60 protein-coding genes, 1 tRNA gene and 1 pseudogene are annotated in these 57222 nt (G+C 36.2%); 19 read left to right on the plus strand and 43 right to left on the minus strand.

Annotated features, from left to right (window positions below):
- Positions 1–266: pseudogene (gene agaS, locus NH286_RS05445) on the minus strand (tagatose-6-phosphate ketose isomerase); the annotation flags it as partial.
- 164 nt (positions 267–430) lie between these two features.
- On the opposite strand from agaS, the gene NH286_RS05450 reads away from it, so the two are divergent.
- On the plus strand, positions 431–817 hold the full coding sequence (locus tag NH286_RS05450; protein ID WP_265237462.1) for a PTS sugar transporter subunit IIA: 387 nt from the start codon (positions 431–433) through the stop codon (positions 815–817).
- 46 nt (positions 818–863) lie between these two features.
- Here NH286_RS05450 and NH286_RS05455 read toward each other — a convergent pair whose 3' ends face one another.
- The 7 genes from NH286_RS05455 to NH286_RS05485 all read right to left on the minus strand — a co-directional run bounded on the left by NH286_RS05455 (position 864) and on the right by NH286_RS05485 (position 7043).
- On the minus strand, positions 864–1385 hold the full coding sequence (locus NH286_RS05455; protein ID WP_265237465.1) for a peptidylprolyl isomerase: 522 nt from the start codon (positions 1383–1385) through the stop codon (positions 864–866).
- A gap of 10 nt (positions 1386–1395) precedes the next feature.
- A complete protein-coding gene (locus NH286_RS05460; RefSeq protein WP_106461801.1) occupies positions 1396–2745 on the minus strand; it encodes a PFL family protein in 1350 nt (449 codons plus the stop codon).
- Position 2746: 1 nt separating this feature from the next.
- Positions 2747–3016 carry an ACT domain-containing protein gene (locus NH286_RS05465; protein WP_265212542.1) on the minus strand — a complete coding sequence of 90 codons (270 nt, stop codon included), beginning with the start codon at positions 3014–3016 and terminating at the stop codon, positions 2747–2749.
- A gap of 76 nt (positions 3017–3092) precedes the next feature.
- Positions 3093–4394, minus strand: a complete 1302-nt coding sequence (locus tag NH286_RS05470) for a TRAP transporter large permease (RefSeq protein ID WP_265237467.1) — start codon at positions 4392–4394, stop codon at positions 3093–3095.
- Positions 4394–4948 (minus strand): TRAP transporter small permease, encoded by a 555-nt coding sequence (locus NH286_RS05475; protein ID WP_106461798.1) that lies wholly within the window; start codon positions 4946–4948, stop codon positions 4394–4396. The genes NH286_RS05470 and NH286_RS05475 overlap by 1 nt, the downstream gene beginning before the upstream one ends.
- Entirely contained in the window at positions 4945–5961 is a 1017-nt protein-coding gene (locus NH286_RS05480) for a TRAP transporter substrate-binding protein (protein WP_106461797.1), read from the minus strand. The genes NH286_RS05475 and NH286_RS05480 overlap by 4 nt, the downstream gene beginning before the upstream one ends.
- A gap of 254 nt (positions 5962–6215) precedes the next feature.
- Positions 6216–7043, minus strand: coding sequence for an SH3 domain-containing protein (locus NH286_RS05485; RefSeq protein WP_265237471.1), 828 nt, complete (start codon positions 7041–7043; stop codon positions 6216–6218).
- A gap of 428 nt (positions 7044–7471) precedes the next feature.
- On the opposite strand from NH286_RS05485, the gene NH286_RS05490 reads away from it, so the two are divergent.
- The 4 genes from NH286_RS05490 to NH286_RS05505 are packed head-to-tail and all read left to right on the plus strand — an operon-like array spanning position 7472 to position 11210.
- The gene (locus NH286_RS05490; protein WP_265237473.1) at positions 7472–8509 is read left to right on the plus strand and encodes a D-alanine--D-alanine ligase family protein; all 1038 of its coding nucleotides are present in this window, start codon (positions 7472–7474) and stop codon (positions 8507–8509) included.
- Complete coding sequence (locus NH286_RS05495) at positions 8506–9885, plus strand: UDP-N-acetylmuramoyl-tripeptide--D-alanyl-D-alanine ligase (protein WP_265237475.1); 1380 nt, start codon at positions 8506–8508, stop codon at positions 9883–9885. Before NH286_RS05490 ends, NH286_RS05495 begins: the two co-directional genes overlap by 4 nt.
- Before the next feature lie 11 nt (positions 9886–9896).
- Positions 9897–10829 carry a 1-phosphofructokinase family hexose kinase gene (locus NH286_RS05500; RefSeq protein ID WP_265237477.1) on the plus strand — a complete coding sequence of 311 codons (933 nt, stop codon included), beginning with the start codon at positions 9897–9899 and terminating at the stop codon, positions 10827–10829.
- Positions 10830–11210 carry a hypothetical protein gene (locus NH286_RS05505; RefSeq protein ID WP_265237479.1) on the plus strand — a complete coding sequence of 127 codons (381 nt, stop codon included), beginning with the start codon at positions 10830–10832 and terminating at the stop codon, positions 11208–11210.
- Between the two features lie 28 nt (positions 11211–11238).
- Here NH286_RS05505 and NH286_RS05510 read toward each other — a convergent pair whose 3' ends face one another.
- From NH286_RS05510 to cls, 11 genes are all read right to left on the minus strand, one after another.
- Positions 11239–11889, minus strand: coding sequence for an ABC-2 transporter permease (locus NH286_RS05510; RefSeq protein WP_265237481.1), 651 nt, complete (start codon positions 11887–11889; stop codon positions 11239–11241).
- Positions 11889–12725, minus strand: coding sequence for an ABC transporter ATP-binding protein (locus NH286_RS05515; RefSeq protein ID WP_265237483.1), 837 nt, complete (start codon positions 12723–12725; stop codon positions 11889–11891). The genes NH286_RS05510 and NH286_RS05515 overlap by 1 nt, the downstream gene beginning before the upstream one ends.
- Positions 12718–13101, minus strand: a complete 384-nt coding sequence (locus NH286_RS05520) for a GntR family transcriptional regulator (RefSeq protein ID WP_265237485.1) — start codon at positions 13099–13101, stop codon at positions 12718–12720. Before NH286_RS05520 ends, NH286_RS05515 begins: the two co-directional genes overlap by 8 nt.
- A gap of 137 nt (positions 13102–13238) precedes the next feature.
- Entirely contained in the window at positions 13239–16802 is a 3564-nt protein-coding gene (gene pulA / locus NH286_RS05525) for a type I pullulanase (protein WP_265237488.1), read from the minus strand.
- Between the two features lie 179 nt (positions 16803–16981).
- Entirely contained in the window at positions 16982–17749 is a 768-nt protein-coding gene (udp, locus tag NH286_RS05530; protein ID WP_265237490.1) for a uridine phosphorylase, read from the minus strand.
- A complete protein-coding gene (locus tag NH286_RS05535; RefSeq protein WP_265237492.1) occupies positions 17746–18420 on the minus strand; it encodes an HAD family hydrolase in 675 nt (224 codons plus the stop codon). The genes udp and NH286_RS05535 overlap by 4 nt, the downstream gene beginning before the upstream one ends.
- Positions 18398–18850, minus strand: a complete 453-nt coding sequence (locus NH286_RS05540) for a deoxycytidylate deaminase (RefSeq protein ID WP_265237494.1) — start codon at positions 18848–18850, stop codon at positions 18398–18400. Before NH286_RS05540 ends, NH286_RS05535 begins: the two co-directional genes overlap by 23 nt.
- Before the next feature lie 9 nt (positions 18851–18859).
- The gene (locus tag NH286_RS05545) at positions 18860–20092 is read right to left on the minus strand and encodes a hypothetical protein (RefSeq protein WP_265237496.1); all 1233 of its coding nucleotides are present in this window, start codon (positions 20090–20092) and stop codon (positions 18860–18862) included.
- Positions 20089–20952, minus strand: a complete 864-nt coding sequence (locus NH286_RS05550) for an ABC transporter ATP-binding protein (protein WP_265237498.1) — start codon at positions 20950–20952, stop codon at positions 20089–20091. The genes NH286_RS05545 and NH286_RS05550 overlap by 4 nt, the downstream gene beginning before the upstream one ends.
- The gene (locus NH286_RS05555) at positions 20942–21316 is read right to left on the minus strand and encodes a GntR family transcriptional regulator (protein ID WP_106461784.1); all 375 of its coding nucleotides are present in this window, start codon (positions 21314–21316) and stop codon (positions 20942–20944) included. Before NH286_RS05555 ends, NH286_RS05550 begins: the two co-directional genes overlap by 11 nt.
- A 102-nt stretch (positions 21317–21418) precedes the next feature.
- Positions 21419–23017, minus strand: coding sequence for a cardiolipin synthase (cls, locus tag NH286_RS05560; RefSeq protein ID WP_106461782.1), 1599 nt, complete (start codon positions 23015–23017; stop codon positions 21419–21421).
- Between the two features lie 94 nt (positions 23018–23111).
- On the opposite strand from cls, the gene NH286_RS05565 reads away from it, so the two are divergent.
- The 9 genes from NH286_RS05565 to NH286_RS05605 all read left to right on the plus strand — a co-directional run bounded on the left by NH286_RS05565 (position 23112) and on the right by NH286_RS05605 (position 27900).
- Complete coding sequence (locus NH286_RS05565) at positions 23112–23870, plus strand: bifunctional hydroxymethylpyrimidine kinase/phosphomethylpyrimidine kinase (protein ID WP_106461780.1); 759 nt, start codon at positions 23112–23114, stop codon at positions 23868–23870.
- A gap of 10 nt (positions 23871–23880) precedes the next feature.
- Positions 23881–25221: an MATE family efflux transporter gene (locus tag NH286_RS05570; RefSeq protein WP_410035887.1), complete on the plus strand. Its 1341-nt coding sequence runs from the start codon at positions 23881–23883 to the stop codon at positions 25219–25221.
- A gap of 10 nt (positions 25222–25231) precedes the next feature.
- Positions 25232–25498: a hypothetical protein gene (locus tag NH286_RS05575; RefSeq protein ID WP_106461777.1), complete on the plus strand. Its 267-nt coding sequence runs from the start codon at positions 25232–25234 to the stop codon at positions 25496–25498.
- A 78-nt stretch (positions 25499–25576) separates the two neighbouring features.
- Positions 25577–25652, plus strand: a tRNA-Ala gene (locus NH286_RS05580).
- A 121-nt stretch (positions 25653–25773) separates the two neighbouring features.
- The gene (locus tag NH286_RS05585) at positions 25774–26577 is read left to right on the plus strand and encodes a class I SAM-dependent methyltransferase (RefSeq protein ID WP_265237500.1); all 804 of its coding nucleotides are present in this window, start codon (positions 25774–25776) and stop codon (positions 26575–26577) included.
- Positions 26574–26711, plus strand: coding sequence for a hypothetical protein (locus NH286_RS05590; RefSeq protein WP_265237502.1), 138 nt, complete (start codon positions 26574–26576; stop codon positions 26709–26711). Before NH286_RS05585 ends, NH286_RS05590 begins: the two co-directional genes overlap by 4 nt.
- Positions 26712–26776: 65 nt before the next feature.
- A complete protein-coding gene (locus tag NH286_RS05595; protein WP_265237504.1) occupies positions 26777–27049 on the plus strand; it encodes a type II toxin-antitoxin system Phd/YefM family antitoxin in 273 nt (90 codons plus the stop codon).
- On the plus strand, positions 27030–27248 hold the full coding sequence (locus NH286_RS05600) for a type II toxin-antitoxin system RelE/ParE family toxin (protein WP_265237505.1): 219 nt from the start codon (positions 27030–27032) through the stop codon (positions 27246–27248). Before NH286_RS05595 ends, NH286_RS05600 begins: the two co-directional genes overlap by 20 nt.
- A 142-nt stretch (positions 27249–27390) precedes the next feature.
- Positions 27391–27900, plus strand: a complete 510-nt coding sequence (locus NH286_RS05605) for a GNAT family N-acetyltransferase (protein ID WP_265237507.1) — start codon at positions 27391–27393, stop codon at positions 27898–27900.
- Between the two features lie 80 nt (positions 27901–27980).
- Here NH286_RS05605 and NH286_RS05610 read toward each other — a convergent pair whose 3' ends face one another.
- From NH286_RS05610 to NH286_RS05635, 6 genes are all read right to left on the minus strand, one after another.
- Positions 27981–29126: a mannitol-1-phosphate 5-dehydrogenase gene (locus tag NH286_RS05610; RefSeq protein ID WP_265237509.1), complete on the minus strand. Its 1146-nt coding sequence runs from the start codon at positions 29124–29126 to the stop codon at positions 27981–27983.
- Between the two features lies 1 nt (position 29127).
- Entirely contained in the window at positions 29128–29550 is a 423-nt protein-coding gene (locus NH286_RS05615) for a PTS sugar transporter subunit IIA (protein ID WP_106461767.1), read from the minus strand.
- A gap of 1 nt (position 29551) precedes the next feature.
- A complete protein-coding gene (locus NH286_RS05620) occupies positions 29552–31684 on the minus strand; it encodes a BglG family transcription antiterminator (protein WP_265237512.1) in 2133 nt (710 codons plus the stop codon).
- A 22-nt stretch (positions 31685–31706) separates the two neighbouring features.
- Positions 31707–33119 (minus strand): PTS mannitol transporter subunit IICB, encoded by a 1413-nt coding sequence (locus tag NH286_RS05625; RefSeq protein WP_106461763.1) that lies wholly within the window; start codon positions 33117–33119, stop codon positions 31707–31709.
- A 150-nt stretch (positions 33120–33269) separates the two neighbouring features.
- The gene (locus NH286_RS05630) at positions 33270–33596 is read right to left on the minus strand and encodes a hypothetical protein (protein WP_265237515.1); all 327 of its coding nucleotides are present in this window, start codon (positions 33594–33596) and stop codon (positions 33270–33272) included.
- Entirely contained in the window at positions 33593–33886 is a 294-nt protein-coding gene (locus NH286_RS05635) for a DUF2089 domain-containing protein (protein WP_265212498.1), read from the minus strand. Before NH286_RS05635 ends, NH286_RS05630 begins: the two co-directional genes overlap by 4 nt.
- Positions 33887–34033: 147 nt before the next feature.
- Here NH286_RS05635 and NH286_RS05640 point away from each other — a divergent pair, with 147 nt between their 5' ends.
- Positions 34034–34414: a VOC family protein gene (locus tag NH286_RS05640; RefSeq protein WP_265237518.1), complete on the plus strand. Its 381-nt coding sequence runs from the start codon at positions 34034–34036 to the stop codon at positions 34412–34414.
- A gap of 44 nt (positions 34415–34458) precedes the next feature.
- Here NH286_RS05640 and NH286_RS05645 read toward each other — a convergent pair whose 3' ends face one another.
- The 10 genes from NH286_RS05645 to NH286_RS05690 all read right to left on the minus strand — a co-directional run bounded on the left by NH286_RS05645 (position 34459) and on the right by NH286_RS05690 (position 44283).
- Positions 34459–35832, minus strand: coding sequence for an alanine/glycine:cation symporter family protein (locus NH286_RS05645; protein WP_106461755.1), 1374 nt, complete (start codon positions 35830–35832; stop codon positions 34459–34461).
- 10 nt (positions 35833–35842) lie between these two features.
- The gene (locus tag NH286_RS05650; RefSeq protein WP_265237520.1) at positions 35843–36805 is read right to left on the minus strand and encodes a D-2-hydroxyacid dehydrogenase; all 963 of its coding nucleotides are present in this window, start codon (positions 36803–36805) and stop codon (positions 35843–35845) included.
- Positions 36783–37622, minus strand: a complete 840-nt coding sequence (locus NH286_RS05655; protein ID WP_265237522.1) for a PHP domain-containing protein — start codon at positions 37620–37622, stop codon at positions 36783–36785. Before NH286_RS05655 ends, NH286_RS05650 begins: the two co-directional genes overlap by 23 nt.
- A 64-nt stretch (positions 37623–37686) precedes the next feature.
- Entirely contained in the window at positions 37687–37926 is a 240-nt protein-coding gene (locus NH286_RS05660; protein ID WP_265212493.1) for a Veg family protein, read from the minus strand.
- 147 nt (positions 37927–38073) lie between these two features.
- Positions 38074–39456, minus strand: coding sequence for an aminopeptidase (locus NH286_RS05665; RefSeq protein ID WP_265237524.1), 1383 nt, complete (start codon positions 39454–39456; stop codon positions 38074–38076).
- Between the two features lie 177 nt (positions 39457–39633).
- A complete protein-coding gene (locus NH286_RS05670; RefSeq protein ID WP_265237525.1) occupies positions 39634–40617 on the minus strand; it encodes a nucleotidyl transferase AbiEii/AbiGii toxin family protein in 984 nt (327 codons plus the stop codon).
- Positions 40610–41221, minus strand: a complete 612-nt coding sequence (locus NH286_RS05675) for a DUF6088 family protein (protein ID WP_106461739.1) — start codon at positions 41219–41221, stop codon at positions 40610–40612. The genes NH286_RS05670 and NH286_RS05675 overlap by 8 nt, the downstream gene beginning before the upstream one ends.
- Positions 41222–41377: 156 nt before the next feature.
- Positions 41378–43225, minus strand: coding sequence for a molecular chaperone HtpG (gene htpG / locus NH286_RS05680; protein ID WP_106461738.1), 1848 nt, complete (start codon positions 43223–43225; stop codon positions 41378–41380).
- Between the two features lie 88 nt (positions 43226–43313).
- Positions 43314–43964, minus strand: coding sequence for a PAQR family membrane homeostasis protein TrhA (gene trhA / locus NH286_RS05685; RefSeq protein ID WP_265237528.1), 651 nt, complete (start codon positions 43962–43964; stop codon positions 43314–43316).
- Positions 43951–44283: a hypothetical protein gene (locus NH286_RS05690; protein WP_265212477.1), complete on the minus strand. Its 333-nt coding sequence runs from the start codon at positions 44281–44283 to the stop codon at positions 43951–43953. The genes trhA and NH286_RS05690 overlap by 14 nt, the downstream gene beginning before the upstream one ends.
- An 80-nt stretch (positions 44284–44363) precedes the next feature.
- Here NH286_RS05690 and NH286_RS05695 point away from each other — a divergent pair, with 80 nt between their 5' ends.
- Positions 44364–44582, plus strand: coding sequence for a DUF1858 domain-containing protein (locus tag NH286_RS05695; protein ID WP_106461732.1), 219 nt, complete (start codon positions 44364–44366; stop codon positions 44580–44582).
- Positions 44583–44609: 27 nt separating this feature from the next.
- On the opposite strand, the gene NH286_RS05700 is transcribed toward NH286_RS05695, so the two are convergent.
- Genes NH286_RS05700 through NH286_RS05710 form a run of 3 tightly spaced genes read right to left on the minus strand, consistent with a single transcriptional unit; the run spans position 44610 to position 48074 of the window.
- Positions 44610–45125, minus strand: coding sequence for an NUDIX hydrolase (locus NH286_RS05700; protein ID WP_265237530.1), 516 nt, complete (start codon positions 45123–45125; stop codon positions 44610–44612).
- A 44-nt stretch (positions 45126–45169) separates the two neighbouring features.
- On the minus strand, positions 45170–46816 hold the full coding sequence (locus NH286_RS05705; RefSeq protein ID WP_106461729.1) for a putative manganese-dependent inorganic diphosphatase: 1647 nt from the start codon (positions 46814–46816) through the stop codon (positions 45170–45172).
- A gap of 10 nt (positions 46817–46826) precedes the next feature.
- The gene (locus tag NH286_RS05710; RefSeq protein ID WP_265212470.1) at positions 46827–48074 is read right to left on the minus strand and encodes a hemolysin family protein; all 1248 of its coding nucleotides are present in this window, start codon (positions 48072–48074) and stop codon (positions 46827–46829) included.
- A gap of 153 nt (positions 48075–48227) precedes the next feature.
- Between NH286_RS05710 and NH286_RS05715 the strand changes: the two genes are divergently transcribed.
- Positions 48228–49532: an NCS2 family permease gene (locus NH286_RS05715; protein ID WP_265212468.1), complete on the plus strand. Its 1305-nt coding sequence runs from the start codon at positions 48228–48230 to the stop codon at positions 49530–49532.
- Positions 49533–49856: 324 nt separating this feature from the next.
- Positions 49857–50369, plus strand: a complete 513-nt coding sequence (locus NH286_RS05720) for a tryptophan transporter (RefSeq protein WP_265237532.1) — start codon at positions 49857–49859, stop codon at positions 50367–50369.
- Between the two features lie 60 nt (positions 50370–50429).
- Here NH286_RS05720 and NH286_RS05725 read toward each other — a convergent pair whose 3' ends face one another.
- Genes NH286_RS05725 through NH286_RS05745 form a run of 5 tightly spaced genes read right to left on the minus strand, consistent with a single transcriptional unit; the run spans position 50430 to position 55458 of the window.
- The gene (locus NH286_RS05725) at positions 50430–51206 is read right to left on the minus strand and encodes an ABC transporter ATP-binding protein (RefSeq protein WP_265212466.1); all 777 of its coding nucleotides are present in this window, start codon (positions 51204–51206) and stop codon (positions 50430–50432) included.
- Positions 51199–52173, minus strand: a complete 975-nt coding sequence (locus tag NH286_RS05730; RefSeq protein ID WP_265237533.1) for an ABC transporter ATP-binding protein — start codon at positions 52171–52173, stop codon at positions 51199–51201. The genes NH286_RS05725 and NH286_RS05730 overlap by 8 nt, the downstream gene beginning before the upstream one ends.
- The gene (locus tag NH286_RS05735) at positions 52170–52988 is read right to left on the minus strand and encodes an ABC transporter permease (RefSeq protein WP_265237534.1); all 819 of its coding nucleotides are present in this window, start codon (positions 52986–52988) and stop codon (positions 52170–52172) included. The genes NH286_RS05730 and NH286_RS05735 overlap by 4 nt, the downstream gene beginning before the upstream one ends.
- Positions 52985–53932: an ABC transporter permease gene (locus NH286_RS05740; RefSeq protein WP_106461717.1), complete on the minus strand. Its 948-nt coding sequence runs from the start codon at positions 53930–53932 to the stop codon at positions 52985–52987. The genes NH286_RS05735 and NH286_RS05740 overlap by 4 nt, the downstream gene beginning before the upstream one ends.
- Positions 53932–55458, minus strand: coding sequence for an ABC transporter substrate-binding protein (locus tag NH286_RS05745; protein WP_265237535.1), 1527 nt, complete (start codon positions 55456–55458; stop codon positions 53932–53934). Before NH286_RS05745 ends, NH286_RS05740 begins: the two co-directional genes overlap by 1 nt.
- Positions 55459–55689: 231 nt before the next feature.
- Between NH286_RS05745 and NH286_RS05750 the strand changes: the two genes are divergently transcribed.
- Complete coding sequence (locus NH286_RS05750; protein ID WP_265237536.1) at positions 55690–56883, plus strand: M20 metallopeptidase family protein; 1194 nt, start codon at positions 55690–55692, stop codon at positions 56881–56883.
- The last annotated feature ends 339 nt before the right edge of the window (positions 56884–57222 follow it).

Below are 57222 nucleotides of genomic sequence, written 5' to 3' on the forward strand. Positions count from 1 at the left end.
ACTAAATCTGTTGTGGCTATTGATTCAAATTCAAAGTCTCCATGACTTTTTAGATAGTCTGTTGCGATATTTCCAACATATTCGCTGGTACCTGCTCCTGTAAAGATTACCTTAGCTCCCTTAAGCTTTGATAGAAAATTTTCTATGTCAGCCTTTCTTTCTTCATATAGCCTATATATTTCTAGCCAAGTATCTGCTTGAGCAAATATTTCTGTATAGGTGTTTTTAAAATCTCTTTCTTCTAACTTTGTTTTATCAAGTAACATCATTAATCTCCTTTGCACCCTAAAATTTTCTGGATATGGTAATTACCATTTTATATTACTGTATATGAAATTGGTATTTATGTCAAGAGCCAATGATGATTGACAAGTAATTTATTTTATCTTACAATTATTATAGTAATTTAAGTAAATACTAAGGAGTTTTTATGACAAATGGGGTCATTGCTGTAAGCCACGCTTCTCTTGCAAGCGGAGTCTATTCAGCTATAAAGATGGTCGCTGGCGAATTTAATAATATTAAAATTGAAGAATTTAAGAAAAATCAATCTTATGAAGATTTTGATCAAAGAATTGAAGCAGCTTACCATAGCCTGGCTGATTCTTGTAAAAATATTATAGTTTTTGCCGATATGGCAGGTGGAACTCCCTTTAATAGGGCAGTTTTGACATTAGGCAAATTTCCTAACGTCAAGGTTCTTGCCGGTCTTAACTTTGTAGGATTATATAAGTCACTCGAGCTTGAAACTGAAAATATTGATGATCTTGTAGAAGAAATTATCGAATATTCAAAACAATCTTTAATGGTATTTTAAAAAAATCTAGCCTGTTGGATAAGAATCCTAGGCTAGATTTTTTCTTTTATTCTATTATTTCAGGCTCATCGTAGTCTACTCCAAAGGTATCTACGCTTGCCTTTGCAATTTTTACTTCATCTTTTGGTCTGTCATTTCTATCAGTTTTTGCTTCTGCTATCTTATCTACAACATCCATTCCTTCGATGACCTTACCAAAGGCTGCATAGGCTCCGTCTAGGTGTGGGCTATCCTTATGCATGATGAAAAATTGGCTACCAGCTGAATTTGGCATGAAGCTTCTTGCCATGGAGATTACTCCCCTATCGTGTTTTAGGTCATTTCTAAAACCATTTTGAGAAAATTCTCCTTTTATAGAATATCCTGGGCCTCCCATGCCTGTTCCTTCAGGATCTCCTCCTTGGATCATGAAGTTTTTGATGACCCTGTGAAAGATTAGTCCGTCATAAAAATCGTGATTAATAAGTGAAATAAAGTTTTTAACTGTATTTGGAGCGATTTCTGGGTAAAGCTCTAGCTTTATCTCATCCCCGCTTTCCATTTCAAATGTTACTATTGGATTTGTCATATTTTTCTCCTTAATTTTTAAATGAGTGGACAGGAGCTGGTATGTGGCCGCCTCTTTTAATCATTATATCTGAATTAGAATCACCTACATCCATTATTGGTGCATAGCCTAAGAGGCCACCAAATTCCACCCTGTCACCTACATCTTTACCCGGAACTGGGATTATTCTAACAGCTGTTGTCTTATTATTTATTACCCCAAGTGCTGCCTCATCGGCAATCATTGCCCCGATTGATGTAGCTGATATCTTGCCTGGGATTGCTATCATATCAAGGCCTACAGAGCAGACACAAGTCATGGCTTCAAGCTTGTCAAAGGAAATATAACCCTTGCCAGCAGCTTCTATCATTCCCTCATCTTCACTTACAGGTATGAAGGCTCCTGATAGACCACCTACTCTAGAGCTTGCCATAATTCCACCTTTTTTGACTGCATCGTTTAGCATAGCAAGGGCTGCTATCGTTCCATGGCCTCCTACATGATCTATTCCGATTTCTTCAAGGATTCTTCCTACAGAATCCCCAATTGCAGGCGTTGGGGCAAGAGAAAGGTCTACAATTCCAAAGTTCTTGCCTAGTTTTTCGCAAACATCCTTACAAATCAATTCTCCCATCCTTGTAATCTTGAAGGCGGTTTTCTTGATAATTTCATAAATTTCATTGATTGGTAAATCTTTTTTATCTTCTATGGCTGCCTTTACTACGCCGGGACCAGAAATTCCAACACTTATAACAGTTTCAGCTTCACCTACTCCATGGAAGGCTCCTGCCATAAAGGGATTATCATCCACTGCATTGGCAAAAACAACTAGTTTAGCACATCCGAAGGCATCATCAGTATTTGCTGCTAAGTCCTTTATAGTTTGGCCACAAAGGGCCACAGCATCCATATTTATTCCAGCCTTGGTAGAACCAACATTAATTGACCCGCAAACCAAATCTGTTTGGGCCAAGGCCTTTGGAATAGATTTAATTAATATCTCATCAGCTTTTGTCATCCCCTTTTCTACAAGAGCAGAAAAACCACCGATAAAGTCTACCCCAATGTCCTTGGCAGCCTTATCCAAAACTTTTGCAAAAGGTGTGTAGTCATCAAGATCTGTAGCTGCTCCTATCATAGAAATAGGTGTTACTGATATCCTGTTATTTATGATTGGAACTCCATAGATTTTTGACACTTCCTTTGATATCTTTATGAAGTCCTTGGTCTCTCTGATTAGCTTGTCATAAATCTTGGCACAGGCCTTTTCATAATCTGGATCTATACAGTCAAAAAGGCTTACACCCATGGTTAGGGTCCTAATGTCAAGATTTTCCTCATCAAGCATCTTTATGGTTTCTAAAATATTGGTCTTATCCATATCAAACCCTTGTCATAGCTTCAAATAGCTTTTCATTTTGAATTCTTATATCAAGGCCTGTTTCCTCTGATAAGTCCTCAAAACTCTTTGAAATTTCTTCAAAATCTGCCTTTGCCCCATTCATATCTATATTTAACATAGCTACAAATTTATCTTCCATTATAGTTTGGCTCATATCCAGGATGTTTATATTATATTTGAAGAGAATTTTTGTCACTTCATAAATAATTCCTGGTCTATCCTTACCAATTATTGTCAATATTGCTTTCATACGCTCCTCCATTAGTCTTATTGTACCTATATTTTTGAAAATTAAAAAGCTTTCGAATAAATCGAAAGCTCTTTTTCTATATTAGTCCTGCTAATTGTGGTAAAAACATAGTTACAGCTGGAACATAAGTTACAAGTAATAAACCTAATAAAATTAGTGCATAGTACCTTATCATATATGGCATAACCTTGGCAAGGCTTGTATCCCCAATCTTTATTGCAACAAATAAGGTATTGCCAACTGGTGGAGTAATATTGCCTATACATAGGTTATAAACTATTATAAGTCCAAAGTGAACAGGATGGATACCAAACTCTTGGACAATAGGTAAAAATAAAGGTGTAAAAATTAATATAGCAGGGGTTACATCCATAAAGGTTCCTGATATTAATAAAATCACATTCATTATCAATAAGATAATTATAGGATTATCTGTAATTGATAAGAGGCTTTCACCAATCATTTGTGGGATACCGGTAAAGGCCATTACCCATGATAGGATGTTAGAAACACCTATCAAAAAGACAACTATAGCACTCATCTTAGCTGATTCTACTAGGATATTTATTATCTTTTTAAAGTTAAGATTCTTATAAACTAGGCCAAGTATTAGGGAATAGACTACTGAAATAGCTGAACCTTCTGTAGCTGTAAATACTCCGGCTACTATACCGCCTATTACTACTATAATTAAGCCTAGAGATGGTATGGCTGCTATTGTAGCCCTTCCTAGGTTAGACCAGGAGAATTTTCCTTCAGTGCCCTTATAACCTTTCTTCTTAGCTACAAAGATTGCAATTATTATACAAGCCAAGGTCCATATAAGACCTGGTATATAGCCTGCCAAAAATAGGGCAGCTACTGATGTACCACCTGATACTAAAGAATAGGTGATTAAGGCATTTGATGGCGGAATCAAAAGTCCTGCTGGTGCACTTGCTCCATTTGAAGCTGCAGATAAGGCCTTATCATAACCTAATTTGTCCTCGCCTTCCTTAACCATTGATCCAACAGCTGCTGCAGCTGCTGATGCAGATCCAGAGATTGCTCCAAAAAGAGCATTGGCCCCTATATTTGTAACAAGAAGGGCACCTGGTAATTTACCAAGGATTGCCATTACAAAATCTACTAATCTCTTGGCTATACCTCCCTCATTCATAAAGTTACCTGCTAGGATAAAAAATGGGATGGCTGTAAGGGTAAATGATCCCATGCCCACAAAGGTCCTTTGGGCTGCTGTTAGTACCGCAACATTTAGCGGAACTGTGGCAAGAATTGTAACGATTGATGCTATACCAATTGAAAAGGCAATTGGCACTCCTAATATAAGTAAAGAGGCTAAAACTATTAATATAACTGCTAAAGCTTGTCCACCCATTACTTACCTCCTTCGCTTTCATATTTGCTAACTTCGCTTGCTTCATTGGCAATTCTTTCAGAAATCTCTGAAGCACTTGCTGCCTTAAAGAATTTAACCTTACCAGATAGGATATCCTTAATATTTAAAATACAAAAGATCATATTTATTAGACCTGCTATTGGAAGAGGTATATAAAACAAACCTATTGGCAAACCTAGTGATGAAGTCATTTGGTTTAGGGCAAGCTTTGTAATCCTGATTCCTCCGTAGCTAAGAACTACTAGGGAAAAAATAAAAATAATTACTTCAGAAAATATAGCTGCATATTTTTGTGTTTTGACCGATTTTGTATCGATTAGAACAGGTATATTCATATGGCCTCTTTCACTTACCACAAGGCCTGCTCCAAAAAGAGTTGACCAGGCAAATAAATATCCTACTAGCTCTTCAGACCATGTTGATGGCTTGCCTAGGATATATCTGGTAAATACTTGCCAAACTACAAATAAAAGCATAGCAAGAAGGGTGCCTGCTGATAAGATTTTCATTAAATTATCTAGTGCTTTTCTCATTTAGCTTCCTCCTTAGCTGGGTATTTCTTGTTATATTCTTGAATTTTTTCATAGAATGGTTTTAATTTTTCATTCCTATTTAGAACCTCTTCTGTAAGTGGCGCAACAGCCTCAACAAATGGCTTTTGGTCTGGATAGATAAAGTTTACTCCAAGCTTCTTGGCTCCTTCTTTTGCATTATCCACAGCACTTACCCATTTTTCTCTTTGGACCTTATTTAAAACTTTAAAGCCCTCGTCAAATACCTTCCTGTCTTCCCCAAGAGACTCTAACCATTCATAATTAGCAAGGACAATATCAGGAATCATTTGGTGCATATCATATGAATAATACTTGCACACCTCGCCGTGGCCATTGTCTGTAAGACTCATTTCATTATTTTCAGCCCCATCAATAATTCCTGATTGAAGAGCTGTGTAAACCTCACCAAAGCCCATAGGAGAAGCAGATCCTCCAAGTAGGTTCATCATCCTAACATTAGTAGGTGATTGTTGAACCCTTATCTTTAGACCCTTAAGGTCATCAGGTTTTTCTATAGGTTTATCTTTGGTATAAAATGACCTTGAACCAGCATCAAGCCAGGTAACGGCCTCAAATCCCCCATCTCTTGTAGAGGTGAAGATTGAATCTGTTATAGACTTATCATCCATAACTGCATGGTAGGCCTCGCTTGAAGCAAACAAATATGGTAGGTTAAATATTTCATAAACATCATCAAAAGTTTCAAGTATTGAGTTACTTGCAACAACCATATTTATAGCTCCAGTCTGAGTAAGCTGGACCATGTCAGTTTGGCTACCTAGTAGTTCTGATGGGAAAACTTGGATATCATACTTATCTCCAAGCTCATTTTCCACATATTTTTCAAAGGCTAAGAGTCCAAGGTGAGTCGGATGGTTTTGCGATTGGTTGTGGCCAATTCTTATTATCTTCTTTTCTGGTTTAGAAGAACAAGCAACCATAGTCACTAGGACTAATAGACAGAGTATAAGATTTTTAAATCTTTTAAACATAATTCCTCCTTATAAAATTTTTCTGAAAGCAAAACATAAATAACTTAACAAAAAATATTAAAACAGCCAACAAGATAGGGCTGTTTCAAATTTTCAAGCTTTTATATTTTAATAAAAATCTGTAATCGATTTCACTTTCACTTAATAAAAGTATATTAAAAATTTTTGTTTTTGTCAACAAATAAAAAATGTAGCAAAGACCTATCCATCGTGGATAAATAATGCTACATTTCATTCTTTACTTAATTTTTAGCTTAATACCAGCCATTTCTTTGCCAGAAAGCTTGGGCATTTTCCCATGAACCATATCTTTGGGCTACATAGTTATCTGCTGCAGCTTCTTGCTCTGCTGGGCTTGCTCCATAACGAACTAGTGATGGGTTTAGTTGGTATCTACCATAGTATCCACCTCTTGGGTTGTAAGCTGTGTATGAACCACCTGATTCTCTTTGAGCTATCCATTCCTTAGCCCAGTTTGAAGATCCTTGGTAAGATTCGTTTGAGTTTTGAGCTGGTGCTTGAGCTTGAGTATTTTGTGTAGGAGCTTGATTTGTGCTTGCTTGAGCGTTATTATTAGCATTTGATGCTTGATTTGCGCTTGCGTATGCTTGGTACCTATCTCTAAAGCTCTTTAGAAGGTTGTGATAGATATAGCCTTCCTTGCCATCTACCTTTACTTTTACAAAGCCATTTTCAGCTATGTCAATAGATTCAACCTTTGTACCTGCTTGGATAACTTCGATTACTTCAGAATCTAGGCTAGCTTGGCTTCTAAAATTTGTAGCACTTACAACTTCTGTTTCTTCTAGTAGGTGGAATAGGTCGCTTGATACGAAAGCTTTTTTGCCATCAAATTCAATTTCAAACCAACCATTTTCTTCATTTTTTATTTCATAAACTTTTTGATCATCAATAAGACCGATGATATTATCACCTAGTTTTGCTTCGCTTCTAACATTTACACCATTTGCTGCATTCTTATTAAGTACAGCACTTGCTGCTTCTGCATTTCTTCCTATTAGTCCAAATACAGACGGTATAACTAGGGCTGCCGCTAGGGCGTATTTAGTAAAAATTTTCATTTTATTCTCCTCTTTAGTCTTTCTATATAAAAGTAAATTATTTTCTTTTTTAACCTTGCTAGCATTTTGTAACAATAGTTACAATTTGATAACAAATCTTTTTTACAAGACCTAGTATAACTTTTAATTGTGTGGAAATTATGTAGATTTGCCTAAATATTACAAAATCATTACAAAAATTTCCCATCTTTGATTTTCCATCGTTTTCCTTTGACTTTGTTGAATTACAAATCATTAATTTCATAAATTACCATTATTTTTTGCCTAAATCCTCCTATATTTTCTACACAATTGCTTAATAATTAGTTTTTATTTTGTAACAATTTATAGGCAATATTCACTTAGTCATTTACTAATTCCTATTTGATTTGCCCATATTCTTAATAAGAGTAAAATTTACATAGATATATAAATGAAAGAGAGAAAGTATGAAAACTGTCTACATCCTATGCGGCGGCCCTTCTAGCGAGCATGATATTGCCCTTAGAAGTGCTCTTAATATTGCCAAAAATTTAAATAAAGAAAAATACAATATAAATCTTATATATATAGATAAGGAAGGAAGATTCTCAGCAACTTTTTCTGATTACGACGAGTCTGATGAATTTTCTTTAGTTAAGACAATTGATAAGTCAAGACAAGAATCTATCGCAGAATTCCTTATAGAAGTAAGCAAAAATGACCTAGCATCTACAATTATCCTTCCTGTAGTCCATGGAACCTATGGCGAAGATGGTACTATCCAAGGCTTTTTGGATGCCACTGGTCTAAATTACATCGGTAACGGTCTTTTATCTTCTGCTATTTGCATGGATAAGGTTACAAGCAATGATATATTTGAAAAAAACGGCCTTAAACAAGCCAAATATAAATATGCCTATAAAGAGGATTTCACAGATGAATTTATAGATGAATGTATAGAAGAAATCGGACTTCCCCTAATTGTTAAGCCATCTGCCAATGGTTCTTCTGTTGGTGTTTCTAGAGTTGATAGCAAGGAAGATTTCAAAAAGGCTGGCCTTGAGGCTTTAAAATATGACCGCAAGGTCCTTGTTGAAGAACTAATAGTTGGCCAAGAAATTGAATTTGCTGTCCTAGGTGATGGTTCAAAAATTGATGTGTCACTCCCAGCTGCCTACATCACTGACCACGTATTTTTAGACTACGATGCTAAATACTTTTCAAAATCAACCAGAGAAGAACTCCCTTACCACATGGAAGAAGCTGAATATGACAGAGGTCGTGCCTTTGCCAAAGCCTGCTATAAGGCAGTTGGCTGCGAGGGCTTTGCCAGGGTTGATATCTTCTATACAAAAGATAAGGAATTTTTCATCAACGAAATTAACACCTTCCCAGGATTCACCCCTTCTTCATTTTTCGGAAGAATGGCTGAGAACCTCTACCAAATTTCATTCAGTAAGCTTCTAGATAAGCTAATCGATGATGGTTTTAGGAGGGCTTTATGATTAAAAGAAGTCTTGGCCACATAGCGAAAATGATTGGTGGCGAACTTTTAGATGAAGCTTTTTCAGATATTGAAATCTGTGGAGTTTCAACAGATTCTAGAACCATAGATCCAGGCGAGCTTTACATCCCCCTAGTTGGCGAAGTCTTTGATGGGAGAATTTTCATCAAAGAGTGCGAAGAAAAGGGAGCAGCCGCCTTTATTGTGGATAAGGATTATAAGGTAAATAAAAATGTCACCATCCCTTATATAAGGGTAGAAGATACAAAAAAAGCCCTCCAAGATTTGGCCAAGGCCTACAGGGATGAGCTTAAGTGTAAGGTCGTTGCCATAACAGGCTCAAATGGTAAGACCACAACAAAAGACCTTCTTACAACTATACTTGGCGAGAAATATAAGACCCAAAAGACCAAGGGCAATCTCAACAACGAAATAGGTGTCCCAAAGACAGTCCTATCCCTAGATGATGATTGTGAAATCGCTGTAATAGAGCTAGGTACAGATAATTTCGGAGACATTTCCCTAACAAGTACTATAGTAAGACCAGACATTTCAATCATAACAAATATAGGTGACAGCCACCTTCATAACCTAAAGACTAAGTCAGGTATCCTAAAGGCTAAGCTTGAAATCCTCGAAGGAATGAATGATCAAGGAACCTTCATCTATAATATAGATGACCCAACCATGAAAGAAGAAGTCCCTACTTATGATATTAAAGAAAAAGTCCTATCCTTTGGAACAGATCCTAAGGCAGATTTTAATATCAAATTTGAAGAGTCACCTTCATCAAAATTAAGATTTTCAAATGGGAAAGACCACTACGAAATCCCGCTTATAGGCAAGCACAATGTCTACAATGCAGCAGCAGTAGTCATGATAGCTCAAATCTTTGGCCTAGATAAGGAAACAATTGATAAGGGCCTAATGAAAGCAAAATCAAGCCAAAATAGGTCTGAACTCTTGGAACTAGATGGATTTGATGTCCTAGATGATTCCTATAAATCAAACCCACAAGCTCTCCTTGCAGGCCTTGAAACAGTATATGAATTATTTGGCTACAACCAAAAAATTATATGCCTATCAGATATGCTAGAGCTAGGCGAAGATGAAGCAAAACTCCACTACCAAGTAGGAGAAAAAATTGATCCCAAAAAAATTGACTTTTGCCTATTCTACGGCCCTCTCTCCTACCACATGTATGAGGGTGCCCTTCAAAATTTCAAGCCTAATAAATGCTTCTATTTTGAACACAAGGATGGCTTAGTAGAGAAGTTAAAATCCCTAATAAGACCATGTACTCTTGTTTTTGTAAAGGGCAGCCACGGCATGCATATGGAAGAAGTAATAGACCAGGTAAGAAACTTAAATATATGAAAGAGGAAAAAATGATTTATACAGTAACCCTAAACCCATCTATAGACCTCTATGTAGAGGTAGATAAGCTACACCCAGGCTACAACAACAACATAAAAACAGAAAGAACCCTACCAGGTGGTAAGGCAATAAACGTATCAAGAATCCTATCACAAATTAGAATACCAACCACAGCCACAGGCTTCACTGGCGGCTACCAAGGCCTATTTATCAAAGACTGGCTAAGCAAGGAAGACATCCTAGCAGACTTTGTAGATATAAAAGAAAATAACAGAATCAATATCAAAATTTTTGAAGACTTAGAGGAAACAGTAATAAACTTCCAAGGTCCAACCATCTCATCAGAAGAAGTCGAAGAGCTTCTTTATTACCTAGCCAGAGTAAGAGAAGGCGATACCATAATCTTTGGTGGATCAGTTCCACCAATGGAAAATGGCGAAGATAGCGACATCTACGATAGGATGGTAGAAATAGCTAAGGCCAACGGTGCCTACTTTGTAGCAGACGTACCAAGCCAATACCTTCTAAACATGGTAAAAAGGGGACCTCTCCTTGTAAAACCAAACGGAGAAGACATAGAGGCAATCTTTAATGTCAAAATCGAAGATAAGATGGACTACATCCCTTATGGTAAGGAACTAATCAAAATGGGAGCAAAATATGTAATAATCTCCTACGGTTCAGAAGGATCAATGTTCTTTACAAACGACGGAGTATACGCAGCAGCACCAGTAGAAGATGATAGCGAAATCATAAACACAGTAGCCTGTAGAGATGCCATGATAGGCGGCTTTATAGGAACCATAGTAAGGGATAATGACCCAATCGAATCCTACATGGTAGCAGTAGCAGCAGCATCTGCTACAGCCAGAGTCCTAGACCTCCCAACAAGAGATCAAATAATAGACATCCTCCCACTAGTGGATATTGAAATAATAGAATAAGTGCTAACAATCGTACTTTGCAATAGTCTAGGCCAAATAAAAAAATCTAAGAGTCTAAAAAATTATGAAATCTTAGTAGAAGAAAAAAATATGCAGGATTTTTTCTACGACTATAAGGACAAATTTTCTTCATTAGATACCTATCGGATTTTAGATCCCTACGAGGATATAGAATTAAAAAGAAAAAACCTAGAGGATATAGAAATCTTTGCCCAAAGCATATATGATTTTGCAAAAAACCTAGACCTGAAAGAAGAAAATAAAATCATAGAAAAATATAATCTATCGCAAAGAAAAATAAAAACCTATGGTAAAAAACTTGCCGCTCTTGCAAGGCTTGCTATAGAAAAAAATATGACCCTAGTAGGCCTTGGAGATTAATCCAAGGCTTGCTAGGGTCTTTTGTGATTTAAAAATCTCTTTTTTTATAAAATTTAATAGAAAGTTTGATTGAAACTATAAGAAAAACTATAACTAGGATAAAAAGTCCAATTATAATCATCCTTTGGTTTTCTAATACAAAGTTAAGGATTGGGTTAAAATCTTTTATAAAATATCCTAAAATCATTCCTATTATAGCAATTATAAGTATGGGTAAAAACCAAAAAGTCTTTGCTTTAGTATAGCCAGATTTAAAAAACATCGGATATTGGAAAGAAATAATTATCCCAAATAAAACAAAGTTCATTCCTAAATACATCAGCATATCAAGGTCTAATGGTATATTTTTTATTAGGGAAACTATAGTATAGATTGAAAAGCCAAGTAGACTAGCCACTATAAAAATCAGACCAGCTAAGATATACCTACCTATAACTACCTTTTTGCTATCTATAGAAAAAATCTTATATAAGGCATCAATACCTGAATTTTCTCCTAGCATAAATGGATTAGCTGAAAACATTACAGCAAAAGTCAATGTCATTGATAACATTACTACAGGAGTTTTATTAATAAAGGAATAAAAAAGACTTATACCTAATAGTATGATTAAATTTTTCAAAGTATAATAGGGTTTCATTGAGATTATATCCAGTTTAATTTGCTTCTTTATATTCATCATATCCTCCCATAATAAATCATTATTTGATCAATTGTTGGCACTTCTACCACTAGGTCAGCATCTTCCTTATAATCTTCCCTTAAAACCAGGGCTTCAAAATTAAATTGACTCTTCTTTTGCCCAAAAATTTTAAGACTCTTTATCTTTTCATAATCATCAAGACCACCTTTAATGAGCAAAAATTGTTCATAAAGCTCATCCTTTGTGCCTTCAAAGACGATTTTCCCTTGGTCTATAAAGACTATATAATCAGCAATCCTATCTAGGTCCTGGGTTATGTGAGTAGAAAACAAAACTGTATGGTCAGGATCTTCCATAAAGTCTAAAATCATATCCACAAGCTCATCTCTCATCGCAGGGTCAAGGCCGCTTGTAGGCTCATCTAGGATTAGGATTTTTGCGTCATGTGAAAGGGCGATGGCAAGCATTAATTTTATCTTCATTCCCCTTGATAATTCACAAACTTTTTTCTCCTTTTCTAGGCCAAACTTATCAAGATATCCATAATAGACCTTTGCATCCCAATTCTTATAACCAACATCCATAGCTTGGTCAACTAAATCCAAGGTCCAGTCCTTGCCCAAAAATGAATCGTCCATGACAAGACCCACGTCTTGAAGATAAGACAAATCATTAATTTTTTTACCATCTAGGAAAATTTCCCCATCGTAATTTATAAGAGACAAAAGGGCTTTGATGGTGGTTGTCTTTCCCATCCCGTTTTTGCCTATAAAGCCAGTTACAAGGCCTTTTTTAATGGCAAAGTTATTTGGGCCGAGTTTAAATTTGTCATAAGTTTTGGCAAGATTTTTTGCCAGGATTTTTTCAGTCATTAAAATCTCCTTCATATAAATATGCTAAAAGTTCAAATAAATCATTCTTTTCCATTTCAATATCTTTTGAAATCCTAATAGCAGAAAGTAAAGACTCCTCGAGTTTTTTCTGCTTTTCCTCAAGCCTTAAATTCGGATCTTCCTTGCCAACAAAGGTACCAAGACCCTGGCGGGATTCGATAAAGCCCTCACTCTCAAGTTCATCGTAGGCCTTTTTGACTGTTAAAATCGAAATAGAAAGCTCACGGGCAAGAGCCCTAACAGAAGGCAGTTTGTCTCCTGCTTTTACATTCTCCTTTAAAATCTCATCCCTAATGGCATTTTTTATTTGTTCATAAATAGGAACTGGCGATCCATTTTTAATAATTATTTTCAATTTCTTCCCCTTTCCTCTATAACAGTATATAACAGTTTATAACACTTGTCAATTCTATTTGATATATTAAAAAATTCTAAAAGAAAAAACCGCTATTTCTAGCGGTCTTTCTTTTAAGGCTTAAAAATTCAATGCTCTTATTCGTAGCAATTTTCAAGCTCTGTTAAATATTTAAGGGCCTGATCTCTTAAATTTTCTGCAAGTGCTAGTTGTTTTTCTAGCTTGCCTTTTACTGGTCTTACTGTTTTTGGAGCATTTTCCAATAAATATTTTGCAGATTTTGATATTACTAGATTCCTATGGTAGGCTTTCTTTAGCTCGTAATATTGTTTTCTAACTTTTGCATTCATCTTGCAAGGCTTATCTTTTTTATTTAGTTTTTTGTTTAGATAAGCAAAATTGAAGAAATAATCATCATTTTTACCTGGTTTCTTATTATCTTCTGGTTTTTCGGTTTCTTCTGGATCTTTTGTATCATCTAATTTCTCTAGCATTAAAGTTGACATTGGATCTACTGCTATTTTGCCATCTTTTACTTCTATAGTTTCAAGTCCCTTATGGTTTGCCTTATCAGCTTTGATTAGAACCTTGTATTTGCCATTTGGAAGATTGAATTCTTTTGCAGAATCTTCCCTATTATGTCCGATATATAGGTCCTTGTCTCCTTGGCTTAGGCTGTAGGCTATTAGTCCGTCACTTGCTACTATCTTCTTAACTCTAGCATCGACTTGGTCAAAGCTTGTTGAGTGGAATAGTGGTTCGTTTTTTCTGATTGCTATTACTTCTTTGATGTATTCGATGTTGTCTTTGTATTCTTCTGCTCTTTTCCAATCTAGTTCGTTGACTTCTGCAGGAGCATTGTAGGAGTTTTCATTTCCTCCCTTTGTTCTTGCAAATTCTTGACCAGCGTGGATAAATGGTCTGCCTTGTGAGAGTAGAGGAATTACTGTTGCTAGTCTTTGTCTCTTTAGGGTTGTCGCATCATCTTCGTTTGGATGAAGTTCTTTTATCTTATCAAAGACTGTCTTATTGTCGTGAGCTTCTGTGTATTGGATGAGTTGTTGAGGATTGTCGTAATTTTTGCCATTAATTTGTCTAACTGTCTTTATTGATGAGAATAGCTTTTCTTCTACTCCTTTTTCACCATTTACAAAGCCAGTAGCATTTCCATTAAAGGCTGAGCCCTTGACTCCATCTCTTAGGTCGTCATTGAAGGTTCCTACATGTGGCATCTTGTCTGAGTTTACTTGGGTTGCCCTTAAGCCTTCTGGAAGATTTCCCATATTCCATCCTTCTCCCAGGATTACTACGTCAGGGTTTATTTCCTTTAGTTCTTTTACAAGGGTATTCATTGTGTGATAGTCAAGTATTCCCATTAGGTCAAATCTAAAGCCATCTAGCTTATAGGTCTTGGCCCAATATTTTACAGAATCAACGATGAATTTACTCATCATCTTTCTTTCAGATGCTGTTTCGTTTCCTACACCTGTACCATTGTGTGGATTTCCATTTTCATCAAATCTAAAATAGTAACCTGGCACTATCTTATTAAAGCTGTGTTCTCCTAGAGAAAATACATGGTTGTATACTACATCCATGATAACACCCATGTTCTTTTGGTGGACGGCATCTACTGCCTTTTGGAGTTCTTCTATTCTAGCATATGGGTTAGATGGATTTGTTGAATAGGCTCCTTCAGGTGTGTCGTAGTTTACTGGATCGTAGCCCCAGTTGTATTTATCCATTGGATTTTTCTCATTTACAGAATTCTTGCTATAGTCATAGATTGGTAGAAGCTGGATATGGCTTACTCCTAAATCTGCTATATAGTCTAGTCCTGTCTTAAATCCATTTGGTGTTTTTGTTCCTGTTTCGGTTAGACCTAAGAATTGACCCCTATGTTTTATTCCTGAATATTCTTGGTTTGATAGGTCTCTTACGTGAAGTTCGTAGATTATTGGGTTTTTGACATATTTATTTGCTGGTCTTTCAACCATTGACACTTGTGGGTTTACTACTACACCTTTTTCACCATTAATGGTTGTTGATTTTGCATATGGGTCTACTACCCTATTTACAGAACCATCTTTGAAGTGGATATCATACATGTAGACTGTCTTATCTTGGTCACCTGCAAGTGTGTATGAATATACTCCCCTATCTTCTTTTTCCATCTTGATTTTCGCTTCTCCGTCAGCTCCAAAGATTACTAGGTCTACGCCACTTGCTGTTGGAGTCCAAAGCTTAAATGTTGTTTGATTTTTAGAATATATAGCACCAAGGTCACCATCATAAGCGTAAGCTTCGTCAAATTTCTTATCAGCTACTATATTGGCTAGAACTGCCTTCGCATTTAACTTAGTATTTTTTGCAGTGTCTAGGTAGAAAATAAATTCGTAGTCCTTGTCTAGTTCTAGGTCTTTTTTGAATTTAATATTTATCTTATTACTTATATTGTTTGAATCTTTTGAGCTTATTGCTTCTATATCATCCTTGCTTAGGCCAGAATTTGTTATAAAATCATAACCATGATCAAGCATTTCCTTGATATTTATAGCCTTATTTAGGCTTATATTTATTTCTCTATAACTATCTACACTTGCCTTTTCTACCCTAACATCTTCATCTACTAGGGTCTTGTCATAAAATACTCTTTGAGCATCTTGCATTACATAAACTTCTGCCTTGCCAGCATCATCAAATCTCTTGATTTCTCTGACATCTCCATCCTGATATACGACTTTGCCTTCATTATCAAGTTTAACTAGGGTAAATAAGAGTTTGTTTATCTCTGATCCTTGGCTAGTAATATTTCCTGTGTAATATTTGCCATCCTTAGCTAGCTTTTGGATTTTTGGATTTGCTTCATCTTTGTTATTCCAATATTTGATTGCCCAAACATCATCAGTTGACATATCATATCTTCTGTAAGATAGCTTTGCTTCTAGCTTATCATAAGACTTTGCATCGCCGTAAGGATTGTCATAATATATTGTTGGGTCCTTAGATTTTAGCCAAATTTCTGTTCCTTGACTTATATCTATAAACCTATCGTCACCAATATCCTTATTCCAGTCCTTATCCTTTACTAAAAATCCTAGGGAGTTCTTGTCGGTTTTTATGTCAATTTCTGCATATTTGCCATTTTCATCTTCGCCTGTAAATGGATAGTCCTTGCCTTCGCCATCTTTTGGCCATAGCCATAGGCTCCAGCCACCATCCTTCTTATCGAAATGAACTGTTACGCTAATTGTTCTTTCAGCTTGTTTTTTATCGTCTTTTTCTTCTTTTGGCTTTTCTTCTTTCTTATCTTCTACTTGGTGTTTGACGAAAGCTTCACCATAAGAATCTGTGATAGGAAGAACCCTCTTTCCATCTTTATCGTCTGATGGTTCCCTTTTTGACCAATCGGATTTTCTTACGATATAATTTACTTCTTTTAGGACCTTGTCGATGGTGATTTCTGCGTATCTTCCCTTATCATCCTTCTTGTCAAAGGCATGGGCTGCTCCATCTACTCCATCAGCCCATAGCCATACATCCCAGCCACTAGGATCTTCTCTATCATAATAGATTTTGACCGTAGTGGAAGCCTGACTTTCGCTTGCTTGGGTATAAGTGTTTGAATAAGGTCCCAAGCCTAGTAATAATACCAAACTAATTATAAAAGTTTTCATAAACTTCCTAAATTTATTTGTCATAATACCTCCTTTTTGAAAACGTTTATAAGAATATTATAAGACATAATTTTTGATTGTCAAAAAACAATTTAATATAATTTGATAAAGTCTATTGAAACTTGTATATCAAGCCTTTCTTTAATTTTAAAGTTGGAAAATATTTTTGACCATAGGAAAACCGCTATTTCTAGCGGTTATCCTTACTTATCTTCTTTTATTAATTTTCTTAGAGCCTCTATACCAAGCCTTATAGCTAGGTCTGTGTCGTGGACTACTGGATTGGCTAGGCCCTTTCTTTCTCTTTCCTGGTTGGCTACTACCAAGAAGCATGACCCTACTCTTACTTTTAGGAAGCTTCCTACTGTAAAGAGGGCTGCTGATTCCATTTCGCTGGCTAGGGTTCCTAGTCTTTTCCAGGCTTCCCACTTGTTTTTGAGATCGTAGGAGACTGGCATGAGGTCTGCTTCGTGCTGGCCGTAGAAGGAATCCTTGCACTGGACTACTCCCACATGGCTTGTTAGGCCCATTTTATTGGCGCTTTCCTTAAGAGTTGATGTTATTTCAAAATCTGCTACTGCTGGAAATTCTATTGGGGCATATTCCTTGCTGGTGCCTTCAGCCCTAATTGCTGCCTGTCCTATGACTAGGTCTCCACTTTTGACATCTAGGTCTATGCCTCCGCATGTGCCTACTCTAATAAAGGTATGAGCCCCGATTTTGCTTAGCTCTTCTAGGGCTATGGCTGCTGATGGACCACCTATTCCTGTGGATGTGACTGAGACCTTGACCCCATCTAGGTAGCCGGTGTAGGTTATATATTCACGATTGTTGCCTACTTTGACTGGATTATCGAAGTATTGGGCGATTTTTTCGCTTCTTTTAGGATCTCCTGGCAGGATTACATAGCTTCCTACATCGCCTTCCTTTAGTCCTATGTGATATTGTCTGCCATCTTCTGTATATTTCATATGACCTCCTTAATTAAATCAGCAATCGATTCCACCCTATACATGCAGACCTCATTTACATAAGGATTTGTCACATAAGATAGGGTGTATGATCTTTTAGTCGCTTTTAAAAATACTATGTCATTGTAATCATCGCCTATGGCATAGACTTCATCTTGGTATTTATAATAGTCCTTTATTATATCTATACCCTTCTGCTTATCAATTCCTCTATTTACTACATCCACTACCCCGATTGAATAATGAAAATCAAAGATATTTTCCAAATGATTTTCTACTTGTTCTGTATAAATAGCTAGGGCCATGATATCCTTATCTACATCTTCTAAATCATAAAGCTTCCTATCTTCGGTAAAGATTGTAATTTCATAATCTTTTGCGTATAGGTCAATAAATTTTTGGGCAGCTGGCTTTTTTATTACAGATTTAAAAATCTCTTTGTAGGTGTCATTGACTCTTACTAGGATATGGCCACCGTTATTAGCTATAATATAGTCAGGAGTTATTTTTCCTTCAATAAGAGGAGAAAGATTGTGGTAGGACCTGCCTGTTACAAGGCCAAAAAGATTTCCAGCATTTTGGAAATCTCTTATGGCTTTTATATCGTTTTTACTTATGGACTCGTCTATTAAGATTGTCCCATCAAAATCAGATGCTATTAGCTTCATCATCTTCTATCTTTATATATTCTATATTATTTTTCTCTAAAAGCTCTACCGCATAGTCATCCACACGATAGGCATTTCTGTAATAAATTTTCTTTATGCCTGCCTGGATTAGTGACTTGGTGCAATTTAGGCAAGGAAAATGGGTCACATAGCAAATACAATTATTTACAGCTATGCCTTCCTTGGCACAATACAAAAGGGCGTTCATCTCAGCGTGGATTGTGGCTATGCAGTGGCCATCTCTCATAGTGTGGCCTATTTCATCGCAGTGGCTATTTCCCTTAATTGACCCATTATAGCCTGTGGAAACTATCCTATTTTCGCTATTTACTATAACACAACCCACATAGGCCCTATCACAGGTTCCTCGCATAGCTACAGTTTCTGCCAACCTCATAAAATATTCATTCCATGTTAATCTATCTTTTGCCATTATTCACTCCTAAAATTTAAGTCTTATCTTAAATAGGATATCAAATAACTTGTAAGATATCAAGAGGGAAAGGCCGTAGGCTATGATATTTATGAAGATATTTGTGCCATCAGAGCTTAATATGCCTGCAGTTATCATAAAAAGTAATGAGGTGAGGCTTAGGATGCCAGACCACTTGCAAATATTTGAAATCACCTTATTTTTGACCATGTAACCTGATCTTTCTGCAGATGACTTTCCTATTAGAAAATAGGAGGCTACCCCTATTATTAAGGCTACAACTAAACCTGCCCACACGGATGATGTCTTTTCAAAGTTAACATTGGTTAAGGATAGAAAGACTTGACCGGCTGGACTTATAGTCTTTTTAAAGGCATAAAAGCTATCATTTGCCCTAGTTGCAAGGCCTTCACTAAATACTGCCATAAAGGAGAATACTATAAACTTAAACCATTCTATAAAGCCTATGGCAATTACTGAAAGTCCCACATGACCTAAGAAGTTGCCTGCTAATAGGCCTAGGGAAACGCCAACTAAACTCGTAGATATAAGAGATAGGATTGATTTTAAAATGAAAGTCCCAAATCCTTCAAAGCTAGCAATTTCAGAAAAGACCGAGCTTTTAACAAGTCCGCAAACTATGGCAGAATTTATGGCAAATAGGCCAAGGCCAAAGACTAGGCAAATGCCTATCTTCATGATAAATTCCTTTTTCTTTGACCAAGGCATCATCCTTGTAAAGTCGTAATAGTTGAGGGATTCTTCTATTGATGTCAGTGCCATGGCTAGGATGAAAATAAAAGCTATAGTAAGGCTCATAGTAATTGTTAGATTATCTACAGCCTGGAATTTATTATCCTTATATGCTTCTACGATATTTACAAAATCATCGTAGGCATAATACTTATCAAGGATCCCATTTTTGTCCATCTTTTCATATTCATCTTCACTTAACTTCCTATCCATGTCTCTAGAAAGCTTGTATTTTTCAGCAAATTCTTCAGCAAGTTTTTTGCTATCTTCTAGATATTTTTCATCAATTTTTCCATCGTCCCGATGTTCATTTTCCTTTCCCATGTATCTTTCAATTTGTATAAGGCTAGAATGGAGTCGTCTTTTATTCCAATCTATATTTTGTTTTACTCCAACGACATTTGAAAGAGTTAGGAAAAATCCTAAAAGGATAAGCCAAATAGCATATCTTTTCCAGGATATTTTTAATAGTTTCTTAAAATCTCTCATATTTTCCCTCCTGCTTCCATGTAGAAGTAATCTTCTATATTCAGACCTAGAATGTCGTATTGGACAATCTGATCATCTGATAGGTACTCGCTTAAGAGCTTATCATCAGCCTTGATCAAAATTACCTTGACCCTGCCAAGGGATGAGATTATCACGGCATTGTCTGCCAAGGTCTGAGGGAGTTTGTCCTTAACTACTACTTGAACCTTTCTGATATTTTTAGTGTCTTGGCTTGTGTTTTTAAGCTTACCATCCTTTGATAGGTAGAGGATTTCTTCACATATTCCAGCCAAATAATCTAGCTCGTGGCTTGAGGCAAGAACTGTCTTGCCAGCTTCCTTGGCATCTAATAAATAGGAAAGAATTAGCTTTTTATTTAGGACATCCATCCCATCAAGGACCTCATCGACAAGGATTATATCAGCCCCACTTGCCAAAATTGTAATTAGCCCAAGGAGATTTTTCTGACCCTTGGAGAAATTCCTAATAGTTTGGTTAGGATCAATTTCATTTTTATTAAGCTGGCAAAAGAAATAGTCGCTATCAAATTTTTCATAAATTATCTTATAAAAATCTGGCACATCCTTTGCCTTATAAAAAGAAAAGTAGTCAAACCTATCTGGCAAAAATCCTATGTGATAAATTAGTTTTGGATCATCTGCAAGTTCTTTCCCATCTAGGCTGAATTTCCCAGAGTCTGCCCTATAAATCCCGCAGAGGATTTTAAGAAGGGTGGTCTTGCCTGACCCATTTCTGCCTACTATGCCTGTGATAGTACCTGGCTTTAGGTCAAAGCTTACATCTTCTAAGACCTTGTTTTTGCCAAAGGTCTTTGTGATATTAGAAACCTTAAACATCATCTATCTCACCTCTAACTTTCTCATAAAGGGATATAATCTCTTCCTTAGTCACCTGCAAAAAAATCGCCTGGGATATATCTTCTTCTAGTTTTCTAAAAAAGTCTTCCTTTTCTAGATTAATCTTCTTATCATCTAACTTGATAATTGTGCCTATGCCCGGCTTACTTTCAATAATCCCCTGACTAGCTAGCTCCTTAAATGCCTTGGAAACTGTGGTCTGATTGATCAAAAGCTCTTTTGATAAGTCTCTTACTGACGGGAACTTATCGCCATTTCTAAAGATGCCACTTGCAATGGCTATCTTTGTTTGATCAACTATTTGCATATAAAGAGGACTGTCAGAGCTTGTATCTAGCTTAAACATCTTAACTCCTTATTGTTTGGTTATCCACCATACATCATATAATAATTATATAAGCTTTCTTAATTTTTGTCAAGAAGAAAAGCCCTAAGACTAGCTTAGGACTTACATCAAAGGAGCAAATGGCTTTAGGAGTGCACCTGCTAACCTTGTTCTTAATTTTATATTTTCAATATCTTCTTCTGTGACAAGTTGACTAACTTCAAAAAATTCATCAAAATCTTCTTTTATTGTCTCAAGGGACTTAGATTTATAAATCAGGACTCCGCACTCAAAGTTTTGGAAAAGAGCCCTGTAGTCAAGGTTGATTGTCCCAACCATGCCAATTTTTCCATCGGCAAGCCAAGTTTTGGAGTGGACAAAACCTGGGGTGTATTCATAAATTTTTACCCCGCACTTTATAAGTTCCGCATAATGAGTCTTAGCTAGGCTAAAGGCAATCTTTTTATCAGGTATGTGAGGTATGCAAATTCTCACATCTACACCCTTTTTTGCTGCTGCTTGAAGGCCTGATACTACTTCATTATCTACGATAAAATAAGGTGTCATGGCATAAATATAATCTCTGGCATTATTAACCATATCTAGGAAAATATTTTGGCTAAGCCTCTCATCATCGGTAGGATTGTCAGAAAAGGCCACATAATATCCATCGTGGCTTTCGATTGGCTTAGCCACTAGGTATTGATTATAATCTTCAACTACTCTTTCAGGATTTGCTGCATTCCACATGGTCAAAAACAAATTGGTAAGGGCATCTACTCCCTGGCCTTCAAGTCTAAGACCGCAGTCCTTCCAATGGCCGAACCTTTCATACTTGTTTATATATTCATCAGCAAGGTTGATTCCTCCAGTATAGGCCCACTTTCCATCAACAACCATAACTTTCCTGTGGTCCCTGTTATTTAGGTAGGTTGAGACAATTGGATACATCTTGGAAAAGACCCTGAATTTGATACCAAAGTCTTCCATCTCGCTTTCAAAATCACTGTGCAGCCTGGTAATAAGATTTGACCCATCTATAAGAAGTCTTACCTCAACCCCTTGATTGACCTTTTTGACCAGTTCTTCAAGGATAGTTCCCCACATATAGCCATAATCTAGGATGAAAAACTCCATAAAGATAAATTTCTCGGCCTTCCTTATATCCTTGATCATATCCTTAAACATGTCATCGCCAAGCTTATAATAAAAAGACCTGGTTTGATTGTAAACTGGAAAACCTCCTGTATTTTTAAGATAGGATGTAAGGTTAATAAACCTCTTATCTTCAGTATTTTCGATGGCTTCCTTTGTCATGGCCTTGTGGTGATTTTTGCTTGCATCTGCCTCAATTTCTAAGACCCTCCTATGTATTTTTCTATAGCCAATCCTAAAGTGAGCCATCAAAAAAGCAACCAAGGCAAAAGTAGGGGCCACAAAGATAAAAAGCGACCAGGATAGCTTCATGTAAGGATTCATATCATCTAGATTTAGGATAAGGATCATCATCACAAAGCTAATTACAGAAGAACCTCCCAATAACCAGTATTCATCAATAGCAAAGTGCCTATAAAGTCCATAAATTATAAAAATCTGACTGATAATCAAGAAGGCAAAAAGACCAGTTCTTGAGAATATAAGGCTGCCTATCCCCTTTTTAGTCTTCCTGACATATTTATTCTCTTTTACTTTTTTAAGCAATAATTTTTTCTTCTCGTTCATATGGTCATTATACCCTAATCCAATTATTTTTCTCTTATATTTGACAATATTGTTAAAGTTCATAAGATATATATAAAGATAATAAGGAGTTTAAATGAAGAATGTTTTAATTTTAAATGACTTCGTATCCAAAGGTAAGATTGCTGCAAGACTAATGGCATCAGTCCTAGCCTATATGGATGTGGAAGTTTTTTTGTTACCAACAGCAATGATTGCAAATAACTTTTCTCTAAGCGGAAATGCATTTTTAAATACGAATAGCTACATCAAAGATTGCCTAGATAATTGGACAAGGCTTGGCTTTAAGTTTGATACAATTTTTATAGGCTACATAGATGATAAGGACCAAAGAGACCTAATAAGAGATTTTCTAGAAAATCTAGACTATGAAACAACAATCATCCTAGACCCAATAATGGGAGATGATGGTAGTCTCTATCCAGGTCTTGATGATGGAAAAATTGAAAATTACAAGTCCCTTCTAGACCTGGCTGACATTGTAATTCCAAATGAAACAGAAGCAAAGTTTTTAGACCTTGATATAGATTCTTTTAAAGATAATAAGAAAGAATTGATTATAACTTCTAGTAAGGATGAAGATAAGGATTGTGTCAAAGTCTATGGCAAAAATGAATTCACAATCTATTTTGACAAGCAAGACCTCAAGGTCGGTGGGTCTGGAGATTTGTTCGATGGACTTTTCATAGGCTATAAATTGAAAAATTATGACTCAGAAGCTGCAATTGATAAGACTTGCCAGGATATAATCAAAATTTTAAGGGCCAATGATAAAGATAAACCTGGTGCAAGCGAGGTAAATATTGAAAAATACCTCACACTTATAAAGGGATAGGAAAATGCAAATAGCAGATAAAGCCTATTTCAAAAAATCTCTTGAAATAGCCTGGCCAGCTGTTCTTGAGTTTTTATTTATTTCCATAGCAGGTATGATAGATACCTTCATGGTATCAAGCATGGGACCATCAGCCATATCAGCGATAGGACTTGTTACCCAGCCAAAATTTATAGCCCTATCAGTTTTCTTCTCCATAAATGCATCTGTATCAGCACTTGTAGCCCGTAGGCAAGGAGAAGGCAAGAGATTTAAGGCAAATGAAACCCTTACAACAGCACTCTATATAATGATATTTTTTGTAATAGTAGTAGACCTAATCATGATTCCTCTGGCAGATCCAATCCTTAAATTTGCTGGATCAAATACAGATACCCACGACCTAGCCTACCAGTATTACATCATAACCATGGTAGGAATGTTCTTTAACTGCCTATCAATGCTAATAAATGCTGCCCACAGGGGATGTGGCAATACAAGGATAGCCTTCTTTTCAAACCTTGTATCATCCTTTGTAAATATTGGATTTAACTTCCTACTCATAAATGGTAAATTTGGATTTCCAAAAATGGGAGTAGCCGGTGCAGCCCTTGCCACAGTTTTGGGAACAGTCGTAGCATCCATAATGTGTATAATAAGTCTATTTTCAAAGACTTCTTATATGAACTTTAGCCAAATAATAAAAAGTAAATTTAAATTTTCATTAGAAATTGCAAAAGAAATCAAAAACCTAGCAGTAAATATCTTCATAGAAAATGTATCAGCCAGGGTAGGATTCTTAGTAACAGCAATAACAGCTGCAAAACTTGGAACAGATGCCTTTGCAGCCCATAATGTCGGAATGAATTTCCTATCCATATCATTTTCCCTAGGAGATGGTATGCAAGTAGCAGCCATAGCCCTAACAGGAAATGCTCTCGGTGCTGGTCTAAAAGAAGAAGCTAAAAAATACGGCAAAACCTGCCAGCAAATAGGATTTTTAGCATCACTTATAATATCTGCAATATTGATATTTTTCGGAAGAAACATATTTTCTATATTTTTTAATAAAGAACATTTACTTGACATGGGCGTTGAAATTTCAAGGTTCTTGATATTTATCAACCTCATACAAATATCACAAATCATCTATGGGGGTTGCTTAAGAGCCGCAGGTGATGTAAAATATACCTTAGGAGTTGCACTAGTATCTGTTACATTGATCAGATCAATAGTAACTCTTATCTGTGTTAACATACTAAACTTAGGACTAGCTGGTATCTGGATTGGTATCCTATCTGACCAAGCATCAAGGTTTGTAAGTTTAAGATACAGATTCAACAAAGGAGAATGGGTACACAAAAAAATTTAGGAGGGTACAAATGAAAAAATTACTATCACTACTAGCTCTATCTTTAGTACTAACAGCATGTGGAAACTCAGCAGACAAGAAAGCTGAAGAACCAACAGAAACAACTACTAAAACAGAAGCTCCAGCAGAAGAAAAAGCTGAAGACAAAGTAGAAGAAGCAAAAGATGCTCAAGAAGATGCTGACAAAGCTGAAGATGAAGCAAAAGATGCAGCTAAAGATGCAGCTGAACAAAAAGTAGAAAAAGAAACAGAATCAAAAGACAAAGGAAATAACTAATAGTAATTTCACTAAGTCAAAAAGCCATCCATTTGGGTGGCTTTTAAATTTCTTCTGTGGTATAATAAATCTATATTTGGGGAATTAGCTCAGCTGGGAGAGCGCTTGGCTGGCAGCCAAGAGGTCAGGGGTTCAAGTCCCCTATTCTCCACCAAATAGCAAACATCCGAGGAATTGGTTCTCGGATGTTTTTTTATAATAAGATTTTTTTCAAGTTCAATAACTTCTGCCACATCTTATTTATTTTAAGGTATATTTACATAAAGGAGAATTTCATGGATATGGAAAATATTATTAAAATAGATGATGATTTAGAAAGAAATGAGGAACTCTACAAGCTTTTTGATGAAGAAGCCCGTCTTAAGTCAAGAACTGGCCTGGTTGAGAAAATTACTACCCAAAGGGAGATTAATAAATTAATTAATATAGATTCCAAGGTCCTTGATATAGGGGCTGGTACAGGTGTTTATACAATCCCCCTTGCTCATAAGGTTAAAGAAGTCATTGCCTTTGAGCCAGCTAGCTCAAATTTTAAGACCTTAGAGGCGAAGGCTAAGGATTTTTCAAATATAAGGGCCTATAATAAGTCATCTTTTGACCTTAAAGACTTGGAAGATAATTATTTTGACCTAGTCCTAATCTTTGGTCCTATGTACCATCTCTCTAATGAAAAAGACAGAAAGGATGTCCTAAAAGAAGCCAAAAGAATCTGCAAGGATACTGGTCATATCTTAATTTCCTTTATAAATCACGATATGGTTTTAATTAGCGAAACGATAAACTTCAATACAGATATTTTTTCAGGGCCTAGCTATGATAGTGGAAAACAAAGGTTAATTGATAGGCCCTTTGTATTTTTTAAGGTCAATGAAGCTAAAAAAATGATTGAAGAAGCGGATATAAAAATAAAAGAAATAATAGCAAGCGATGGTTATGCAGAAGTTTTGAGTAATAAGCTTGAGGAAATGACTGAAGAATCCTTTAAAAATTACCTAGATTGGCACCTAAGCCACTGCAAGGACCCAGAAAGTCTCGGTGCTACTAACCACCTACTTTTTGTTTGCGAGAATAAAAAATGAAAAATATCAACTTATACATCCCAAAAGAAAGGGAATTAGACTTTGCCAAAAATCTCCTAAAAGATCCTGCCACCATGGCCTACAAGATTGGCGTAGCACCCTTCATTTTTTCCAATAAAATTTTCATTGAATAGAGATATAATAATGATATAATAATGATACAATAATGATATAATAATGATATAAAGGAGGCTTTTTTATGATAAACATTCGCCCAGTAACAGATTTGAGGAATAAATTTTCTGAGATAGAAGAGACTGTTATAAATTCAAATTCACCAGTTTTTTTAACAAAAAACGGTTATGGAACAATGGTTCTAATGAGTATAGACCAATATTCTGCTCTTACAAATGAGATTGAAGTTAAACTCGACGAGGCTGACAAGCAAGCCGCTATTTCTAACAAGCGCCTAAATAAAGATGAAGTTTTTTCTAAGGTCCGAGAAAGTATAAATGCAGAAGAAAACTTATAAACTAAAGTTCTTGCCACTTTTCCAAGAAGATCTATTAGCAATCACTAGCTATATTTCTTCAAACTTACAAAATCCAGCTTCTACTTATAGACTGGTTGATGAAATTGAAAATGCTATCGATAAAAGGCTAGAAAACCCATTGATTTTCGATCCCTTCAATTCCAAAAAACATAGAGTTTATCCTTATTACAGGATTTAAGTTAAGAATTATATTATTTTCTATGTAGTTATAGGAGACATTATGGAAGTCAGGAGGATTCTTTACTCGAAACGTGATTTTGAGAGTATACTATAATTCATTTTATAATATATAATCTTAATAAGCTGGTAAATTATAAATAATGAAAAATATAAAATTATATCAACCAAAAGAAAAGGAATTAGACTTTGCGAAAAATCTCCTAAAAGATTCTAAAACCATGGCCTACAACAAGGGATATGATTTGGATTTTCCTGGCTATGATAAGGAAACTGGCACTATTACTCATGACCAGGCTTATTGGGAAAAATGGTATGACCTTTATTTTACTAATCCAGGAGAATATTTTTACGCCTATATCTATGACCAATATTTAAAGGTCTTTGTAGGTGATGTGAATTTTCATCCTTCAAAACTTAACCCTTATACAAGGGATATAGGAATTGTGATTAAGGACGAATTTAGGGGCCAGGGCTACGGAAAAATTGATCTTAGGCTTCTAATCAAAAAAGCTTTTTCCTTTGATTCTATAAGGGCTCTTGCCAATAATTTTGAAAAAGAACGTGCTATTGCCTTGAAAATCCACCAGGATTTGGGATTTAAAATTATAGACGATAAGGAAAATGTACTTAAGCTTATTTTAGAAAAATAAAATTTCCAAAGAAAAACCAGCTTGATAAGCTTCAAAAAGCTATTTAAGCTGGTTTTCTTTGTTATTAGATTTTGAAAAAACTATTTATTTAGTTTCTCATAGATTTCTTTAATTTTTTCTATTATTTTCTCATCTTTTATTTCAGTTATTTTTTCTACTGTTTTTTCTAGGCCAAGATTCTCTATGTCTTTTTCAAGCTCTACTGCTTGGCCATCTTCATTATTTCTAAAGTTTAGGGCTGCAGCTAGGCCTACTAAAAGATTATCTACTGGAAGCTTGTATTCTAGAGCAGTATTGATTGGTTTTACAAATCTTTCATTAACTGATAGCTTTCTTATTGGCTCCCTGCCTACTCTTTTTACATCATCCTTTAGGTAAGGATTTTTAAATCTCTTGATGATTTTTTCTATATAGGCAAAATGGTCTTCCTTATTGAAGCCAAATTTTGCTATTAGGGCCTCGCCTGATTCTTGCATTATTTTTCTTACTTGGTCTTCTATTTCAGGATCATTTATAGATTCGTCGATTGTTCCGTATCCTTTTAGGCTTCCTAAATAAGCTGTAGAGGCATGGCCTGTGTTTAGGGTGAAGAGTTTTCTTTCGATATAAGCTTCAAGATTTCCTACTAGGTTCATTCCTTCAATTTGAGGAATTTCTCCCTTAAAGCCAGCTTCTTCTACATTCCATTCATAGTAATTTTCAACTGTTACATCTAGTGGATTTTCATTTTTAGATGGTGGTACTATCCTGTCTACTGAACAGTTTGGAAAGCCTACATACTTGTCAGCGTAGGCTTTGGCCTCATCATCAAGCTTTTCATAAACATAGCCCTTTAGGGATTCACTTGCCTTTATGGCATTTTCACAAGCTATGATATTTAAATACTTATCAGAATCTGCTTCAAATCTTTTTTCTATTCCACTTGCGATTTTTCCTGCAATTTTAACTAGGTTTAGAGGTCCAACTGCAGTTGTAATTATAGCTGCATCGGCTATTTCATCTACAATTTCATCTCTTGTTGAGTTTACAGCTGATATACCTTCTACTTTTATATCTTCATTTTCTACATCTTTTACATGGATTGTGTAGGCCTTTTCTTTGTTTATTAGGTCTATTACATTATCAAATACGTCTGCGAAAACTAGGTCGTAACCTGCATTTTTTAGGAGGTAGCCGATAAAGCCCCTACCTATATTTCCTGCTCCAAATTGTATTGCTTTTGTCATTTCACTCTCCAAATTCATCTAAAAAGTCTTGTTTATTTGTTGTATTTTTAAGTTTTTCTGTTAGCTCTTCGCTGATTTTAATTGCTACACTTGATAATACTTCTAGGTGCTCATCACCTTTTCCAGCTATACCTATTACAAGATAAGCTTTTTCTCCATCAAAATCTACTCCATTAGGATATTGAAGGAAAACTAGGCCAGACTTGTGGATGGTTTTTTTAGCTTCGTTTATACCGTGAGGAATGGCTATACCAAGGCCCATGTAGGTTGTTGCTAGCTTTTCTCTTTCAAGCATATAGTCTATATATTCCTTATCTACACAACCAAGTTGTACTAGTTCTTCACCTGCTCTTATGATGGCTTCTTCCTTGCTAACGCTGTCTAAATTTAAAAATATATTTTTTTCTTCTAATTTGATATTCATCTTATTCTCCTTCTTTTTCTATATTTTCCCTAATTATATTATATATTATTTCTCTTAGGTTACGGTCAATTTTATTTTGATTTAGAGTCCTAAGAGCCCTTAAAAAAGCATCATCACTTACAATTTTTTCACTGATTTCTGAGAAAAATTTTATTATCTCATCTTTTTCGTCAAGGCTTGATATCATTACAATTACAATATCATGACTATCTTCAATCTTTCCAAAACCTAGCTTTGGTCTATTTATCTCACATTTTGCATGGATCAAATAAAGATTAAATTCCTCATAATAGGTCGGATTTAACTTATTTCTTTCAACTATGGCTTCAAAAATCGTCTCTCCTTCTAGCCTATCATCCGAAACTAATTTTGAAGCTTTTTTATAAGGGTCATCTTTCTTTTCAAGATAAAAATACTTGGTATTTTCGTAAAGATTGTTGAGATTAGTTGAAATTTCGAAAATTTTTTGCCCCAAATCTATTTTGGATTCTCCTATCTCTTTCGAAGAAATTTCACTAAATGACTTTTTCACATTTCCACCATTATAGTATTTTTTTCTTGAAATCTCCCTTAACTTGGTGGTAAGTTTCAAATAATCATCTTCATCTGCTAAGGCAGGCATTTCTATATAGGCAAAATCGCTTATATCACCTTCTTCCATAAGGCTATTAATTTTAACGGTTGATACTATTAAATCTACATCATTTTCCTCTAAAAATTCTCTATTCAGATTCATTATAGAAGCATTATTTACTATATTGGCATTCGAGAATCGGTTTTTAATTTTAGTCGCAAGTAACCTTGATGTACCATAACCAGTAGGGCAAACTGTAAGGATATTAACCCCTACATTTTGGCTTATCTTTGATTCTATAGCTGTTATAAAGTGAATAGCTATATAACCAATTTCATCATCAGGTATTTGCGTATGGCTAGGTAATTTTCCCTCATCTCTGATGATGTCCGGACCAATTTCCTTAAGACTTTCATAGATTTGTCCATACTTATCTCTTATTTCATCCAGAATAGGATTTTTAATAGCAAGCCTGTATTTTAGCCTAGTTAAGGCTGGCATTATATGTGCCCTAAGATCACTTTCAAGCCTCAGGTCATCTTTAAGGTTGAGCCTGTAAAGCTTATCCATCTTTTCTATGAGTTTTTTTGTAATATTAAGGGACTGGCTAGCTTCATTTATATCAAAATTTTCGTTTTTGTCATCGGTTATTTTTGTGCCCTTAATATGCATGGCCACAAAATATATTTCGATATCAGGAATTTCTATATTAAATTCTTCTTCCAAGTCCCCTATGATTTCTTTGGCAAGTTCATAATCCTGGCTTGACTTAAGATTTTCAACCAAATCTTCGTTGAAATCTATTTTTTTATCCTGCCTAAGTCTCTCAATAGATAAAGATATATGAACTAGGAGGCTAAAATAAGAGTTGTCCGAAATGCTAATTTTTAGCCTAGCAAAGGTCTTATCCAGTGATTTTTTGGTCCTATTTATGATATCTAGATCTATCATTGATAAGATATCATTTTCCCTTATGAGAGTTACCTTGACATCATCATAAATATCCCTCAATATTTCTATTTTCTTATCATCATCTAGCATATCATTGATAAGCTTGGCCTGGGCCTTCCTGATGGCCTTTTCCCTGCCTTCAATACTTACTCCCACTCCTCGCTTTCTGATAAGCTTTATGTCGTAAACTGACAACCATTTTTCAATTATGTCTAAGTCCTCTACCAAGGTTTTTTCAGATATTTTTAAATATAGGGTAAAAACAAAATACTTTATTGCTTGCTTGCTAGTTAAGAGTCTTGAGAGAATAAAATTTACCCTTTCAACCCTCTCATACTGCTTGGATGAATCCACCATTTCTAAAAGCTCATAAAGATAAGCAATTGATTCCCTAGATTCATTTAATATAAGACCTTGACCTGGTTTTTTGGTTAGAGAGAAGTCATTTTCATATAAAAAATCTTCAATAAGAGGCAAATCCCTTTGGACAGTCCTTGTAGATACACCAATTTTCTTAGCTATATCATTTACTGTTATATAGTCATCCTTATTATCTCCAATTATATGGATGATATTTTTTTGTCTTTGAGATAAATTATATGCCTTCAATGACCTCCCTCCCTTCTATTTATTATTTTGTAAATCTTTCGATTAATTGATTGATACCTGGATCTGCTAAGAAGTTTTTGATTGGAATTATTTCATATCCCTTAGTCTTGTCTACTCTTTCAACTAAGTTTTCATTTGTAACTATTATATCAGCCCCTTCTGGTATTTCTGAAACTGGTGCGTGAGTTACTTCAACATCATATGGTGAATCTTTGATTGCATTTCTAAATCTTGATGCACCCATAGCTGATGAGCCCATTCCCGCATCACAGGCAAAAACTACCTTATGAACATCTTTGGCTGCCTTTACTGTATTTGTAGTTGATGCTTCTTTCTTAACTTCGCCCTTTGATTCTGCCTTAGAACTTGCAAGATCTGATTTTGCCTTTTCAAAATCAACTGTGCCTCCCTTAGCAAAGGCTCTCTTTACAAAAATAGAGGCTATTAAAAATGATACTACTGCCGCTATTATAACAGAAATCATAATCTTAATATGGTCTCCAGGCGCTGCCAAAGACATTATTGCTATGATTGATCCAGGGGAGGCTGCTGATCTTAGACCAGTATTTAAAAGAAGATTTGTTAAAACTCCTGAAAAACCACCCGCTATTACAGCTAGTAATAGGTATGGATTCATTAGTACATATGGAAAATATATTTCGTGGATACCACCTAGGAAGTGGATTATCATAGCACTTGCTGATGAATTCTTTGAGTCACCCTTACCAAAGAAGAAATAGGCTAAAAGTATACCTAGACCTGGTCCTGGGTTAGCTTCTATTAGGTACATTATAGATTTACCCATTTCTGATACTTGGTTAGCACCAATTGGAGTAAATATTCCGTGATTGATGGCATTGTTTAAGAATAAAATCTTAGCCGGTTCAACAAAGATTGATACTAATGGAAGAAGTTTTTTGCTAATTAAGAAATCAACTCCACCTTCTAAAACAGCTGTTAAGCCTGCTAAAAGTGGTCCAATTCCGTAGTAACCAAGGATTGCTAGAAGCATTCCGATGATACCTATAGAAAAGTTATTGACCAGCATTTCAAATCCTGCTGGGATTTTTCCTTCAACACCCTTATCAAACTTCTTGATAACCCATCCTGCAAAAGGTCCCATGACCATAGCACCCATTAGCATTGGTATTTCAGCTCCTGCTATAACACCGGCTGTAGCGATAGCTCCTATTACTGCCCCTCTTTCACCGCCAACTAATTTACCACCTGAATAAGCTATTAGGGTTGGTAAGAGATATTTTAATAAAACATCTACCATTGCGGCAAGCTTTTCATTTGGTAAGTAACCTTTAGGTATGAAAAGAGCTGTGATAAATCCCCATGCAATAAACATACCAATATTTGGCATTACCATTGCGCTTAGGAACCTTCCAAAACGCTGCACACTATTTTTAATGTTAGTATTTCTGTCCATAATTTCCTCCTTTTTCATTTAGACAAATAAACTTCTTAATCTTATTATAGCTCTTTTCTATAGGCCTGTGCAAGCGTTACTAAGCGTAGTTTTGTCACCATCGTTGGTGACAAAATGTAAAATTAAAAAACCAGGGATTATCCCTGGCTGTCACATATCCATTATCTCCATCTTGTCTAGTTCATCTTTTTGTTTTTTCTTATTTTTGTAGTAAATATAAACCAAATACTGAATCATCGTTGGTATATTTGCTATAATAAGGCCTACAATGAAGCCTGGTATGGTGACCTGATTTTTCCCATAGGCATCAAAAGTTACTTGTCCTATATACCAGGCAAGTGTACTTAGAAAAGATAAGATTGGTATTATTAACCCCCATCTTCCCTTGGTATTTTTACAAATTATGATTTGAATTATAAGTGGAATTAAAAAAGTATATATCCCTAAGCCTAAAAATAATCCTAATAATTTTTTCATTTCTCTCTTCCTTCCCTTTTGTATTCTTCAATCAAAATCTTGGCAGCATCTAGGGTGATTTTTCCGTCTATGGCCATTGATTTAATTAGACTTACATAGGACTTATCTTCCTTGTCTAATAGTTTTATTTTTTCAATCAGCCTATCAAGCCTAAGCCTGACTGTCGGATAGGATACACCGTAGATTTTTGCCATTTCCTTTAAGGATCCCGATTCTAGGATAAATCTCTTGATAAAGTCGATTTCGCTATCATCGAGATTTTCTATCCATTCTCTCTTATCATTTCCCATGGCATCCTCCTTTGTTACTACCATTATAAACCTAAATAATATTAAAGTCAAATTTAATTTTATTAAATATAATCGAAAAACTTACTTTAATATTATTTTAATGTGTAAGATTCCCCTTTTAGGTTATATATAAAATAAGGAGGATCTATGAAATTTTTACACACAATGATTAGAGTCAAGGACCTTGATAAGTCCTTTAAGTTTTATACTGAAGAATTAGGATTTAGAGAATCAAGAAGAAAGGAATTTCCTGAAAAAAAATTTGATTTAGTTTATCTAATTCTCCCTGATTCACCAGAATTTGAATTAGAATTAACCTACAATTACGACCAGGAAGAGCCTTACGATCTAGGTACAGGCTATGGTCACATAGCTATTTCCCACCCAGACATTATCTCTCTAAGGGAAGATTTTGTGGCTAAAGGCTATGAGGTGACAGAAATTAGAGGCCTTAGGCCAGATTCTAATAAATATTTCTTCGTAGAAGACCCAGATGGTTACAGGATAGAGATTATCCAAGAAAGATAAAAAATCCGGATTTGATCTTTTGATCTCATCCGGATTTTTAAATTCTATAATTTATATTCTTCTTCTCTTTTCCAAAGAGGGTCTTCTATGCCTTGGCTTTTTTGTCTTTCATAATCATCCATCACTTCTTTTACCTTCTTAAAGAGCAGGAATAAGCTGATTACATTGATAAATACAATTATACCTACAAAAACATCTATAATGCCCCAGACCACGTGAAGGTCTAGTTTGGTTGAAATTATAAACATGGCAAAGGCTGTTAACCTATAGATCCAAAGTGGGATTTTTGCTTTTTCCTTAAATATTAGAAGGACATTGGTTTCGCCATAGAATAAGTCTGCTATTAGGGTTGTAAAACCAAACATTAGCATGGCAAAAAATATCATCCAACGACCAAGGTTGCCAAGTTGTGATTGGAAGGCATCTTGGACTAGGACTATACCGTCATTTCCATTGCCTAGGACTCCTGTAAGCATGATAGCAAAGGCTGTTAGGGTACAAATTATGATTGTTGTGACAAAGGTTCCAAACATGCCCAAAAATCCTTGCTCTGCCGGATGTTTAACATCTGCTGAAGCATGCATGATACCTGCTATACCATTACCAGCATCGTTTGAAAATAAGCCCCTTGCAACCCCATACCTAAAGGTGGTCATTACTGTATAACCACCAAGGCCTGCGAAGGCTTGTTTAAGGCCAAAGGCACCTTTAAAGATATCTGAAAACATTGCTGGGACCTTAGTAATATTTGTAAGCAGGATAAATAAAACTGCAAGTATGTATAAACCCGCCATAACTGGAACTATCTTGCTTGAAATATCTGTAAGCCTTTTAACCCCACCGATTGTAACTATGGCAGCAATTATCGTAATCACTACCCCTATGTAAATTGGATTAATATTAGATACGCCTGTAAGGGCTTGAGCTATGGAGTTTGTCTGCATGAAGGCTATGCAAAGGCCTACACCAATTATGTAAAAAATAGCAGTTATGACTGACATTATTCTAGATTTTAGACCAAATCTCACATAGTAGGCAGGACCGCCCCTGTAGGTTCCATCTTCTAATTTTACCCTATAAATTTGTCCTAGTACTGTTTCAGCAAAGGTTATAATCATACCAAGTAGAGCTGTAATCCACATCCAAAATATAGCCCCAGGACCTCCAGCTACAAGGGCTGTTGCAACTCCTACAAGGGATCCTGTCCCAACCTGACCACCTACAGCTGTTGCAAGGGCTGCAAAACCAGATACATTTGAATCTGATTTCAGATTTTTCTTAATGACATGGAAGATATCCTTTGCATAGCGAAATTGGGGAAAGCCAAGCCTTATTGAATAATAAAGGCCCACCCCCAAAAGGACATAGCCAATTACATTGGCCCACATAAAGTTTGCAATATCAATAAATATATTCATAATTCTCCTCTCAATTTACTACATTTTTCGCTTTACCTGCTTGAAAGGCCCTGATATTATCTATGGCAATTTCTAGAAGCCTCTGACGAGTTTCAACCGGTCCCCAGGCCATGTGTGGGGTTATGATTATATTATCATAAGCAAGCATTGGGTTATCGTCATTAATTGGCTCAGTTTTATTGACATCAAGGGCTGCCCCATAAATCTTGCCTGAATCTAAGCCTGCCATTAGGGCATCCTCATCAATTAGGCCGCCCCTTGCTGTATTTATGATAATAACACCATCTTTCATCTTAGAAATTGAATCTTCGTTGATAATATCTTTTGTCTGATCATTTAAAGGTAGGTGAAGGTCTATTATATCGGATTTCTCAAATATTTCATCCTTGCCCACATATTCTACAAAAGCCTTTGCCTCTTCATTCTCGCTCCTATTGTAAGCAATAACTTCCATTCCCATGGCCTTATATATTTTGGCAGCTGCAAGTCCAATCTTACCAAGTCCCATAATACCAATGGTTTTGCCAACTAGTTCTATTAATGGAAAATCTCCAAAATACCAGAAGCCTTCCTTTTTCCAGCGACCCTTTCTAACTTCCCCATCATGGTGACCTACCCTTGTTGTTAGCTCAAGAAGGAGAGCAAGGCCAAACTGGGCCACAGCATCAGTTCCATAAGCTGGCACATTTGTAACGACAATCCCATTTTCCCTAGCGGCGTCTAGGTCAATGCTATCAAAACCTGTCGATAAGACCCCTATATATTTTAATTTTGGGAGCTTTTCCATAGCTTCTCTAGTTATTTTTGTATAGCAAATAAGGAGAATTTCAGCATTCTTGGCCCTTTTAATTATTTCTTCTATGTTGTTTGGGCATTCCTTATAAACTGTCACATTTCCAAGCTTCTTTAGGCTATCAAAGCTCATATCGCCTGGATTTAGGGGTTTAGAATCAAGAATTACAATATTTGTCATTAAAATCCTCTCTTAACTTATCAAATTCATAATGACTTAGACCATAATCTCCTAGTTCAAATCTTCCCAATCTATGAAAATCAGACCCTCCTGACATGATGAAATCAAATTTTTCAGCAATTTCCCTTGCTCTTTCAAAATCATCGCCCTTCATCCTGGAGTGATTGATTTCAATTCCTCTTAGGCCAAAGCCTGCGTACTTTTCAATCTCATCCCAATTGTCATATTCTTGTGGATGGGCAAGAATTGATAGGCCAGAATCTTCATTTATGGCAGAAATGGCATCCTTTACTGGTATGTAGCCCATTTTCCTTGCTAAATCATTTGTAGTTTTTTCCTTAAAGATAACCTTAAAGCCAAGACCCTCCATCTTTTCTGGATACTTGGCCTTTAGGGCCCAAAATATATCTGACTTATAGATTATGGAATTTGGGGCAAATTTTTTGACAAAATCATAGTCAAGGTCAAATCCCTTTTTAGCAAGATCTGGCAAAAGCTCGATGTGACAGGCTTCTCTAAGCTTATTTGTATGATCATTAAGTTTTTTAATATTAGGCGTGGAATCTGGCAAGAAAAGACCTACTATGTGAACTTTTTTACCCACTTCATAGTCATAGGCTGATATTTCTATCCCCTTTATAGTTTCAAGACCGTAAGCCTTGCTGAGGACCTTTATTTTATCATAATGATCGCACCTATCGTGGTCTGTTATGGCAATTTTTTTAAGGCCTGCATCAGCCATCATTTTTATTACTTCTTCTATATCATAATCCCCATCTGAATAAGATGTGTGCATGTGTAAGTCTGCGTATTTCATAGTTTCCTTTCTTTTTGGAAGAATTTTTTAATAAAAAAAGGAGCCGTTTTGCCAGCCCCTATTTTTATTTATTTGGAGTCAACTTAACTGTGGATGTAAGAATATCAGAATATGTGTATGACACTACTCTTTCCACATCAAAATCATTGTTGACCTTTACTGTAAATACACTTGGAAATGCATCTACTATGACACCTGTCTTAGTTTTAACTCTCTTCCTGCCCATATCGGCTTTGAGAATTACTTCCTTACCTACCGAACTTTCAACTTCTTTTCTAATATCGTGAACTGATCTTTGTGCCATCTAATCATCCTTCCGTTTGATACTTATATCATTATACCCTAGAGGGACGTATTTGTCAAAAAATATATATTATACACCTGCTAAAAGTATTGTCAAATATTTTTCGCAAAGTTTTTATAGCTGATCAAATGGGTAGATATCAGTATTTTAGATATGTTTATAGAAGGCAAGATATGCTTTAAAAGTCTGATATAAATCTGCCTTTGAGATAACTTCTAAAGGAGCATGCATAGATACCACTGGTGTACCGCAATCGACTACACTCATGCCGTATTCTGCAAGAATATAAGCAATTGTTCCACCACCACCCTGGTCGATTTTACCAAGCTCACCTGTTTGCCAAATAGCAGCATCTTTTCCAAAAGCGGTCCTCACCTCTGCTAGATATTCGCTGTCAGCATCATTTGAGCCACCCTTGCCACGGCTGCCTGTATATTTAGTTAGGCAAACCCCATGGCCAAGCTTGGCTGTATTCATCTCTTCTGTAGCCTCTAAGAAATTTGCATCTTCTGCTAGGGTCACATCTGCTGAAAGCACCTTAGAATTTCTAAGTGCACGCTTTAAGTTAACAACATTTCCCTTGCCAAAGGCATTTAGGATTTCAAGGGTCATGTCTTCGAAAAATTGGCTGGTCATGCCTGTTGCACCAACAGATCCTATTTCTTCCTTATCTACAAATAGTCCAACTAGGGTCTTTTCTGGATTTTCTACTTCTAGAATTGCCTTAAGGGCTGCATAAGAGCATACCTTATCATCGTGGCCATAGGCCATAATCATTGACCTATCAAGGCCTACTTCACGAGCCTTTGTAGCAGGTATTACATTTAGCTCAGCTGTAAGGAAATCTTCCTCTTCTATTCCATATTTTTCATTTAAAATCTTAAGGACATTTTTCTTAATTGGATTTTCCTTCTCATCCTTAAGTGGAATTGAGCCAACCATGATATTAAGCTGCTCACCTTCTATAACCTCACCGGCCTTTTTTTGGTTAAGGTCGGCTGAAAGGTGGATTAGAAGCTCAGATATGAAAAATACTGGCTCATCATCAGCTTCTCCAATTGAAATATCAACCTTTTTCCCATCCTTAGTAAAGGCAACTCCCACTAGGCTTAGGGGAATATTTGTCCAGTGATATTTCTTAATACCTCCATAATAGTGGGTCTTAAGGTAAGCTGCGTGGCTTTTTTCAAAAAGTGGAACTGGCTTAAGGTCAAGCCTTGGGCTATCTAGGTGGGCACCGACAATAGTCATACCCTTTTCTAAATCCTCCCTACCAATCACAAACATTGCCACAGCCTTATTTCTATTGATAACATAAGCTTTAGAACCTGCCTTAAGGTCACCACTTGCGATTAAATCATCAAGATTTCTAAAACCAGCTGCCTCAGCTCTTTTAACAATCTCCTTAACAGCCATTCTCTCAGTCTTAGCCTTATCCATAAAGTCTAGGTAATCTTTAGACATGGCTTCTAACTTATCAAGGTCAGCCTCATCCATGGCAAGCCAAGCATTAGTTCTTTTATATTCCATATTTCCTCCCAATTAAAAGGAGACACCTGTCCCCTGTATTTCTTTTTATATTATTATACTAGTTTACGATGAAATTTATCTATTTTTTTCAAATACTTATACAAAAAAGAGCGAAAGATTTCTCTCTCGCTCAAAGTATTTCTCCTGAATATCATATTATTTTCGGGAGAATTTTACTTACTTATTAATTTCTTTTTCTAGTTCTTGAAGAACTTTTATAATTTCTTCAAAGTTGGGATATTCTCCATATATCATTTCTGACATAGCCCTATAATCTTTTTCTATTTCAGAAAATCGAAACTCTCCTGGAACTAACTTTAATCTACCATTTAATGCATCTTCATACCTAGCCCACTTTCTGGGGTAGAATTTCATTTTAAATTCAATCACTTTTTTTAATAAATCTTTGTCCTTTAAGGCTTTATTTTTAAAATCTGAATCTGCTATCTTATATAGGTCATAAAAGTGTCTTGCATACCTATGGGGCATAGGAGAATCTTCTGGTCTATTTGCTTCATGATGAAGTATAGTAGCCTTTTCCCAAAAGGTTCTTTCTGCTGATACTGTTCTAATATTAGTTTTTTCTTTAAATACATTTGGATAGGCTTCACCAATTATAGGTAAAACTTCAACATCAATTGCTGGTGTCCATGCTGCAAGGCTTCCTATTTCAAGCCTTATATTTTGACTTAAATAATTAGATTTAAAAATTTTAGGATATTTACATAGAATTGTTTGTGGGTCTATTGTATCTATGGAAAATTTAAAGTTAAAATCGTTTAAATCTTGTTCTAAAACTTTTAAAAATTCATCTCTTAAAAATTCTTCTGTCTTTTCATTAACCGCTTTGTTGAATTTATCTTGCTTGGTATTTGACCTTTCTAACCATGGTTCTTTTTCTTCATATCCTAATACTCTCCAATCTAAGATTAGATCTATATCTTCAGAAAATCTTTCTATAAGTCCAAAGCATTTTGAAAGTGATGTGCCACCTTTAAAGGTAAAATATTCTTTCCATTTATTTTCTTTAAATAGATAGTCTAAGATAAAAGTAACCCAATAGTCCTTTTCAATGACTGCTTCAGATATATTTTTCTTTCTTGCAGTATTGACTATTAAGACCCTTAGATCTTCTTTGTTTTCTATATAAAACTTATTCATTTTGACCCTCACAAATTTCCCTTATCACTTCATATATCCATGATGGAACTGATTTTGATTCGTTCATTAAGTTTATTCTTTCTTTTTCACTTAAGTTTTCTCTTATCTTTTGTATAACTTCGCTAGTTATATTTTCTTTGCCCAAAGACTTAATTGCTTGAATAACTGTTGCCGTCTTTAGGGACATATTGGCAATTTCTCCTGGATTTACTTTTTTAAATTCTAAAACCGTATTCCCAATTTTATATTCCTTATATCTTCCACTAGATATATATTTATAGTGAGTCGGAACTTGTGTTGAAAGTCCTAATAAGTTTAAGGCTGTGCTATTATATGGTGCAATATTCCAATTGTATTTTCTTGATATAGCAAGTGCTAACTCATGTATTGATACTGCTTCGTACTCTCCAATTAATTCACTGTATCTTGGATTGTAATAAAAGCCATCAATTACACGCTTAATTTTATCTTCGTCTGCTAATCTTTTTAATATCTGTCTAACCGTAGCATTAGATGCAATATCTAAAAAGTCATTTGCAAAAAATACTTTATGTGAGTCGAAGCTATTTATTTTATCTGATATTATTTCCATATATGAACTCATTACAATTCTCCTTTGTCACGGATATTGTATCATATTCGTGACAAAAATTCAATCACAATAAACTTTGCTAGATCAAAATCTTATATATTTTTTTATTTCTTGTATAAATATAAAAGGAAAGCACAGATTTTCCGCACTTTCCTTTGTAATTTTTTATTAAATTAGTTTCCAAATGTTTTTAGCATATGCCACTGGGTCTTCGATTTCTAGACCTTCTATGAGTCTTGCTTGGTCTAAGAGGAGCCTTGCTATCATTTTTGCCTGGTCTTTATCATCCTTGTAGGCTTTTTCTAAGAGGTCGTAGGCCTTGGTTTTGTTTGAGATTTCTAGGACTTTTTCTGCCTTGATGCCAAAGGCGTTTGGTTGGTCTTTGAGGGCCTTTTCCATCTCTATTGAGACTTCTCCTCTTTGCTTGATGATGGCTGGTATATCTTCTAGCTTATCTGAGATATTTACATCTACCACATCTTCAGGCATGGCTTCCTTGATGAAGTTTATTAGCTCGCTATCTTCCTTGTCTTCTTCATTTTTTTCATCTTCTGCTGATATGGACTTAAATTTAAGACCATCGTATTCTTCTAGCATTTTGATTAAAAATTCATCTAGTCTATCATCTAATAGGAGGACATCAACATCTTCATCTACTAGTTTTAAAGCTGGGGAAGCTTTGATTTTATCAATTGACTCTCCTGTTCCATAGTAGATAAATTCTGCAGTTGAAGCAGCTTTTTCCTTATATTCTCTTAGACTTATTAGCTTATCTTCTTTTCTAGAGTAAAAGAGTAAGAGGTCTTGGAGTTCTTCCTTATTTGCCCCAAAGGATTCGTAGATTGCAACCTTGATTGAGTTGCCAAATTCCTTGTAGAATTTCTCGTAGTCCTCCCTATTTTTCTCCATCATTTCCTTGAGATGAGCATTAATTTTCTTATTGATTTGCTTAGAAATTACCCTTAGCTGCCTATTTTGTTGGAGGGTTTCTCTTGAAATATTTAAGGTCAAATCATCTGACTCTACAACTCCCTTTACAAAGGAATAGGCATCATCTAGGATTTCATCGCAAGAATCCATGATTTTTACACCGTGAGAGTAAAGCTCTAGTCCTGTTTTCCTATCTTTGGAATAATAATCGAATGGAGCCTTTTCTGGTATATAGAGTAGGGCCCTAAATTCTACTAGACCTTCAACTGAGAAGTGAAGCCAGCTTAGTGGCTTATCAAAGCCGTAGTGACTTTCCTGGTAAAAATTGATGTAATCATCATCACTTAGGTCTTTTTTATACTTTTTCCAGATTGGTTTATCTGAATTTAGGATGTCATAGGCCTTATAATCTTCATATTCTGGCTTATCTTCTGGAGATCCTTCCTTGATTTTGGTCTTGGTTACTAGCATCTTGATTGGATATCTGATGTAGTTTGAATATTTACGAACGAGTCCCCTAATTGTATTTTGGTCTAGGTAGATGTCGTAGTTTTCATCTTCGGTATTTTCTCTTAAGAAGAGTGTGATGTCTGTGCCTGGCTCATCTTTCTTTGCTTCTTTTATTTCAAAACCATCGGCATTTTCACTTGTCCAAAGGTAGGCCTTATCTTGGCCGTGTTTTTTGGATAGGACTTCGATTTTTTCTGCAACCATGAAGGCTGAATAAAAACCTACACCAAATTGTCCTATAAGGTCTTTGGCGTCTGAATTTTCTACAGAATTTCTGAAAGCTTCTGTACCTGATTTGGCAATTGTTCCTAGGTTATTTGTTAGGTCCTCTTCATTCATGCCAATACCTGTGTCCCTGATTGTAAGGGTTCTCTTTTCCTTATTTGGGATAATTTCTATATAGTAGTCATCTTTTTCTGTGGTTGAATCAGACTTTAGGTCTTCAAAATAAAGCTTATCTAGGGCATCTGACCCATTTGATATTAGCTCTCTTAAAAATATTTCCTTGTTTGTATAAATTGAATGGATCATTAAATCCATGACTTTTTTGGCTTCTGCCTTAAATTCTTGTCTCATTGCTAATCCTCCTAATCATTTTCCAAATAAAATTAGCAGTCTTCTTACTCGACTGCTAATATTATACTTACTTTCTATTTTCTTGCAATTATCCCAAAAATTTATAGTTGCCATAAAACATGACAAAGGCTGCTACAAGGATAAAAATATGCCAGATAGCGTGGTTGTAGGGGATTTTCTTTATGGAATAGAAAATGGCTCCTAGGGTGTAAAATAGACCGCCGACTAGCAAAAACATGATATAGGACATGCCGATGTATTTATAAATTTGATAGATAAGTAGGAGGGATATCCAGCCCATGGCCATGTAGATAATCATCGAGGCCTTTCCTATCCTATCTTCCTTGCCTGTAGCAAAGGCTATGATGTTCATGGTTATGCCTGAAATGGCCAAGATCCATATAAGGACAAAGATGACTATGGATAGGCTTGACCTGAGGCCAATTAAGATTATCGGCGTGTAAGACCCTGCTATGGTCAGGTAGATTACCCCGTGGTCTATGGCCCTAAAGATGGTCCTGGCTGTGGGATTGGTCATGGAATGGTAGAGGCTTGATGTCAAAAACATGATGGCTATGGCTATAAAATAAATTAGCCAAGCCAAAAATCCTAGCAAGTCCTTGCCATGGTAGGCTCCTACAACTACTGGTATAAAAAATATCAGACTAAGGATGAAACCTAGGATGTGGGTAGCTATATTTAGGGCTTCTTCAGACTTACTATATTTAATTATTCTCATTTTTTATCTCCCTACTTAAGCTTACTATCTCCTTTTGGAGGGCAAGTCTTTCTGCTATTTGCCTTTTCTTTTCCCTTTCATTTTTCTTCTGAGTCCTTAAGGTATAAATACTAAGGCTAATTATAAATATTATTATAAATATGCCAATTTTTTGCACATCTGTCATTTTTAAAAAAATCGCAAGACTAAGGCCAAGAAAGGCTAGGCCCAAGGGTCCTAGGAAGGTCTTTAGAAAGCTATTTTGTGGGCCCTCATTGATTTTTTCTTGTAATATTCTTAATTCTTCTTTCTTTTTTTCTAATAATTCATACTTTTCCATATTTTCTCCTATATCCTAGTGATTTACTTTGATTATTATATTTTAAGTAGTAAAATATTCCTATAAAAGGGGGAATATTTATGACCGAAAATACAAAAGAAACAAACAAAGTAACTATCACTCGTGATATGATTATAGGTGATATAATTCAAGCAAAGCCAGAAGCTATCAACGTTCTTATGATGAGCGGTATGGGCTGCATAGCATGTCCAACATCTTTATATGAATCTCTTGAAGAAGCTTGCATGGTTCATGGTATGGACCCTGACTACATGCTTGATCAACTTAATTCCCTATAGATACAAGGCCCTTTTTTCCGGGCCTTTTTATATTTCCATAAATCTCTTATCCTTTTCTAGGTCAAAGAGCAAATCTATGAAGGATTTCTTGTATTTTACAAATTTCCCTCTCTTCATCAGGCGGGTTACCTCATCATAGGATGCCCACCTTGCATCACTTACCTCTTCTTCTTGCAGCCTTAAATCTTCTAGTCTTATATTTTTGTGAATCATGTAAAAATCATCAAAGCCATACTTAAAATTGGCTGTAAGGATTGGTCTTGAGCCCCTAAAATTGAAAGCTATGCCTAGCTCTTCGTAAAGCTCACGGCTTGCTGCCTGATCAGTGTTTTCACCACTTTGACAAGCCCCACCGCAAGTTATATCCCACAGGCCTCCCATGGACTTTTCTGCCTTTCTTTGTTGGATGAGCAATCTCCCGTCCCTATCAAAGATTAGGACATGGACAATGAGCCTGTATGTATTAGGGGGCATGACATCACCCCTTATGTAGGTCTTGCCTGTTTTTTTCCTGTACCTATCGTATAAATCTAATATTTCCATCCTATCTCCTAAGTAAAAATCTCTAGCTAGGCTAGAGACTTTTGTTATTTCTTGACTATTGCTGCTGTTAGTTTTGGTATTACTTGTTTCTTACGTGAGAGAACTCCCTCTGCGTTTATTGTGCCATTTTTGGTGACTTCTCCAAATTCTTCTTGGATAGCATCATAGAATTCACCTACTACTAAAAGCTCACTTCTTTGGTTAAAGATATCTGTTAGGACTAGGACGAAGGTATCTTCTCCCCTTTGCTTAATTTTAGCTGCCATTAGCTCTTTTAGCTCATCCATAATTGGTACTAGCTCTTCTGGATTCATGGTCATTACTTGGCCTACTCTTATTGTTGAAGAGCCGATTGTAAAGGTCTTGATATCTCCTTCGATTAGGTCTTTGGCTGATTTACCCTTCAAAGATGTGCCTGCCCTAAACATCCTATCTGCAAATTCTTCTGGGTTGATGTCTGCAATCTTGCTCATCCTATCTAGGATTCTCCTGTCAATATCTGTTGTAGTTGGTGACCTGAAAAGAAGGGTATCTGAGATTATAGCAGCGCAAAGTATACCTGCAATTTGCTTAGATGGTCTGATACCACTTTCTAAATACATTTCTGAAATGATTGTAGCAGTTGATCCAACTGGCTCTGCCCTAAAGAAGACTGGGCCTGTTGTAAGGATGTTTGCTACCCTGTGGTGGTCTATTATTTCTATAATTTCTGCTTCGTCTATATCATCTATTGATTGGTTGCGTTCGTTGTGGTCTACTAGGATTAGCTTTTTCTTATCCGAAGAAATCAAATGATACCTAGAAATTGAGCCTACTACTTGATTAGTTGGGTCTACTACCGGATATGACCTAAATCTAGACTTGGCCATGACTTCCCTAACTGTATCTAGGGTATCGTCAGTTTTAAAATAAATTAGATTGTCTGTGGTCATTACATGGCTTACCGGGATTGTAAGTGGAAGTAGTCTTGAAGCCATGAAGGAGTTATATTCTGTAGATATAACTGTAACCTTGTTTTCTTTTGCCACTTCTAGGGCCTCATCATCAAGCCTTGCCCCGTTGGTTAGGATTAAAAGTGATATCTTTTGATTTAGAAGATATTTGTAATAGGCATACCTATTTCCTGATATGATTATGTCATTTTCAAGGACTACACCCTCTAGGTCCTTTTCATCCCCACTCATGGCAAACACTGCCATCTTTCCTGAAAGCTCCCTAGGCTCTTTTGGTAGGTTTATGATATTACCAGCTAAGACATCTATGATATTATCAATTGGAGTACTTGACCTGCCGAGGATCTTATCATCCCATATATCCATGTAAGATTTTGTAATATTTGATAGGGATGCTATACCCACGATTTCTCCCTTAGAGTCTACAACTGTTAGGGAATTGGTAGCTCCATGTTGGAAGGTATCCCAAGCTTTTCTAATTGGAATAGATGGGTCGATTATATTGCCCTTATCTATGTTTAGGTCCCCTACAGTAAGCTTCATTGTTTCCTTGATTTCTGGTGGCCTTACCCCAAAATATTCAAGTACAAAACGGCTTTCTTGGCTTAGTTTGCCAAGTCTTATAGGAATTGCATCATATTCTCCTAGCCTATTTTTAAGGTCAGCATAGGCTATGGCTGACATAATTGAGTCTGTATCTGGCTTCTTGTGGCCTGTGATATAAACTGTTTCTCTCACTGTCTCCTCCTTAAGAAAACTCTACCTTTAGCATTTCTATCTTGTATCTATCTACTTTGATTACTGTTATCTTTATACCCTCAATTTCGATTTCATCGCCCTCTTTTGGAATTTTTTCTAGGGTGTCAATTACAAAACCGCCTATAGAGTCGTTTTTAATCTGAATTAGGTCTGTATCAAAATAATCATTGAAGTCATTTATGTGAATTGATGGATTGACCAAATATTCCTTGTCACTTATCTTATAAATTTTATCGTGGGATGTGTCATACTCATCTTCAATCTCACCTACAAGTTCTTCTACAATGTCTTCGATTGTGACAATACCACTTGTGCCCCCATATTCGTCTGTGACAATGGCAAGAGAGACATTTTCTCCACGCATAGCCTTAAAGAGGTCAAAGGTGTGCATATTGTCATAAACATAAAAGGCAGGCCTTATCATCTTTTCTATATCAAGTTCCTTATCTTCTGCAATAAAGGCAACTATGTCCTTCATATGGAGAATTCCTAGGATATTATCGATAGACTTGCCATAAACAGGAATCCTAGAATGGATAGAATTTCTTAAAAATTCCTTAAGTTCATCTTGTTCTATATCGACACAAATGGCCTCCATATTAGTCCTGGCTGTCATTATATCTTCTACATCGCTATCTCCAAAAGCAAAGACATTATTGATAATCTCACTTTCCTCAAGGTTGATTACCCCTTGCTCTTCAGATACATCCACAATTGTCTTAAGGTCTTCTTCTGTCACCTGATCTCCACTTTGCTGATTATCATCAATAAAGGACTTAGTAATGACCCCAGTTATAGCTTGCAAGATAAAAGAAAGTGGCTTTAGGATAATATTTAAAAAGCTTATTGGCCTTGCAACCTTTAGGGCTACCTTTTCGCTATTAGCTGCGGCGATATTTTTAGGAGAAACCTCGCCAAAAATTAAGATTGCAATTGTAAGGACAACTGTTGAAACCAAAGCCCCTGATGGACCCAAGATATCTGTAAAAAATAAGGTAGCAATGGTGGTTGTCCCTATATTTACAATATTATTGCCGATAAGAATAGTCGTTAGGACCTTGCCAATATTCTCTGAAAGCTTTCTAACCAGGGAAGAATTTTTCACCCCATTTTCTTCTAATTGTCTGATTTTAAATACATTGAGAGATGTCAGAGCCGTCTCACTTGATGAGAAAAAAGCACTCATCATCACTCCTATAATTATTACTATTAATTGTATGATATTTTTACTTGTCATATACCTTCCTTGTCTAATAAACTATTGATAGTTTCTTACTTCTATTATAATATTTATCAAGCTAAAAATAAAGGTTAAAAATTATATAAATGTGGTGACAAAAACTAAATTTATAATATAATGGACTCGTATCATTAATAAAAGGAGGCAATTATGGAAAAAGTTTCGTTTTTCGAGAAAACTTTTAAACTTAAAAAACATGATACTAATATCAAGACCGAGATAATGGCAGGTATAACCACATTTATGACAATGTCCTATATCCTAGCTGTTAACCCACAAATCCTATCAGAATCTGGTATGGACTACGGTGCAGTATTCTCAGCTACAATACTAGCATCCATTATCGCAATGTTATTGATGGGCTTTTATGCCAATCTTCCATTCGGTCTATCAGCTGGTATGGGGCTTAATGCTTTCTTCACCTATACAGTCGTTATGAAAATGGGCCACCCTTGGCAATTTGCTCTGACAGCTGTATTTTTTGAAGGTATTTTGTTCATGATTTTATCCCTATTTGGTGTCAGAGAGGCAATATTTAACTCAATCCCATCTACACTCAAAAAGGCTGTATCAGTCGGTATTGGTCTATTTATCGCAGAAATTGGTTTATTAAATGCAGGCATTATAGAAAAGGCAGAACCAGCCCTATCCTTAGGAAATATTTCAAGCAAAGAATCTATAGTATTTTTCTTTGCCCTAATCGTGATGGTAGTCTTAACAACAAGAAAGGTAAAGGGAGCCCTCTTATGGGGAATCTTGGTATCAACAATCCTATCCCTAATACTTGGAGTAACAGGTCTTCCAGAAGGATCACTCGTATCACTCCCTCCATCAATCTCACCAATAGCCTTTAAGCTAGACTTCTCAAATGTCTTTAGCTTAGAAATGTTCTCAGTACTATTTTCATTCTTATTTGTGGACTTATTTGACACCCTTGGCACCCTAACAGGTGTAGCAACCAAGGCAAAAATGCTAGATGAAAATGGCAACCTAGAAAACGCATCAAAGGCCCTACTAGCAGATGCAGTAGGAACAACATGTGGAGCCCTATTAGGAACATCTACAGTCACAACCTTCGTAGAAAGCTCTGCAGGTGTTGCAGAAGGCGGAAGAACAGGCCTTACAGCCCTAGCTTGTGCAGGATGCTTTGCAATCGCAGCCTTCTTCTTCCCAGTATTTTCACTAATACCAAGCCAAGCCACATCAGCAGCCCTAGTAGTAGTCGGACTATTCATGCTATCAACAGTAGTAGAAATAAACTTTGGAGACATCACCGAATCCTTCCCAGCCTTCATGACCATCCTCATGATGCCACTAGCTTATTCAATAGCAGAAGGTATAGCATTCGGAATGATTTCCTTCGTATTAATCAAGGTCCTAACAGGCAAATACAAGGAAGTAAGCTGGGTAATGTATGTCCTAGCAATCATATTCTTAATAAGATATATGATCTAAGGCTTGACAAGATTATAAATTTATTGTATTATAGTATCAATATAAATCGTAGTTAGAAATAGTAGCAAATAATTAAGCCAACAGAAAGTAAATGGTAGATGAGAATTGCAGGGTAAGATTTTTTGTGAATGGATCTAACAGATCAATGGTGAATCGAAATAGTAGCCAACGGGTGTTTCTCACCTTACAGGGATAGGATATGTATGTATCTAAAGATGTCTAATTTTAGACAAGAGGGATGGCACCGTGGGCTAAGGCTCGCTCCTATATATTAGGAGTGAGCTTTTTTTATTCCCCTAACTCAATGAAAAGAAAGGTAAAATAATGCAAAAACAAAATACAATCAAAACAAGAAATCTAACCATATCAGCTGTTTTCATGGCCCTAGGACTAGTCCTCCACTTCATGGTGCCAGGAATATTTTTTGGAGTCAAGCCAGACTTTCTCCTTTCAATGATGTTTATATCATTAATGATAGTAGAAGATGTCAAAGAAGCCCTACTTCTAGGAGTTGCCGGAGGAATCATGAGTGCCCTAACAACAGGTTTTCCAGGAGGTCAAATCCCAAACTTCATCGAGAAAATAATCACAAGCCTAGCAGTCTTCTACCTAATAAAGGCAATGAACAAAACATTCTCAATCCCAAAGATAATCCTAATCTTTGCCCTAGGAACAATGGTTTCAGGAACAATGTTTCTAACACTTGCCCTAAGCATGACCAAACAACTAAACCTCTTCATCCCATCCTACCCAGTAGTCCTAGTAGCCATGCCAATAAACGCAATCCTCGGCATATTTTTATACCAGGCAGCTAAAAGGATGTCTTTGTTGAAATAAAAATATCCCAGCCCTTTAGCTGGGTTTTTTAAAAGCCTCCAAAAATTGGAGGCTTAGTTTTTATATTTTTATCGACTTAAAAAGTTCTTTTGTGTAGTCATCCCTATCTGGGCTTGCTAGGTCTTTTGTTTCGAATAGGTCTACTAACCTTCCCTTATAGAGGACTCCTATCCTATCGCAAAGGTAGGCTATTACGTTTAGGTCGTGGGAGATGAAGAGGCAGGTGAAGTTGTGGGTTTTTTGAAGTTTCTTAATTAGGTTTAGGATTTGAGCCTGGATTGATACATCTAGGGCAGATACTCCTTCATCTATTATTAAAAACTCTGGCTCTATTATTAGGGCACAGGCTATGGCTATTCTTTGCTTTTGACCGCCTGATAGGTTGCCTGGATAATAATCTAGCACATCGCTTTCCATCTCTATTTCTTCTAGGATGTCCCTGATCTTTTTTTCCCCTTCTTCTTCTGTATAAACCTTGTGGATTTTAAGGATTTCCCTGATGGAAAAGCCTATGGTTTTTTTGGGATTTAGAGCCTGGTAGGGATTTTGAAAGACTACCTGGAGCTTTTTCCTGTAGGCTAAAAGTTCTTCCTTGCTTAGGCTTGTTATGTCCTTATCTTCAAAATATACCTTGCCGGATGTTTCCTTTATTAGCCTTAGGATGATGTTTGATAGGGTGGTCTTGCCTGAGCCAGATTCACCGACTAGGCCAAAGATTTCTCCTCTTTTTATGTCAAAGCTAACCTTATCTAGAGCTAGGTTGTCCTTTTTTCTAAAGAGGATGGCAGAATCCTTATATACCTTGCTTATATTTTCTATTTTTAAGATACTAGTCATTTTGATCTCCGTATAAGTGGCAATGAACTTCACGCCCATCTTTGATGTAGGCTGCTGGGTAAGTTCTCTTGCAAATGTCCATGGTGTGGTCACACCTATCTGCAAATGGACATCCTTCATTTGACCTATTTTTTAAATCTGGTACATGGCCTTTGATATTGTAAAGGGCCTCTCCCCTTTTCTTATAATTTGGCACTGCCTTTAGGAGGGCCTTGGTATAAGGATGGAAGGGCTTATCTATTACATCTCTTGTGTCTCCCTTTTCAACCAATCTTCCTGCATACATGATCATGACTTTTTTACAAATCCTGTCGATTAGGTTTAAGTCGTGGCTTATAAATAAGATTGCTCCCTTGTAGATGTGGCCTAGGTCCTTAAAAAGGTCAATTATTTGAGCCTGAACCTTGGCATCTAGAGCTGTGGTTGGCTCATCTGCTATGAGGACATTTGGATTTGCAATTAGGGCCATGCAGATTACTATCCTTTGCTGCATGCCGCCTGATAGCTCGTGGGGATATTTATTATATAAGTCTTCTACATCCCTAAGACCTACATTTTCCATAGTTTTATATACAAGGTCTTGGCGTTTTTTCTTATCAAAATCGTAGTGGATTTTTAGGACTTCTTCGATTTGGGCCCCCACTTTCATTAAGGGATTTAGGGCTGAGCCTGGTTCTTGGAAGACTGTGGCTATATTTCTAGACCTGTATTTTTTCCAATCCTTATCAGATAGGCCAAGGACTTCTATATCACGAAGCTTGCAAGAACCTGACTTTATTATAGCATCTTTTGACTGGATTCCAAGAATTGTCTGGGTTGCTACAGTCTTGCCGCAGCCGCTTTCTCCAACTAAGCCTACAAAGTCATTTTCAAAAAGGTCAAAGGATATGTGGTTGACTGCATTTTTATCTCCATTAACAGTATTAAAGGCTACTGTTAGGTCCTTTACTTCTAGGATTTTTTTCATCTTGCTGCCTTCTCTTTCAATCTTTCTGACCTGAATTTCTCTCCATAAAGGGTAAAGCCCAATACTACTAGGCTTAGGCAAATACCTGTGAAGATGAAATAGTGAGGTGCCTGGTTAAAATAGGCTTGACTTTCTTTTAGCATCCTGCCCCAAGATGGGTTTGGTGGCCTAACTCCAAGGCCTAAGTAGGAAAGTCCTGCTTCGGCAAGAATTGCCTGAGATACTGATAAGACAATAGCTACCATGAGTTGGTTTTTGATATTTGGAAGGATGTGGTTGATGGCTATATAAAGAGGACTGGCCCCCTTAACAACTGCAGATTTTACAAACTGAGCGTTTTTAACCTGCAAAAATCCACTCCTTACAACCCTTGCAAAATAAGGAACTGACATAATTCCAATGGCAAGGATGGTATTCATAACCCCAGCTCCAAATACTGTTACAAGCATCATGGCAAATAAAATGCCTGGAAAGGCCATGAGTGAGTCTATAAATCTCATCAAAACTTCATCAATAGCTCCTCCAAAATATCCAGCACTTGCTCCTATGATTGAACCTAGGAAAAGGGCTAGGGATACTGTTCCAAAGGAAAGGATAAGGGCATATTTTGACCCTTCCATTAGGCGAGATAGGATATCTCTTCCCATATTGTCTGTCCCAAAAGGATGGGCTAGGCTTGGTGATAAGAGCTTCATAGATGTATCTACCTTATTTGGGTCATAAGGTGTCCAAAATATTGAAATAATAAGGATTATAAAATAAAGGCCAATGATTGCCTTGCCAATCCTTATCGAATTTTTATTTTCTTTAATCATCTGCCACCTCGAATCCTTGGGTCAACTAGGCCGTAAATTATATCAATTATAAGATTTATAAAGATTACCAAAAATGCCACCGCAAGTACTACCGACTGGATAAGTGGGAAGTCTCTGGAGCTAATTGAGGCTACAATTAGAGAACCTACTCCTGGTAGGGAAAATACGTTTTCTACTATAAGCGATCCGCCAACTGCTGATGTTAGGCACATTCCAATAACTGTGATTACCGGAATTAAGGCATTTCTTAAGACATGCTTGTATAAGATTTCCTTAAGTTCCATCCCCTTCATCCTGGCTGTCCTTACATAGTCCTTGTTGATTTCATCAAGAAGGGCCGCCTGCATGTACCTAATTATGGTTGCCACATTTGGTATTGCAATGGCAAGGGATGGGAGGAAGAAATTCTTTAGCTTATCCAAAAAGCTTCCGCCCATTATATTAAAAGACAGGGTTGAAAATAGGCCGAGTCTTACTGCAAATAAGTGGATTAGCAAAAATGCTAGCCAAAAGGATGGAATTGAAATCCCAAGTTGGGTCACCGCAGTAATTATCGATGCATACCACTTATCAGCCTTCATTGTAATTTGTATTGATAGGGGGATGGCTATTATTATTGATAAGATCAATGAATAAAAGGTAAGCCACATGGTTACAGGTAGCTTCTTAAAAAAAAGCTCCCTAACAGGGATTTGGTATTTGATGCTCATGCCCATATCAAGTCTAAAAAGCCCTAAAATCCAATTTATGTATCTTTCAAAGATAGGCTTATCAAGACCTAGCTCTTTTTCAAGAGCTAGGAGTTGGTGTGGATCTGCCTCAGTTCCTAAGATTATCTCAGCGGGATTGCCCCCTATTATCTGAAATACAAAAAATATGAGAAGTGAGACAAAAAACAAGGTCATGATAAGCGAAACTATCTTTTTTATTATTGATTTTGTCATTATTTTAAGCTTATATCTTCTAGATTTAGTTTTTGGACTGGATAGGTCTTAAGACCTGTGTAGGCATTATTTAGGACTATGTTGTCGTTAGGGTCTTGTAAAAATACAGCCGCACAATCTTTAGCTATTATTTCTTGCGCATCTTTTACATTTTTGATTAGCTCATCCCTATCTAAAGTTGCCATGGCATTTGAGATTGCCTTATCAAAATCTTCTGAAACATAGTTTAGGTAGTCCTTATCAGATGTTGAAACATACCTATCAAGGACTCTAATTGGGTCTGTGTAGCCTATGAAGCCTGCTATTGTTGTTTCATAATCTTTATTTTTGTAGACCTTATCTAGCCAAGTTGAAAACTCGATTGGGTCTATAGTTGCGTTTATATTTGCCTTTTTAAGTTGGGCTTGGATTAATTCTGCTGTGTCCATGTGGAATTTGTAGTCACTTGGCACTGTCATCTTAAAGGAAATTCCATCTGGATAGCCAGCTTCTTTTAATAATTCCTTAGCCTTTTCAACATCTGTTGGATAAAGTTCGCCAAGGTCATTAAAATAGTCCTTAAGGGCTGGTGAGAATGAAGAGTAAATCTTTGTTGCCTTGCCACCTGCAACAGTTTCTATTAACTCATCCTTATCGATAGCATAGGCTATAGCTTGTCTTACCCTAATATCATCAAATGGCTTGATACCATTGTTTAGACCAAGAAGTTGGACTAGGTTTTGTGGGTGAGAATATGAATCTGTATTCTCCTTTACTTGCTCAAGCTCATCTGCTGTAAGCTTTGAAGCAAGGTCCACTTCCTTGTTATTTAAGGCCATAACTAGGGCTTGGTTATCAGCAACCCTTACAACATTTACTTGTTTAATCTTTGCTGTGTGATCTTTTCTATGATAATCATCAAATCTTTCCATAACCATGCCCTCGCCTGGAGTATAGGAAACAAACTTATAAGGACCTGTACCTATTGGCTTAGTTTGGTTATCTTCATAGTCTTTTTTGACTATTGGTTGGTTTTGTAGATAGATGAAGGAATTATTTACCTTATCAAGGGTCATGGTAATTTCTGTAGGTGATACTACTTTCATTTCCTTGATAGCTGCAAATTTAGATGACATAGGCTCGCCTGATGATAGGCCAGAAAGCTTATCATAAGTGTAGTAAACATCATCTGCTGTAAAATCTGAACCATCGTGGAATTTAACACCTTCTTTGAGTTTAAAAGTATAGGTTAGGCCATCTTCTGAAATCTCGTAAGATTCTGCCAAATCTGGCACAAGGTTACCATCTTCATCCACATCGAGTAGGCCATCAAAGATTTGATCCATCACAGTCTTGGTATCTCCTGCTGTAGCATTGAATGGATCAAGAGAGTCAATCTCTGTAGCCATGGCTACTGTAAGTGGTCTTTCTTCTGCTTGTGTTTCATTCTTTCCTTCTGCCTTTTGCTCTGCCTCTTTAGCACCACCGCAAGAGGTCATCATTAGACCTGCTAAAAGTAGAGTCAAAAGTGTTTTTGATTTTTTCATTTCTCCTCCTTAGGAAAATTATTTATTACTATTATAACACATGGATATTTTTTTAACAATGTTTTCTAAAAAAAATTTCCTATCTCCTATGGACAGTATACTTAAATAAAATTTTAATGCTAATTTTTATGGCTAATTTTAGTTATTCAATTTTAGATTTACAATAATAAGATATCACTTTATTGAATCAGTATAAAATGATTGTATACTAATTAATTATAAGGAGCTTGTATGAATTTTTTAGACCTAGCCAAAGAAATTGAAGAAACTATCATCAAGGATAGAAGGAATCTCCATAAGATTCCAGAGCTTGAACTAAACTTACCAAAGACAGTGTCCTATGTAGAAGAAGAACTAAAATCTCTAGGTATCCCCTACAAAAAAATGGTAAATGGCAATGCCATAGTGGCTGAGATTGGTACTTACAAGGGCAAATGTATTGCCATCAGGGCTGATATGGACGCTCTACCAATCACAGAAGAAACTGGCCTTGATTTTAAATCGACCCACCAAGGCTGTATGCACGCCTGCGGTCACGATGGGCACACAGCCATGGTTCTTGGGGCTGCCAGGCTTTTAAAGGAAAATGAAGATAAGCTTGATGGCCTAGTCAAGATATTTTTCCAACCAGGTGAAGAAATCCCTGGCGGTGCCAAGCCAATGATTGATGAAGGATGTATGGAATATCCTAAGGTGGACAGGGTAATTGGCCTTCATGAAGGCGGGATTTTTGGTAATTTACCCCAAGGCACAATAGCCTACAAAAAGGGCCCGATGATGGCCTCTATGGATGCCTTTATCATCAGGGTGAAGGGCCACGGCGGCCACGGGGCAAGACCGGATTCTTTTATTGACCCGATTGCAACCATTAGTGAAATTAATTTGGGTCTGCAAAAGATTATCTCAAGAGAGCTTGACCCAACCCAGTCTTCCCTCATTTCTATCTGCCAAATCCACGGCGGCACCTGCCAAAATATCATACCAGATGAGGTTTGGGAGGAGGGTACAGTTAGAAATCTCAACGAAGAAACCAGGGACTTTGTAGAAAAAAGAATGGCAGAAATTGTAGAAAATACAGCCAAGGCCTTTAGGTGCGAGGGAATCCTCGAATACAAGAGATTTTACCCAAGCCTTATAAATGACGATGACTTTACGGGCTATGTTAAAGATATTGCCACTGATTTACTTGATAAAGATAAAGTCATTGAGATAGCAAATCCATCTATGGGTGGTGAAGACTTTGCCTTTTTCCTAAAGGAAACCAAAGGCACCTTCCTATCCCTTAACAACCTTAAGGAAAACAAAGATGGCAAAATCTACCCACACCACAATTCAAAATTCGACGTAGAAGAAAGCACTTTTTATATAGGAACTGGAATCCTTGCAGAAGTTGCTTATAGGTATTTGAAAGAAGGAAAAAAATAAAAAAATTTAAACTGCACATCATAGCCCTAGGAACAGTCATAATCCCAGCCTTTCCCATATCAGGCTTTATCAGCTACCATACAGAAAATGTAGATTTCACAACCCTTTGTACACCAATCCTTGCCTACGCAGGTATCTACACAGGTTAAAAACTAGACAAGCTAAAGAAAACCGGACCAAAAATCATCATACTTTCTATCTTCGTAATCTTGGGTACCTACATAGGTTCAGCTATTATTGCCCAAATTATCTTAAAAATGATTGGCCAAATCTAATTTAAAGTCTAAAAGAGCCTTGCAAATATCGCAAGGCTTATTTTATTAAAATTAACTTTTGATA

The organism is Anaerococcus sp. NML200574 (assembly GCF_026131665.1).
In the GTDB taxonomy this organism is placed as follows: domain Bacteria; phylum Bacillota; class Clostridia; order Tissierellales; family Peptoniphilaceae; genus Anaerococcus; species Anaerococcus kampingae.

What these genes read in the sequence shown, in the direction of transcription:
- NH286_RS05450 (WP_265237462.1), top strand. Translation starts at nt 431, where the DNA reads ATGACAAATGGGGTCATTGCTGTAAGCCACGCTTCTCTTGCAAGCGGA.
- NH286_RS05455 (WP_265237465.1), bottom strand. Translation starts at nt 1,385, where the DNA reads ATGACAAATCCAATAGTAACATTTGAAATGGAAAGCGGGGATGAGATA.
- NH286_RS05460 (WP_106461801.1), bottom strand. Translation starts at nt 2,745, where the DNA reads ATGGATAAGACCAATATTTTAGAAACCATAAAGATGCTTGATGAGGAA.
- NH286_RS05465 (WP_265212542.1), bottom strand. Translation starts at nt 3,016, where the DNA reads ATGAAAGCAATATTGACAATAATTGGTAAGGATAGACCAGGAATTATT.
- NH286_RS05470 (WP_265237467.1), bottom strand. Translation starts at nt 4,394, where the DNA reads ATGGGTGGACAAGCTTTAGCAGTTATATTAATAGTTTTAGCCTCTTTA.
- NH286_RS05475 (WP_106461798.1), bottom strand. Translation starts at nt 4,948, where the DNA reads ATGAGAAAAGCACTAGATAATTTAATGAAAATCTTATCAGCAGGCACC.
- NH286_RS05480 (WP_106461797.1), bottom strand. Translation starts at nt 5,961, where the DNA reads ATGTTTAAAAGATTTAAAAATCTTATACTCTGTCTATTAGTCCTAGTG.
- NH286_RS05485 (WP_265237471.1), bottom strand. Translation starts at nt 7,043, where the DNA reads ATGAAAATTTTTACTAAATACGCCCTAGCGGCAGCCCTAGTTATACCG.
- NH286_RS05490 (WP_265237473.1), top strand. Translation starts at nt 7,472, where the DNA reads ATGAAAACTGTCTACATCCTATGCGGCGGCCCTTCTAGCGAGCATGAT.
- NH286_RS05495 (WP_265237475.1), top strand. Translation starts at nt 8,506, where the DNA reads ATGATTAAAAGAAGTCTTGGCCACATAGCGAAAATGATTGGTGGCGAA.
- NH286_RS05500 (WP_265237477.1), top strand. Translation starts at nt 9,897, where the DNA reads ATGATTTATACAGTAACCCTAAACCCATCTATAGACCTCTATGTAGAG.
- NH286_RS05510 (WP_265237481.1), bottom strand. Translation starts at nt 11,889, where the DNA reads ATGAATATAAAGAAGCAAATTAAACTGGATATAATCTCAATGAAACCC.
- NH286_RS05515 (WP_265237483.1), bottom strand. Translation starts at nt 12,725, where the DNA reads ATGACTGAAAAAATCCTGGCAAAAAATCTTGCCAAAACTTATGACAAA.
- pulA (WP_265237488.1), bottom strand. Translation starts at nt 16,802, where the DNA reads ATGACAAATAAATTTAGGAAGTTTATGAAAACTTTTATAATTAGTTTG.
- udp (WP_265237490.1), bottom strand. Translation starts at nt 17,749, where the DNA reads ATGAAATATACAGAAGATGGCAGACAATATCACATAGGACTAAAGGAA.
- NH286_RS05535 (WP_265237492.1), bottom strand. Translation starts at nt 18,420, where the DNA reads ATGATGAAGCTAATAGCATCTGATTTTGATGGGACAATCTTAATAGAC.
- NH286_RS05540 (WP_265237494.1), bottom strand. Translation starts at nt 18,850, where the DNA reads ATGGCAAAAGATAGATTAACATGGAATGAATATTTTATGAGGTTGGCA.
- NH286_RS05545 (WP_265237496.1), bottom strand. Translation starts at nt 20,092, where the DNA reads ATGAGAGATTTTAAGAAACTATTAAAAATATCCTGGAAAAGATATGCT.
- NH286_RS05550 (WP_265237498.1), bottom strand. Translation starts at nt 20,952, where the DNA reads ATGATGTTTAAGGTTTCTAATATCACAAAGACCTTTGGCAAAAACAAG.
- NH286_RS05555 (WP_106461784.1), bottom strand. Translation starts at nt 21,316, where the DNA reads ATGTTTAAGCTAGATACAAGCTCTGACAGTCCTCTTTATATGCAAATA.
- cls (WP_106461782.1), bottom strand. Translation starts at nt 23,017, where the DNA reads ATGAACGAGAAGAAAAAATTATTGCTTAAAAAAGTAAAAGAGAATAAA.
- NH286_RS05565 (WP_106461780.1), top strand. Translation starts at nt 23,112, where the DNA reads ATGAAGAATGTTTTAATTTTAAATGACTTCGTATCCAAAGGTAAGATT.
- NH286_RS05575 (WP_106461777.1), top strand. Translation starts at nt 25,232, where the DNA reads ATGAAAAAATTACTATCACTACTAGCTCTATCTTTAGTACTAACAGCA.
- NH286_RS05585 (WP_265237500.1), top strand. Translation starts at nt 25,774, where the DNA reads ATGGATATGGAAAATATTATTAAAATAGATGATGATTTAGAAAGAAAT.
- NH286_RS05590 (WP_265237502.1), top strand. Translation starts at nt 26,574, where the DNA reads ATGAAAAATATCAACTTATACATCCCAAAAGAAAGGGAATTAGACTTT.
- NH286_RS05595 (WP_265237504.1), top strand. Translation starts at nt 26,777, where the DNA reads ATGATAAACATTCGCCCAGTAACAGATTTGAGGAATAAATTTTCTGAG.
- NH286_RS05600 (WP_265237505.1), top strand. Translation starts at nt 27,030, where the DNA reads ATGCAGAAGAAAACTTATAAACTAAAGTTCTTGCCACTTTTCCAAGAA.
- NH286_RS05605 (WP_265237507.1), top strand. Translation starts at nt 27,391, where the DNA reads ATGAAAAATATAAAATTATATCAACCAAAAGAAAAGGAATTAGACTTT.
- NH286_RS05610 (WP_265237509.1), bottom strand. Translation starts at nt 29,126, where the DNA reads ATGACAAAAGCAATACAATTTGGAGCAGGAAATATAGGTAGGGGCTTT.
- NH286_RS05615 (WP_106461767.1), bottom strand. Translation starts at nt 29,550, where the DNA reads ATGAATATCAAATTAGAAGAAAAAAATATATTTTTAAATTTAGACAGC.
- NH286_RS05625 (WP_106461763.1), bottom strand. Translation starts at nt 33,119, where the DNA reads ATGGACAGAAATACTAACATTAAAAATAGTGTGCAGCGTTTTGGAAGG.
- NH286_RS05630 (WP_265237515.1), bottom strand. Translation starts at nt 33,596, where the DNA reads ATGAAAAAATTATTAGGATTATTTTTAGGCTTAGGGATATATACTTTT.
- NH286_RS05635 (WP_265212498.1), bottom strand. Translation starts at nt 33,886, where the DNA reads ATGGGAAATGATAAGAGAGAATGGATAGAAAATCTCGATGATAGCGAA.
- NH286_RS05640 (WP_265237518.1), top strand. Translation starts at nt 34,034, where the DNA reads ATGAAATTTTTACACACAATGATTAGAGTCAAGGACCTTGATAAGTCC.
- NH286_RS05645 (WP_106461755.1), bottom strand. Translation starts at nt 35,832, where the DNA reads ATGAATATATTTATTGATATTGCAAACTTTATGTGGGCCAATGTAATT.
- NH286_RS05650 (WP_265237520.1), bottom strand. Translation starts at nt 36,805, where the DNA reads ATGACAAATATTGTAATTCTTGATTCTAAACCCCTAAATCCAGGCGAT.
- NH286_RS05655 (WP_265237522.1), bottom strand. Translation starts at nt 37,622, where the DNA reads ATGAAATACGCAGACTTACACATGCACACATCTTATTCAGATGGGGAT.
- NH286_RS05660 (WP_265212493.1), bottom strand. Translation starts at nt 37,926, where the DNA reads ATGGCACAAAGATCAGTTCACGATATTAGAAAAGAAGTTGAAAGTTCG.
- NH286_RS05665 (WP_265237524.1), bottom strand. Translation starts at nt 39,456, where the DNA reads ATGGAATATAAAAGAACTAATGCTTGGCTTGCCATGGATGAGGCTGAC.
- NH286_RS05670 (WP_265237525.1), bottom strand. Translation starts at nt 40,617, where the DNA reads ATGAATAAGTTTTATATAGAAAACAAAGAAGATCTAAGGGTCTTAATA.
- NH286_RS05675 (WP_106461739.1), bottom strand. Translation starts at nt 41,221, where the DNA reads ATGAGTTCATATATGGAAATAATATCAGATAAAATAAATAGCTTCGAC.
- htpG (WP_106461738.1), bottom strand. Translation starts at nt 43,225, where the DNA reads ATGAGACAAGAATTTAAGGCAGAAGCCAAAAAAGTCATGGATTTAATG.
- trhA (WP_265237528.1), bottom strand. Translation starts at nt 43,964, where the DNA reads ATGAGAATAATTAAATATAGTAAGTCTGAAGAAGCCCTAAATATAGCT.
- NH286_RS05690 (WP_265212477.1), bottom strand. Translation starts at nt 44,283, where the DNA reads ATGGAAAAGTATGAATTATTAGAAAAAAAGAAAGAAGAATTAAGAATA.
- NH286_RS05695 (WP_106461732.1), top strand. Translation starts at nt 44,364, where the DNA reads ATGACCGAAAATACAAAAGAAACAAACAAAGTAACTATCACTCGTGAT.
- NH286_RS05700 (WP_265237530.1), bottom strand. Translation starts at nt 45,125, where the DNA reads ATGGAAATATTAGATTTATACGATAGGTACAGGAAAAAAACAGGCAAG.
- NH286_RS05710 (WP_265212470.1), bottom strand. Translation starts at nt 48,074, where the DNA reads ATGACAAGTAAAAATATCATACAATTAATAGTAATAATTATAGGAGTG.
- NH286_RS05715 (WP_265212468.1), top strand. Translation starts at nt 48,228, where the DNA reads ATGGAAAAAGTTTCGTTTTTCGAGAAAACTTTTAAACTTAAAAAACAT.
- NH286_RS05720 (WP_265237532.1), top strand. Translation starts at nt 49,857, where the DNA reads ATGCAAAAACAAAATACAATCAAAACAAGAAATCTAACCATATCAGCT.
- NH286_RS05725 (WP_265212466.1), bottom strand. Translation starts at nt 51,206, where the DNA reads ATGACTAGTATCTTAAAAATAGAAAATATAAGCAAGGTATATAAGGAT.
- NH286_RS05730 (WP_265237533.1), bottom strand. Translation starts at nt 52,173, where the DNA reads ATGAAAAAAATCCTAGAAGTAAAGGACCTAACAGTAGCCTTTAATACT.
- NH286_RS05735 (WP_265237534.1), bottom strand. Translation starts at nt 52,988, where the DNA reads ATGATTAAAGAAAATAAAAATTCGATAAGGATTGGCAAGGCAATCATT.
- NH286_RS05740 (WP_106461717.1), bottom strand. Translation starts at nt 53,932, where the DNA reads ATGACAAAATCAATAATAAAAAAGATAGTTTCGCTTATCATGACCTTG.
- NH286_RS05745 (WP_265237535.1), bottom strand. Translation starts at nt 55,458, where the DNA reads ATGAAAAAATCAAAAACACTTTTGACTCTACTTTTAGCAGGTCTAATG.
- NH286_RS05750 (WP_265237536.1), top strand. Translation starts at nt 55,690, where the DNA reads ATGAATTTTTTAGACCTAGCCAAAGAAATTGAAGAAACTATCATCAAG.